General features: G+C 71.3%; 49 protein-coding genes and 1 tRNA gene (2 of these 50 cut by a window edge). 17 read left to right on the forward strand and 33 right to left on the reverse strand.

Annotated elements, in window-relative coordinates; genetic code table 11:
- The 4 genes from K8F61_RS08885 to K8F61_RS08900 form a co-directional block, all read right to left on the reverse strand.
- A protein-coding gene (locus tag K8F61_RS08885; protein ID WP_231821534.1) for an AlkA N-terminal domain-containing protein crosses the window boundary here: on the reverse strand, window positions 1-1080 show its 5' portion. 447 nt of this gene lie to the left of the window's left edge; only the first 1080 of its 1527 coding nucleotides appear in the window; it begins with the start codon at window positions 1078-1080; the stop codon falls past the left edge of the window.
- A 106-nt stretch (window positions 1081-1186) separates the two neighbouring features.
- Window positions 1187-2641: an amino acid permease gene (locus tag K8F61_RS08890; protein ID WP_231821389.1), complete on the reverse strand. Its 1455-nt coding sequence runs from the start codon at window positions 2639-2641 to the stop codon at window positions 1187-1189.
- Between the two features lie 35 nt (window positions 2642-2676).
- Window positions 2677-3603: a citrulline utilization hydrolase CtlX gene (ctlX, locus tag K8F61_RS08895; protein ID WP_219086468.1), complete on the reverse strand. Its 927-nt coding sequence runs from the start codon at window positions 3601-3603 to the stop codon at window positions 2677-2679.
- Complete coding sequence (locus K8F61_RS08900; RefSeq protein ID WP_231821390.1) at window positions 3600-4637, reverse strand: ornithine cyclodeaminase; 1038 nt, start codon at window positions 4635-4637, stop codon at window positions 3600-3602. Before K8F61_RS08900 ends, ctlX begins: the two co-directional genes overlap by 4 nt.
- A 123-nt stretch (window positions 4638-4760) precedes the next feature.
- Between K8F61_RS08900 and K8F61_RS08905 the strand changes: the two genes are divergently transcribed.
- Window positions 4761-5192: an Lrp/AsnC family transcriptional regulator gene (locus K8F61_RS08905; RefSeq protein ID WP_219086466.1), complete on the forward strand. Its 432-nt coding sequence runs from the start codon at window positions 4761-4763 to the stop codon at window positions 5190-5192.
- Between the two features lie 38 nt (window positions 5193-5230).
- Here the strand turns inward: K8F61_RS08905 and purH are convergent, their stop codons facing one another.
- From purH to K8F61_RS08920, 3 genes are read right to left on the reverse strand one after another with little or no spacing between them, the layout of a single operon-like run.
- The gene (gene purH / locus K8F61_RS08910; protein ID WP_067243811.1) at window positions 5231-6838 is read right to left on the reverse strand and encodes a bifunctional phosphoribosylaminoimidazolecarboxamide formyltransferase/IMP cyclohydrolase; all 1608 of its coding nucleotides are present in this window, start codon (window positions 6836-6838) and stop codon (window positions 5231-5233) included.
- Between the two features lie 53 nt (window positions 6839-6891).
- Complete coding sequence (gene purN / locus K8F61_RS08915) at window positions 6892-7494, reverse strand: phosphoribosylglycinamide formyltransferase (RefSeq protein ID WP_231821391.1); 603 nt, start codon at window positions 7492-7494, stop codon at window positions 6892-6894.
- Between the two features lie 9 nt (window positions 7495-7503).
- Window positions 7504-8766, reverse strand: coding sequence for a cell division protein PerM (locus K8F61_RS08920; protein ID WP_231821392.1), 1263 nt, complete (start codon window positions 8764-8766; stop codon window positions 7504-7506).
- A gap of 91 nt (window positions 8767-8857) precedes the next feature.
- Here K8F61_RS08920 and K8F61_RS08925 point away from each other — a divergent pair, with 91 nt between their 5' ends.
- Entirely contained in the window at window positions 8858-10333 is a 1476-nt protein-coding gene (locus K8F61_RS08925; RefSeq protein ID WP_231821393.1) for an NCS2 family permease, read from the forward strand.
- A gap of 284 nt (window positions 10334-10617) precedes the next feature.
- Here K8F61_RS08925 and sucD read toward each other — a convergent pair whose 3' ends face one another.
- Window positions 10618-11520: a succinate--CoA ligase subunit alpha gene (gene sucD, locus K8F61_RS08930; protein WP_067243819.1), complete on the reverse strand. Its 903-nt coding sequence runs from the start codon at window positions 11518-11520 to the stop codon at window positions 10618-10620.
- A 38-nt stretch (window positions 11521-11558) separates the two neighbouring features.
- Entirely contained in the window at window positions 11559-12725 is a 1167-nt protein-coding gene (gene sucC, locus K8F61_RS08935) for an ADP-forming succinate--CoA ligase subunit beta (RefSeq protein ID WP_231821394.1), read from the reverse strand.
- A 149-nt stretch (window positions 12726-12874) separates the two neighbouring features.
- On the opposite strand from sucC, the gene K8F61_RS08940 reads away from it, so the two are divergent.
- Entirely contained in the window at window positions 12875-13549 is a 675-nt protein-coding gene (locus K8F61_RS08940; protein ID WP_231821395.1) for a TetR family transcriptional regulator, read from the forward strand.
- A 121-nt stretch (window positions 13550-13670) separates the two neighbouring features.
- Here the strand turns inward: K8F61_RS08940 and K8F61_RS08945 are convergent, their stop codons facing one another.
- On the reverse strand, window positions 13671-14042 hold the full coding sequence (locus K8F61_RS08945; RefSeq protein WP_231821396.1) for a tropomyosin: 372 nt from the start codon (window positions 14040-14042) through the stop codon (window positions 13671-13673).
- A 194-nt stretch (window positions 14043-14236) separates the two neighbouring features.
- On the opposite strand from K8F61_RS08945, the gene K8F61_RS08950 reads away from it, so the two are divergent.
- The gene (locus tag K8F61_RS08950; RefSeq protein ID WP_231821397.1) at window positions 14237-15481 is read left to right on the forward strand and encodes an acyl-CoA dehydrogenase family protein; all 1245 of its coding nucleotides are present in this window, start codon (window positions 14237-14239) and stop codon (window positions 15479-15481) included.
- Between the two features lie 43 nt (window positions 15482-15524).
- Here the strand turns inward: K8F61_RS08950 and K8F61_RS08955 are convergent, their stop codons facing one another.
- On the reverse strand, window positions 15525-16028 hold the full coding sequence (locus K8F61_RS08955) for a hypothetical protein (protein WP_231821398.1): 504 nt from the start codon (window positions 16026-16028) through the stop codon (window positions 15525-15527).
- A gap of 69 nt (window positions 16029-16097) precedes the next feature.
- Here K8F61_RS08955 and K8F61_RS08960 point away from each other — a divergent pair, with 69 nt between their 5' ends.
- Both K8F61_RS08960 and K8F61_RS08965 read left to right on the forward strand, forming a co-directional pair.
- Window positions 16098-17546: a phytoene desaturase family protein gene (locus K8F61_RS08960; RefSeq protein ID WP_231821399.1), complete on the forward strand. Its 1449-nt coding sequence runs from the start codon at window positions 16098-16100 to the stop codon at window positions 17544-17546.
- Window positions 17547-17653: 107 nt separating this feature from the next.
- The gene (locus K8F61_RS08965) at window positions 17654-18697 is read left to right on the forward strand and encodes an ATP-dependent DNA ligase (RefSeq protein WP_231821400.1); all 1044 of its coding nucleotides are present in this window, start codon (window positions 17654-17656) and stop codon (window positions 18695-18697) included.
- A 46-nt stretch (window positions 18698-18743) separates the two neighbouring features.
- On the opposite strand, the gene ligD is transcribed toward K8F61_RS08965, so the two are convergent.
- Complete coding sequence (ligD, locus tag K8F61_RS08970) at window positions 18744-19805, reverse strand: non-homologous end-joining DNA ligase (protein ID WP_231821401.1); 1062 nt, start codon at window positions 19803-19805, stop codon at window positions 18744-18746.
- A gap of 71 nt (window positions 19806-19876) precedes the next feature.
- Complete coding sequence (locus K8F61_RS08975; protein WP_231821402.1) at window positions 19877-20773, reverse strand: LysR family transcriptional regulator ArgP; 897 nt, start codon at window positions 20771-20773, stop codon at window positions 19877-19879.
- Between the two features lie 70 nt (window positions 20774-20843).
- On the opposite strand from K8F61_RS08975, the gene K8F61_RS08980 reads away from it, so the two are divergent.
- Window positions 20844-21518 carry a LysE/ArgO family amino acid transporter gene (locus tag K8F61_RS08980; protein WP_231821403.1) on the forward strand — a complete coding sequence of 225 codons (675 nt, stop codon included), beginning with the start codon at window positions 20844-20846 and terminating at the stop codon, window positions 21516-21518.
- On the opposite strand, the gene K8F61_RS08985 is transcribed toward K8F61_RS08980, so the two are convergent.
- The 5 genes from K8F61_RS08985 to K8F61_RS09005 are packed head-to-tail and all read right to left on the reverse strand — an operon-like array spanning window position 21487 to window position 26934.
- Window positions 21487-22503, reverse strand: coding sequence for a carbohydrate kinase family protein (locus K8F61_RS08985; RefSeq protein WP_219085205.1), 1017 nt, complete (start codon window positions 22501-22503; stop codon window positions 21487-21489). The two genes, K8F61_RS08980 and K8F61_RS08985, sit on opposite strands and share 32 nt — an antisense overlap.
- Window positions 22503-23693, reverse strand: a complete 1191-nt coding sequence (locus tag K8F61_RS08990; protein WP_067243838.1) for a trans-sulfuration enzyme family protein — start codon at window positions 23691-23693, stop codon at window positions 22503-22505. Before K8F61_RS08990 ends, K8F61_RS08985 begins: the two co-directional genes overlap by 1 nt.
- A gap of 49 nt (window positions 23694-23742) precedes the next feature.
- Entirely contained in the window at window positions 23743-24660 is a 918-nt protein-coding gene (locus K8F61_RS08995) for a carbohydrate ABC transporter permease (protein ID WP_231821404.1), read from the reverse strand.
- Window positions 24657-25643, reverse strand: a complete 987-nt coding sequence (locus tag K8F61_RS09000; protein ID WP_231821405.1) for a carbohydrate ABC transporter permease — start codon at window positions 25641-25643, stop codon at window positions 24657-24659. The genes K8F61_RS08995 and K8F61_RS09000 overlap by 4 nt, the downstream gene beginning before the upstream one ends.
- Window positions 25644-25647: 4 nt before the next feature.
- Window positions 25648-26934, reverse strand: a complete 1287-nt coding sequence (locus K8F61_RS09005; protein WP_217996187.1) for an ABC transporter substrate-binding protein — start codon at window positions 26932-26934, stop codon at window positions 25648-25650.
- A 118-nt stretch (window positions 26935-27052) separates the two neighbouring features.
- On the opposite strand from K8F61_RS09005, the gene K8F61_RS09010 reads away from it, so the two are divergent.
- Together K8F61_RS09010 and K8F61_RS09015 are read left to right on the forward strand one after the other, a co-directional pair.
- Window positions 27053-27904: a MurR/RpiR family transcriptional regulator gene (locus K8F61_RS09010; protein ID WP_084344396.1), complete on the forward strand. Its 852-nt coding sequence runs from the start codon at window positions 27053-27055 to the stop codon at window positions 27902-27904.
- 29 nt (window positions 27905-27933) lie between these two features.
- Entirely contained in the window at window positions 27934-28611 is a 678-nt protein-coding gene (locus K8F61_RS09015; RefSeq protein WP_231821406.1) for a phosphoribosylanthranilate isomerase, read from the forward strand.
- Window positions 28612-28652: 41 nt separating this feature from the next.
- Here the strand turns inward: K8F61_RS09015 and K8F61_RS09020 are convergent, their stop codons facing one another.
- The gene (locus tag K8F61_RS09020; RefSeq protein WP_231821407.1) at window positions 28653-30986 is read right to left on the reverse strand and encodes a transketolase-like TK C-terminal-containing protein; all 2334 of its coding nucleotides are present in this window, start codon (window positions 30984-30986) and stop codon (window positions 28653-28655) included.
- 229 nt (window positions 30987-31215) lie between these two features.
- Here K8F61_RS09020 and K8F61_RS09025 point away from each other — a divergent pair, with 229 nt between their 5' ends.
- Entirely contained in the window at window positions 31216-31677 is a 462-nt protein-coding gene (locus tag K8F61_RS09025) for an Lrp/AsnC family transcriptional regulator (RefSeq protein WP_231821408.1), read from the forward strand.
- Between the two features lie 22 nt (window positions 31678-31699).
- On the opposite strand, the gene K8F61_RS09030 is transcribed toward K8F61_RS09025, so the two are convergent.
- Window positions 31700-33025, reverse strand: coding sequence for an MFS transporter (locus tag K8F61_RS09030; protein WP_231821409.1), 1326 nt, complete (start codon window positions 33023-33025; stop codon window positions 31700-31702).
- A gap of 203 nt (window positions 33026-33228) precedes the next feature.
- On the opposite strand from K8F61_RS09030, the gene K8F61_RS09035 reads away from it, so the two are divergent.
- From K8F61_RS09035 to K8F61_RS09045, 3 genes are read left to right on the forward strand one after another with little or no spacing between them, the layout of a single operon-like run.
- The gene (locus K8F61_RS09035; RefSeq protein ID WP_231821410.1) at window positions 33229-34974 is read left to right on the forward strand and encodes a glycoside hydrolase family 3 protein; all 1746 of its coding nucleotides are present in this window, start codon (window positions 33229-33231) and stop codon (window positions 34972-34974) included.
- Window position 34975: 1 nt separating this feature from the next.
- Window positions 34976-35584: a TetR/AcrR family transcriptional regulator gene (locus K8F61_RS09040; protein ID WP_231821411.1), complete on the forward strand. Its 609-nt coding sequence runs from the start codon at window positions 34976-34978 to the stop codon at window positions 35582-35584.
- A 13-nt stretch (window positions 35585-35597) separates the two neighbouring features.
- The gene (locus K8F61_RS09045) at window positions 35598-35879 is read left to right on the forward strand and encodes an acylphosphatase (protein ID WP_231821412.1); all 282 of its coding nucleotides are present in this window, start codon (window positions 35598-35600) and stop codon (window positions 35877-35879) included.
- A gap of 444 nt (window positions 35880-36323) precedes the next feature.
- Here K8F61_RS09045 and rplA read toward each other — a convergent pair whose 3' ends face one another.
- The 3 genes from rplA to K8F61_RS09060 all read right to left on the reverse strand — a co-directional run bounded on the left by rplA (window position 36324) and on the right by K8F61_RS09060 (window position 38645).
- Window positions 36324-37013 carry a 50S ribosomal protein L1 gene (gene rplA / locus K8F61_RS09050; protein ID WP_067243844.1) on the reverse strand — a complete coding sequence of 230 codons (690 nt, stop codon included), beginning with the start codon at window positions 37011-37013 and terminating at the stop codon, window positions 36324-36326.
- 11 nt (window positions 37014-37024) lie between these two features.
- On the reverse strand, window positions 37025-37456 hold the full coding sequence (gene rplK, locus K8F61_RS09055) for a 50S ribosomal protein L11 (protein ID WP_067243847.1): 432 nt from the start codon (window positions 37454-37456) through the stop codon (window positions 37025-37027).
- A gap of 190 nt (window positions 37457-37646) precedes the next feature.
- A complete protein-coding gene (locus K8F61_RS09060) occupies window positions 37647-38645 on the reverse strand; it encodes a helix-turn-helix transcriptional regulator (protein ID WP_231821413.1) in 999 nt (332 codons plus the stop codon).
- Window positions 38646-38744: 99 nt separating this feature from the next.
- Between K8F61_RS09060 and K8F61_RS09065 the strand changes: the two genes are divergently transcribed.
- Window positions 38745-39140, forward strand: a complete 396-nt coding sequence (locus K8F61_RS09065) for a VOC family protein (RefSeq protein WP_231821414.1) — start codon at window positions 38745-38747, stop codon at window positions 39138-39140.
- 140 nt (window positions 39141-39280) lie between these two features.
- Here K8F61_RS09065 and nusG read toward each other — a convergent pair whose 3' ends face one another.
- The 3 genes from nusG to K8F61_RS09080 form a co-directional block, all read right to left on the reverse strand.
- On the reverse strand, window positions 39281-40294 hold the full coding sequence (nusG, locus tag K8F61_RS09070) for a transcription termination/antitermination protein NusG (RefSeq protein ID WP_231821415.1): 1014 nt from the start codon (window positions 40292-40294) through the stop codon (window positions 39281-39283).
- Window positions 40295-40340: 46 nt separating this feature from the next.
- On the reverse strand, window positions 40341-40607 hold the full coding sequence (gene secE, locus K8F61_RS09075) for a preprotein translocase subunit SecE (RefSeq protein ID WP_067243855.1): 267 nt from the start codon (window positions 40605-40607) through the stop codon (window positions 40341-40343).
- A gap of 40 nt (window positions 40608-40647) precedes the next feature.
- Window positions 40648-40720, reverse strand: a tRNA-Trp gene (locus tag K8F61_RS09080).
- Between the two features lie 242 nt (window positions 40721-40962).
- Between K8F61_RS09080 and K8F61_RS09085 the strand changes: the two genes are divergently transcribed.
- The 3 genes from K8F61_RS09085 (at window position 40963) to K8F61_RS09095 (ending at window position 48243) form a co-directional block, all read left to right on the forward strand.
- Window positions 40963-42786: an HSP90 family protein gene (locus tag K8F61_RS09085; protein WP_231821416.1), complete on the forward strand. Its 1824-nt coding sequence runs from the start codon at window positions 40963-40965 to the stop codon at window positions 42784-42786.
- A gap of 70 nt (window positions 42787-42856) precedes the next feature.
- Window positions 42857-45661: a hypothetical protein gene (locus K8F61_RS09090; RefSeq protein ID WP_231821417.1), complete on the forward strand. Its 2805-nt coding sequence runs from the start codon at window positions 42857-42859 to the stop codon at window positions 45659-45661.
- 68 nt (window positions 45662-45729) lie between these two features.
- Window positions 45730-48243, forward strand: a complete 2514-nt coding sequence (locus K8F61_RS09095; RefSeq protein ID WP_231821418.1) for an NB-ARC domain-containing protein — start codon at window positions 45730-45732, stop codon at window positions 48241-48243.
- Window positions 48244-48304: 61 nt separating this feature from the next.
- Here K8F61_RS09095 and poxB read toward each other — a convergent pair whose 3' ends face one another.
- The 7 genes from poxB to gabT form a co-directional block, all read right to left on the reverse strand.
- Complete coding sequence (gene poxB / locus K8F61_RS09100) at window positions 48305-50029, reverse strand: ubiquinone-dependent pyruvate dehydrogenase (protein ID WP_231821419.1); 1725 nt, start codon at window positions 50027-50029, stop codon at window positions 48305-48307.
- A gap of 226 nt (window positions 50030-50255) precedes the next feature.
- A complete protein-coding gene (locus K8F61_RS09105; RefSeq protein WP_231821420.1) occupies window positions 50256-51617 on the reverse strand; it encodes an NAD-dependent succinate-semialdehyde dehydrogenase in 1362 nt (453 codons plus the stop codon).
- An 11-nt stretch (window positions 51618-51628) separates the two neighbouring features.
- Window positions 51629-53098 carry an NAD-dependent succinate-semialdehyde dehydrogenase gene (locus K8F61_RS09110; protein WP_067243876.1) on the reverse strand — a complete coding sequence of 490 codons (1470 nt, stop codon included), beginning with the start codon at window positions 53096-53098 and terminating at the stop codon, window positions 51629-51631.
- A 52-nt stretch (window positions 53099-53150) separates the two neighbouring features.
- Entirely contained in the window at window positions 53151-54722 is a 1572-nt protein-coding gene (locus K8F61_RS09115; protein ID WP_231821421.1) for an APC family permease, read from the reverse strand.
- Complete coding sequence (locus tag K8F61_RS09120; RefSeq protein ID WP_231821422.1) at window positions 54719-55618, reverse strand: universal stress protein; 900 nt, start codon at window positions 55616-55618, stop codon at window positions 54719-54721. The genes K8F61_RS09115 and K8F61_RS09120 overlap by 4 nt, the downstream gene beginning before the upstream one ends.
- The gene (locus K8F61_RS09125; protein WP_231821423.1) at window positions 55615-56994 is read right to left on the reverse strand and encodes a flavin monoamine oxidase family protein; all 1380 of its coding nucleotides are present in this window, start codon (window positions 56992-56994) and stop codon (window positions 55615-55617) included. The genes K8F61_RS09120 and K8F61_RS09125 overlap by 4 nt, the downstream gene beginning before the upstream one ends.
- Window positions 56995-57093: 99 nt before the next feature.
- Window positions 57094-57155 carry the 3' end of a 4-aminobutyrate--2-oxoglutarate transaminase gene (gene gabT, locus K8F61_RS09130; protein ID WP_231821424.1) on the reverse strand. Its footprint extends 1297 nt past the window's final position, so 62 of the gene's 1359 nt are visible here — the last part of the coding sequence; its start codon lies beyond the right edge, outside the window; its stop codon occupies window positions 57094-57096.

Consider the following 57155-nt stretch of genomic DNA (forward strand, 5'->3'; position numbering starts at 1 on the left):
GACCCGCTCGCCGAGGGCGTCCGCGAGCGCCGTCAGCGCCGTTCGCGCTGCCGCGACCGTGATCTGCTGGCCGATCATGGCGCGGATCAGCATCTCGTGCGCATCGATCGCACCGGGGACCCGGATGCCCGGAGTCGCCGCGATCAGCGGGGCGAGCTCGGCGTGGCCGGCGAGCGCGGCGTCCACGGCCTGCGGATCCGCGTCCAGGTCGAACAGGCGCCGGGCCCGCGCGACGAGGGGCGCGAGATCGGAGAGGTGAGTCAGCCGGGCGCGCAGGCGCATCCGGCCGTCCGCCGCCCGGCGCAGCTCGAACCAGGCCGGTCCCGCGTCGAGGCGGACGTGCCGGGCGAAGGACTCCTCCCCCGCCGCCTCCATGCCCGGAAGCGCCCTGGCCCGCATCCACGCGAACAGGCCGTCCGCGTCGAACGGCTCACGGTGCGGGAGGACGAGCTCGATCTCACCCGGAGCCGACGCGGCGCGGGCGGCGGCGTCCGTCCCTCGGCCCGGCGCCGGGCGCCGGGCGCGCAGCTCTCCCGGCGCGAGCCCGAAGACCTCGCGCACCGTGTCGTTGAACTGACGGACGCTGGCGAAGCCTGCGGAGAAGGCCACATCCGAGATCGGCAGATCGGTCCCGACGAGGAGCATCCTCGCCGTGTGGGCACGGTGGGCGCGAGCGAGCGCCAGGGGGCCCGCACCGAGCTCCGCCGCGAGCAGCCGCGTGAGGTGCCTGCTCGAGTATCCGAGGCGACGGGCGAGGCCGGGGACCCCCTCCCGCTCGACGACCCCGTCGGCGATCAGCCGCATCGCCCGGGCGGCGAGATCGCCGCGCACGTTCCATGCGGGAGAGCCGGGCGCGGCTTCGGGGAGGCATCGCTTGCAGGCGCGGTAGCCCGCCTCGTGGGCGGCCGCGCTCGTCGGGAAGAACGTCACGTTCGCCGGCTTGGGCGTGCGCGCCGGGCAGCTGGGCCGGCAGTAGATCCCCGTGGAGCGCACCGCCGTCACGAACTGGCCGTCGAAGCGGGTGTCCCGGGCGCTGATCGCACGGTACCGCTCGTCGAAGGTCATCACCGGGAGGCTCATCGTGTCCTCGTCGGTCGTCCTGTGCATCGCATGCGTCCAGCCTGGCATGTCCGAAAACCGCCTGCTCGCGGAAATCGGACATCGCGGTGCGCGGTGGCTCCGGCGGCTAGGCGGGGCCGGCCTCGTCGTCCAGGGCGTGCCGCGTCGTCGGGATCGGGGCGGTGAGGGGTCTGCCCTCCCGCAGCAGGCGCCGCTTGCGCAGCTGCCACAGGATCGCGAGCAGGACGAACCAGACGGGCGTGGCGAGGAAGGGCAGACGCGTGTCCTCGCCGAACACGAGCGTGGCTGCGATGAAGACGAAGAACCCGAGCACCATCCACGGGGTGACCCGGGACAGCGGCATCCGGAACCGCGACGCCGCGTGCCGCTCGGGGTGTCTGCGGCGGTAGACGATGTAGCTGACGACGATCGACCCCCAGGTGAACAGCACCAGCGTCGCGCACACCGAGGAGACGAACGTGAAGGCCGCGACGACCCCGTCCCCCGCGAACAGCAGCGGGACCGCCGTGAACAGGAACACGCACGTGAAGAACACCGAGCGCAGCGGCACCCCGCGTCGGTTCGTCGTCGCGAACGCGAGCGGGGCGTGGCCGTCCTGGGACAGCCCGAACAGCATGCGCGTTCCGGAGTAGATACCCGAGTTCGCGCTGGAGGCGGCCGAGGTGAGGACCACGAGGTTGATGACGACCGCGGCGATCCCGAGACCGGCGTAGAGCAGCGTCGTGACGAACGGGCTCTCGTCCGGCCTGATGCGGTCCCATGGGGTGATGCTCATGATGATGGCGAGCGCCCCGATGTAGAAGATCAGGATCCGCACGACGATCGAGTTGATCGCCTTGGGCAGCGAGCGCCGCGGGTCCTTGGTCTCGGCGGCGGCCGTGCCGACGAGCTCCACACCGATGAACGAGAAGATCCCCATCTGGAAGCCGAGGATGAACCCGCTCAGGCCGAACGGGAACAGCCCGCCGTGCTCCCAGAGGTTCGCGACCGATGCCGACGTCCCGGTGTCCGGGTTCTGGAAGCCCGTGGCGATGAGGACGGTCCCGGTGACGATGAGCGCCAGGATCGCGATGATCTTGATGAGCGCGAACCAGAACTCGACCTCGCCGAAGTACTTCACCGGCTGCAGGTTCAGCAGCGTCAGCGCGACACAGGCGATCAGTGCGGGGATCCAGGCCGGGATCGCGGGGTTGAAGAACTTCACGTACCCGGTGATGGCGATGATGTCGGCGACGCAGGCCACGACCCAGGAGAACCAGTAGGTCCACGAGACGAAGAAGCCCGCCCACGGCCCCAGCATGTCCTTGGCGATGTCGCCGAAGTTCTTGTAGTGCAGGTTCGACAGCAGCAGCTCCCCGAGCGCTCGCATGACGAAGAAGATCATGAAGCCGATGACGAGGTAGACCAGCAGCACCGCGGGCCCGGTCACGCTGATCATCTTCCCGGACCCCATGAACAGGCCGGTGCCTATCGCGCCGCCGATGGCGATGAGCTGCAGATGGCGGTTGCTGAGCCCGCGGGCGAGCCCCTCGCCGGTCGTCGGCTCGGTCTTCACGGTCATGCGCTCACTCCTTCGTGATGCGGAACGGGGAGCCTTCAGAGGGTACCCCGGGGATCCAGGTGGATACCCGCGACCATGCAGCGGACCGACCCTCCTGCCAGCTCGATCGGCCCCACGTCGATCGGGAGCAGCCGGCAGGACTCCGCGATCGCGCGGCGCTGAGACGCGGTGAGGGCGGCGTGACCGGTGGCCGAGATCGCCAGCACCCGCTCGTCGTCCCGGCCGCGCAGCTCGATCGCGTTCGCCGCGAAGGAGGCGACCTGCTCGCGGGTGAGGCGGACCACCGTGCGGCCGCTCTCCTCGATCCGGCGCACGATCTCCTCCCGCCGCGCCGCGGGGACGATCGTCTCCGCACCGACCAGCGCGACATCGGTCCCGATGCACATCATCACGTTGGTGTGGTAGATCGCCGTCCCCTCGGCGTCGACCGCGTCGAACACGACCGGCTCGTAGCCGAACACCGTGCAGAACCGCTCGACCAGCAGCGGGTCGCAGCGATGCGAGCGCACCGCATAGGCGATCCGTGAGACGTGGTCGAGGACCATCGCCCCCGTGCCTTCGAGGAACAGGTCGTCCTGTTCGAGCCCGGAGTAGTCGATGACCTCCTGGACCCGGTAGGCCTGCTTGAGGAAGTCGACGACGTCCGCCCGGCGCTCCCCCCTCCGGTTCTGCGCGTACATGGGATACAGGGCGACGCGGCCGCCTGCGTGGGTGGAGAACCAGTTGTTCGGGAAGACGCTGTCCGGGTGCGCGTCGCCGGTGTCCTCGAAGAGGTGCACCGCGACCCCCGCCTCCGTCAGGGCGTCCGCGACCCTCGTCGTCGCGTCGTACGCGGCACGGGCCACGTCGTGATCGGCGGTCTGCTGGAAGGAGTTGTCCGCGGCGGTCTGCGGGTTCGGGCGGAACCGATGCGGGCGCACCATGACCACGGCACGGGGCGCCTGCGCCGAGATCGCGCTCACACCGGGGCCCCGACCGCCGCGCCGGCGGCCACGAGCGCGAACAGGTCCTTGGGATCCGCCGGATCGGCGATGAGGTCGACGTCCGCGTAGTAGTCGGTGCCGTCGAGGGCGCCGGCGAGGTGACGCAGGGCGGAGAAGTCCTCCAGGGCGAAGCCCACGGAGTCGAAGACCGTGATCTGGTCGGGCGAGGTACGGCCCGCGGCCTCTCCGCGCAGCACCCGCCAGAGCTCCGTCACCGGGTGGTCCGCCGCGAGCTGCTGGATCTCCCCCTCGATCCGCGTCTGCGGCGGGAACTCCACGAACACGTCGGCGCGCCGCAGGATCGCCGCGTCGAGCTCGGTCTTGCCCGGGCAGTCCCCGCCGATCGCGTTGACGTGCACGCCGGGGACGACCATGTCGTCGGTGAGGATGGTCGCGTACGTCTTGTCGGCCGTGCAGGTCGTGATGATCTCCGCGCCGCGCACGGCGTCGGCCGCGCTGCCGGCACGAACGACGTCGAACCCGAGCGGGCGGATGTTGCGCTCGAACACGTCCATGGCGTGGGGGTCCGTGTCCCAGATCCGCAGCCGCTCGATCCCGAGCAGGCGCCGGAAGGCCAGCGCCTGGAACTCGGACTGGCTGCCGGTGCCGATCATGGCCATGGTCGTGGCGCCGGCCGGTGCGAGCACCCGGGCGGCGACCGCGGAGGTGGCGGCGGTGCGCAGCGCCGTGAGGATGGTCATCTCGGCCCAGAGCGTCGGGTACCCGCTGTCGACGTCCGCGAGGACGCCGAAGGCGGTGACCGTCTGCAGCCCTCGCGCCGGGTTCGTCGGATGCCCGTTGACGTACTTGAAGCCGTACGTGCGGTCGTCGCTGATCGGCATGAGCTCGATGACGCCGACGTCCGAGTGGCTCGCGACCCGCGCGGTCTTGTCGAACGCGGGCCAACGGCGGAAGTCCTCCTCGATCGTCCCGGCGATCCCCGCGATCGCGGTCTCGATCCCGGTGTCGATCACCCAGCGCTGCATGTTCGGCACGTCGACGAAGCGGACCATCCCGCCCCCTTTCTCCTCGGTCCTTCCACGGTAGGAGGCGGTCATCATCACTTTCAATCAGCAGTGTGGATCATTTCTACGACTGGTTAACCATTATGCGCAGCAGTGTCGTACATTGTGCTCATGCAGGATCTCGACGACCTGGACCGGCGACTGCTGTCGCTGCTCCGCGCCAACGGGCGGGAGTCCGTGGCCGACCTCTCCCGGACGCTCGGGGTCACCCGGGCGACCGTCGACAGCCGCATGCGCCGGCTGACCGAGAACGGGGTGATCGTCGGCTTCAGCGTGCGCGTGCGCGACCCGGCCACCGCGTCGGTGGTCCGCGCGATCATGCTCATCGCGGTCGAGGGCCGCAACACCGGGGACGTGATCCGGAGTCTGCGCGGCGTCCCGCAGATCGCGGCGCTGCACACGACGAACGGCCGCTGGGACCTCGTCGCGGAGATCAGCTGCGAGAGCCTCGCGTCGTTCGACGCGACCCTCGGCACCATCCGCGGGATCGAGGGGATCCGCGACAGCGAGACGAGCATCCTCCTCAGCTCCGCCACACCCTGAGCGCGGTGGCGCCGGGCGCGGCGGAGCCGGACGAGGCGTCAGTGGAAGAAGTGGCGCTCGCCCGTGAAGAACATCGTGACGCCGGCCTTGCGCGCGGCGTCGACGACCTCGCCGTCGCGCACGGATCCGCCCGGCTGCACGATCGCGGTGATCCCCGCGTCGATGAGGACCTGGGGACCGTCGGCGAAGGGGAAGAACGCGTCCGATGCCGCGACCGAGCCCGCGGCCCGGTCGCCGGCCCGCTCCACCGCCAGACGGCACGAGTCCACGCGGTTGACCTGGCCCATGCCGACGCCGACCGTGGCGTTCCCCTTCGCGAGCACGATGGCGTTGGACTTCACCGCGCGGCAGGCCTTCCAGGCGAAGATGAGGTTCTCCATCTCGGCCTCGTCGGGGCGCTCGCCGGACACCAGCTCCCAGTTCTTCGCGACCGAGAAGATGTCGTCGGGGAACCGGTCGGCATCCTGGAGGAGCAGGCCCCCCGAGACGAGGCGCACGTCCATGCGCTCCTGCTGCCAGTCCTCGGGAAGCTGCAGCAGACGGAGGTTCTTCTTGGCCTTGAAGACCTCCAGCGCCGCCGGCTCGAACGCGGGCGCGACGATGACCTCGGTGAAGATGTCCTTGAGGTTCTCCGCCATCTTCAGCGTGACCGTCCCGTTGGCCGCGATCACGCCGCCGTAGGCCGACACCGGGTCGCACTCGTGCGCGCGCAGGTGCGCGCTGGCGATGGGGTCCAGGGCGTTCGGGGCCGTCGTGGCGATGCCGCACGGGTTCGCGTGCTTGATGATCGCGACCGCCGGCAGCACCATGTCGTACGCGGCGCGCAGAGCGGCGTCCGCGTCGACGTAGTTGTTGTACGACATCTCCTTGCCCTGCAGCTGGGTCGCCTGCGCGATGCCGTGCCCGCCGACGCGCGTGTAGATCGCCCCGCGCTGGTGGGAGTTCTCGCCGTAGCGCAGCGTCGCCAGGCGCTCGGCCTTGATCGTCAGGTGGGCCGGAAGGTCCTCGCCGTCGCCGAGCGTCCCCTCCGTGAACCACTGGGCCACGGCCGAGTCGTACGTGGCCGTGTGGGAGAACGCGCGCGCGGCCAGTTCGCGCCGCTGGACGAGGGAGGTGCCCCCGGCGCCCACGGCGTCGATGATCGCGGGGTAGGACTCCGGCGAGACGACGATCGCGACGTTGGCGTAGTTCTTGGCGGCGGCGCGGACCATGGCCGGGCCCCCGATGTCGATCTGCTCCACCACGTCGTCGCCCTCGGCTCCGGAGGCCACCGTCTCGACGAACGGGTAGAGGTTGACCACGACGAGCTCGAACGGCGCGATGCCGAGCTCGGCGAGCTGGCGCTCGTGGTCCTCGAGGCGCAGGTCCGCCAGCAGCCCGCCGTGGACGCTCGGGTGCAGCGTCTTGACCCGCCCGTCGAGCATCTCCGCGACGCCGGTCACCTCGGCGACGTCCGTCACCGCCAGCCCCGCCTCGCGGATCGTGGCCGCGGTGGACCCGGTCGAGACGATCTCCACGCCCGCGTCCGCGAGGGCCTGGGCCAGCGGCAGCAGACCGGTCTTGTCACTCACCGAGACGAGCGCGCGACGGATCGGGACGGCGTCACGGGAGCGGTACAGCGACGGGTCGTGGCGGGGGCCGGCCATCAGGGGGTCCTTCCGGGTCGGGGGCGGTGTGCGGCGGAACGGGGATGACGGAGTCAGGAGGGCGCGGTGGTGCGCGCGGCAGCGAGGTCGATCTCGCCGGTGGCGATCCGGCGCACGACGTCGATGAGGAGGCGTCGTTCGACGGGCTTGATGCGGTCGTGCAGCACGTGCTCGGTGTCCCCCGGCAGCACCGGGATGCGCTCCTGCGCGAGGATCGGCCCCGTGTCCACCCCGTCGTCGACGACGATGACGCTGGCGCCGGTCTGTGAGACGCCGGCCGCGAGCGCGTCCCGCACTCCGTGCGCACCGGGGAACTCCGGCAGGAACGCAGGGTGGGTGTTGATGATGCGCGGCGCCCAGGCGGCCACGACCGACGGCGGCAGCAGACGCATCAGGCCGCTCAGCACCACGAGGTCGGGCTCCCACACGCGCAGCTGCTCGTCGAGCTCGGCGCCCCACGCCTCACGGGAGTCGTGCGCGCGCCACGGCACCGTGAAGGAGGGAATCCCGAACTCCTCGGCGTGGGCGAGGCCGTCGGCCTCGCGGTCCGCCCCGACCACGACGATGCGCGCCGGGTAATCGGGGTCGGCGGCCGCATCGAGCAGGGCACGGAGGTTCGAGCCGGTGCCCGAGATGAGAACGGCGACCGAAAGCACGCGTTCAGTCTAGCCGCGCGGATCCTCGCGCCCGACCTCGTCCGCGCCGAGCAGCTCCTCCGCACGGAGCTCGTCCCGATGACGCGGACCGAGCAGCAGGATGCCCGCGCCGACGAGGACCTCGATGCCGACCGCGAGGGCGACGGGTCCCGCGTCGGGACCGACCTCGGCGAGGCGGCCCGGCCCGATCGAACCCGACGACAGCACGGCGAGGAGCGCCGCGCCGCCGGCGGCCAGCACCGCGATCGCCAGCGCCGTCGTCGCCTGCGGCAGCACGTCGGGCTCGTTCCCGGCCGAAGCCTGGCGCGAGCGGATGATCCATCCCGCCAGCGCGCCGGCGCCGATGGGGATCAGCACGACGACGAGCATCCAGGGAGAGGTCGCCTCGGGGAGCAGTCCCAGCATCGGTATGCCGGGGACGACGCCCAGCTCGGTGCCGGCCGGCGACACGGCGGTGCCGGTGCCGAGCGCGAAGCCGGGACCGGCCAGCCACGCCACCGCCCAGCAGACGAGGGTCGGCAGGTAGGCGAGCTGGCCCAGGCTGATCGCGGTGACCCCGAGGCCGTCCACGCGAAGGGCTTCGAAGAGGGCGACGACCTCGCCGCCGCGCAGCAGCGCCGCCACGGCCACGGCGAGCGCCGCCGAGCCGACGAGGGCGACCAGCGCGGCGCTCGCGCCGCGGACGGCGTCCCCGGGAACGCCCGCCCAGTCGCCCGCGGCGTCCACCCGGTCGTGCACGGCGTCGACGATCCCGCCGTCCCCGTCGATCCACGCCGTCGCCACGGCGCCGGCGAGCGCCCCGCACAGGTAGGTCAGGGCGGGGAAGATCACGCCGAGGGCCCACGGCGTGGTCGCGACCGCGCCGACGCCGGTGAGCACGACCAGCACCGAGATCGCGGTGAAGGTGAGCACCCCGGCGACCACTCCCGACGGCCACGAGCCGGCGGAGGCCGCCCGACGGCCCGAACGGGCGGCGAAGATCGCGGTGAAGGCGAGGAACAGCAGGGGTGCCAGCGACACGACGAACGACGCCGCCTCGGGGGCGATCCCCACCTCGCGCACGACCGCATCGGGGAGGGCGAGCGAGACCGGCACGCCGTGCCCGAGCTGCCACAGGGTCGACGTGGTCGGCCAGAGCGCGCCCCAGTCCGCGTCGACGCCGAACGCGACGATCCAGGCGACGGTCAGAGGTGCCAGCAGGAGCGCGAGCCCCACCGCGGCGGCGACGGCCGCATCGACGGCGGCGAGGAGCACGATGAGGACGCGAGGCATGACCCCCTGAGCCTACGGGCTCCGGCTCGGAGGACGCTCGGGGCGCGCGCGGGTGTCCCGAGCCGATAACGTCGTGCATCGGAGGTCCCCCATGTCAGCTGTCCCCCCGTCCCCCGTCCCGTCCCCGGAGGCGCCCGCCGAGCCGCGCGGCGCCGTCGACCGCTTCTTCGAGATCACCCGCCGCGGCTCCACTGTCGCCGCGGAGGTCCGAGGCGGCGTCGTGACGTTCGTCACGATGGCGTACATCGTCATCCTGAACCCGATCATCCTGTCCACGACCGCCGACATCGACGGGACGAGACTCGACTTCGCCCAGTTGAGCGCGGCGACCGGCCTCACCGCCGCCGTGATGACGATCCTCTTCGGGCTCGTCGCGCGTCTTCCCTTCGGCTTCGCGGCGGGCCTGGGCATCAACGCCTTCCTCGCCTTCTCCGTGGTCGGGGAGGTCACGTGGGCGGAGGCGATGGGACTCGTCGTGATCAACGGGCTCATCATCGTCCTGCTCAGCGCCACGGGGCTGCGGCGGATGATCTTCGATGCGGTGCCGATGCAGCTCAAGCTCGCGATCACCGTCGGCATCGGTCTGTTCATCGCCTTCATCGGCCTCGTGAACGCCGGGTTCACCACCGCGACCGGCAGCGACTCCCCGCCGGTCGGTCTCGGCGTGGGCGGATCGGTCGCGACGATCCCGACCCTGATCTTCGTCGTGACCCTGCTGCTCACGGCGATCCTCGTGGGTCTGAAGGTCAAGGGCGGCATCCTGATCGGGCTCGTCACCGGCACCGTGATCGCGGTCGTCGTCGAGGCGATCTGGCACCTGGGGCCGAAGGTCTCCGGCGACACCGTGAACCCCGGCGGATGGGGACTGACCGAGCCGAAGCTGCCCGAGCAGCTCCTCGCCGTCCCCGACCTCTCGCTGGTCGGCCAGGTCGACCTCTTCGGGGCGTTCGGCAGGATCGGCGTCCTCGCCGCGCTCATGCTCGTCTTCACCCTGGTCTTCACGAACTTCTTCGACGCCATGGGCACCCTGACGGGCCTCTCCAAGGAGGCGGGCCTCGCCGACGCGGACGGCAACTTCCCGCGGCTGAAGTCCGCGCTGATCGTGGAGGGCGTCGGCGCCGTCGCGGGCGGTCTCACGTCCGGATCGTCGAACACGGTGTTCATCGAGTCCGGCGCCGGGATCGGCGAGGGGGCGCGCACGGGGCTGGCCAACATCGTGACCGGCCTGCTGTTCGCCGTGGCGATGTTCTTCACGCCGCTCGTGTCGATCGTGCCCACGGAGGTCGCCGCCGCGGCGCTGGTCATCGTGGGAGCGCTCATGATGAGCCAGATCCGCCACATCGACCTGACCGACTTCACGGCGCTGTTCCCGGTGTTCGTCACCGTGACCGTGATGCCGATGACCTACTCCATCGCCAACGGCATCGGCGCCGGCTTCATCAGCTGGGTGCTCATCCGCTCCTTCGCCGGGAAGGCACGGGAGATCAGCCCGCTGCTGTGGATCGTCACCGCCGGGTTCGTGGTCTTCTTCGCGCGCGGTCCGATCGAGGCCCTCCTCGCCGGCTGACCGCCCTCTCCCGTCCCCCTCTCCCCGCCCCCGCCGGGCCCCGCCCCGGCCCCGGCTCCGTACCGCCGAGACCCCCTCTGCCCGCCGATACCCCCTCAGGGATACGCGTGGACGAGGGGGTTTCGACGCGCAGAGGGGGCTTCGGCGTGCACGGGCGCAGGGCGAGCCCGGGAACGGACGCGAGGACCAGAGAGGGACCAGAGGAGCGACGGGGAGCAGAGATGCGCCGGAGACGAAAGAAGGCCCCGAGGTGGAGCTCGGGGCCTTCTCGTCGAGTCTAGCGCTTACAGCGCCGCGATGATCTCGCGCATCAGCGCCGCGGTCTCGGACGGGGTCTTCCCGACCTTGACGCCGGCGGCCTCGAGGGCCTCCTTCTTGGCCTGCGCGGTGCCCGCCGAGCCCGAGACGATGGCGCCGGCGTGGCCCATGGTCTTGCCCTCCGGGGCGGTGAAGCCCGCCACGTAGCCGACGACGGGCTTGGTGACGTTGGCCTTGATGAACTCGGCCGCACGCTCCTCGGCGTCACCGCCGATCTCGCCGATCATCACGATGGCCTTGGTCTCCGGGTCGGCCTCGAACGCCGCGAGCGCGTCGATGTGGGTCGTGCCGATGACCGGGTCGCCGCCGATGCCGATGGCGGTGGAGAAGCCCAGGTCACGCAGCTCGAACATCATCTGGTAGGTCAGGGTCCCCGACTTCGACACGAGTCCGATCGGGCCCTTTCCGGTGATGTTGGCCGGGGTGATGCCCGCCAGCGCCTCGTCCGGCGTGATGATGCCGGGGCAGTTCGGGCCGATGATCCGGGTCTTGCCGCCCTTCTCCACCGCGTACGCCCACGCCTCCGCAGAGTCGCCGACGGGAACGCCCTCGGTGATGACGACGAGCAGCGGGATCTCGGCGTCGATGGCCTCGATCATCGCGCTCTTGGTGAACGCCGGGGGCACGAACGCGACGGAGACGTTCGCACCGGTCTTCTCGATGGCCTCCTCGACCGAGGCGAAGACCGGCAGCTCGACGGCGTTGCCGTCCTTGTCGGTGTGCGAGACCGTGGTGCCGGCCTTGCGCGCGTTCACGCCGCCGACGATGTTCGTGCCGGCCTTGAGCATGAGCGCGGTGTGCTTGGTGCCCTCGCCGCCCGTGATGCCCTGGACGATGACCTTGGAGTCCTTGTTGAGGTAGATCGACATTTCTCTAATCCTTATCCGGTCGCTGAGCTCGTCGAAGGTCAGGCGTTCGCCAGTTCGGCGGCCTTGTCGGCGCCCTCGTCCATGGTGGCGGCCAGGGTGACGAGCGGGTGGTTCGCGCTCGCGAGGATCGCACGCCCCTCCTCGACCTGGTTGCCGTCGAGACGGACGACCAGCGGCTTCGTGGCGGCGTCGCCGAGGATCTCCAGCGCCTTGACGATGCCCTCCGCCACGGCGACGCACGAGGTGATGCCGCCGAAGACGTTCACGAAGACGCTCTTGACCTGGGGGTCGCCCAGGATGACGTCCAGCCCCGCGGCCATGACGGTCGCGGAGGCGCCGCCGCCGATGTCCAGGAAGTTCGCGGGCTTGACGCCGCCGTGGTTCTCGCCGGCATAGGCGACGACGTCCAGGGTCGACATGACCAGGCCCGCGCCGTTGCCGATGATCCCGACCTGGCCGTCGAGCTTGACGTAGTTGAGACCGGACTCCTTGGCCTTGGCCTCGAGCGGGTCCTCGGTCGCCTTGTCGGCGAGCTCCTCGTGCTGCGGGTGGCGCACCTCGCTCGCGTTGTCGTCGAGGGAGACCTTGCCGTCGAGGGCGATGACGTCGCCCTCCTCCGTCAGCACGAGCGGGTTGACCTCGACGAGCGTCGCGTCCTCGCCCTTGTAGACCTCGTAGAGCTTCACGAACACGTCCGAGACGGCGTCCAGGAGCTCCTCGGGGAAGTTCGCGGCCTTCGCGATCTCCAGCGCCTTGTCCTTGTCGATCCCCGTGAGCGGGTTGACCTCGATACGCGCCAGCGCCTCGGGCTTCTCGACCGCGAGCTGCTCGATCTCCATGCCGCCCTCGACCGAGCAGAGGCTCAGGTACGAGCGGTTGGCGCGGTCCAGCAGCACCGAGAAGTAGAACTCCTTGGCGATGCGGGCGCCGGCGGCGACCATCACGCGGCGGACCACGTGGCCCTTGATGTCGAGGCCGAGGATGGCCTTGGCGGCCTCGTACGCCTCGTCCGGGGTCTTGGCGACCTTGACACCGCCCGCCTTGCCGCGGCCTCCGGTCTTGACCTGCGCCTTGACGACGACCACGCCGCCGAGCTTCTCGGCCGCTGCCTTCACCTCCTCGGGGGTGTCGGCGACGATGCCGGCGAGAACCGGCACTCCGTAGGATTCGAAAAGGTCTCGTGCCTGGTACTCGTAGAGATCCACAGTGCAGTCCTTCGCTGGTTGCGGCGGGTGGGACGCGACAGGTGCTGTCGGGTGTCGATATCATTCGACCCGATCCCCCAGCCTACTACCGCGGATCCGCGCCCCCGACCGCCGTGGCGCGCACCGCGAGGGGGCTAGGCTCTCCTGCTATGACCGAGCACGCCGACGTGTCCCCCACGCGCACCGCCGTCGTCGCGGCGGCGCTGGAGCTGTTCGCCACGCGCGGCTTCGACGCGACCTCGGTCGAGCAGATCGCCAAGGCCGCGGGGATCTCGCGCTCGACGTTCTTCCGGCAGTTCGGCGGCAAGGACGACGTGATCTTCGCCGACCACGAGGAGATGCTGACGTCCCTGCGCACGTACCTCGACAAGCCGCACGCGAACCCGTGGGTCGCGGTGTGCGAGGCCTCGGTCATGGTCTTCCGGCGCTTCGCCGCGGATCCGGAGCTCGCCCGGCGGCGCTACCAGGTGGTGCGCCAGGTGCCGACCCTGCGCGACCGGGAGATCGTCACGGTCTTCCGCTACGAGCGTCTGTTCGACGAGTACCTGCGCCGTTCGCTGCCCGGCCTCGATCCGCTCGATGCGGTGAGCTTCGCCGCCATCGTGACCGCCGTGCACAACCACGTGCTGCGGCGGCTGCTGCGCGGAGCCCGCACGCCGGTCTCGGTCCTCCGCCGCGCTCTCGATGACGCGATGCGTCGTTTCGGGGTCCACCCGGACGACGCCGCGACCCCTGGGGACGACGCCATGGTCGTGGCGCTCTTCCCGCGCACCATGCCGTTGGCCGAGATCACGCGACGCCTTCGCCAGGACCTCGCCGACTGACCGCGTTCCTTTCCCGCTCCCCGACGGTTCGGGGCGCGTTGCCGGGAGTCGGGGTCTGCGACGGGGCGGATCCGCCCCATATCCCGCCCCGAATCGCGCGGGCACCGCCGCACACGCGGGGTCAGTCGGGCATCACGCGCTTGGTGATTCCCTGGATGTCGCGATCGATGCCGTCCAGCCGGTTCTCGACGCGATCGATCCGGTGCTCGACTTGCTCGATCCTTTTCTCGACCCGTTCGAAGCGCTGATCCACCTGCTCGAAGCGTCGATCCACCTGCTCGAACTGCCGATCCACGTTCTCGAAGCGGAGGAGCATCTCGGTGCGGAAGCCGTCCAGCTTCACGTCGAGCGCGTCGAATCGGGCGTCCACCGTGGCGAATTGCGCGGAGAAGGTCCGCGACAGAAGCTGCGTGGTCACCGTGATCATGCCGACGAGCGCCGCGGCGAGGACGCCGATCACCGCCCAGACCTGGGGCTCGTTCATGGTGAGCACGCTCCTATCCTCCCGTGGGTGGGGACGACTTTCCAGGGGGAGGCAACGGGAAGGGCCCCGATTCCGAAGAGTGGGGAGAACCGGCGCGCATGCCGGTCTGTGCAGGCCGAGCGGTGCCGGGACCGGCAGAGGCGGTACGCTGTTCCATGCGACGTGAGACTCAGTCTCATTCCCTCGTCGCTTCGGAGGACCCCATGAGCAACGAAGCCTTCCCCGGCGAGCGCGTCTCGTCCTACGCGCTGACCGGTCGGCGCGACACCGACTATTACGCCGTCTTCGCCGACATCCCCGAGGAGGACCGCGCCGCGTGGGACCGTGCGCGCGCCTACGTCGACGAGGTGGCGCCCCGGATGACGGAGGCCTGGGACAAGGCGGAGTATCCGCTCGAGGCGGCGCGGGCGATGGGCGCCTACGACCTCGTCGTCGACGGCGTGGTCCATCCGGCACTCACTCCCATGAGCCCGCTCGCCGCCGGCCTGGTGAACATGGAGATCTCGCGGGGGGACGGATCCCTCGGCACGATCCTCGCGGTCCAGGGGGGCCTTGCCCTGCGCACGCTCGCGCTCTTCGGCAGCCCGGCGCAGCAGGAGCGCTGGCTCGGCCCGCTCGCCGACGCGAGCGTCCTCGGCTCGTTCGCCCTGACGGAGCCGGATCACGGCTCCGACTCGGTCTCGCTGGAGACCACCGCGCGCCGGGTCGCCTCGCCGGACGGGAACGGCGAGTGGGTCATCCGCGGGGCGAAGAAGTGGATCGGCAACGGTGCGTCCGGCGGGATCACGTTCGTCTGGGCGCGCGTGGAGGACGAGGGCGCCGACGACCACGGCGCGGTGCGCTGCTTCCTCGTCGAGCAGGACCGCCAGGGGTACGAGGGGACCGTGATCACCGGCAAGGCCTCGCTGCGCGGCATCTTCCAGGCGCACATCCGCCTCGACGACGTCCGCGTGCCGCTGGACGCCGTGCTCCCGGGGGCGAAGAGCTTCAAGGACGCGTCGACGGTGCTGTACGCGACGCGATCCGGCGTGGCCTGGTCCGCGCTCGGCCACGCCACAGCCTGCTACGAGGCGGCGCTGACGTACGCCACCGAGCGCATCCAGTTCGGCAAGCCCCTGGCGAAGCTCCAGATGGTCCAGGAGCGGCTGACGCACATGCTCGAGGACCTCACCGCCATGCAGCTGTACTGCCGCCGGATGGCCGACATGGATGCGGCCGGGACGCTGCGACCGACCCAGGCGTCGCTGGCGAAGTTCCACAACACGCGGGCCGCGCGCCGGATCGCCGCCACCGCACGCGACCTCCTCGGCGGCAACGGGATCCTGCTCGAGAACGGCGTCATGCAGCACATGGCGGACATCGAGGCGATCCACACCTATGAGGGGACGGAGAGCGTGCAGGCGCTGCTCATCGGTCGCGACATCACCGGGATGAGCGCGTTCGTCTGAGCGCGATCGGGTGTGAGCGCGTCCGCTCGCACCGGCGCAGGTCTCAGTCGCAGGCGCAGCCGCCGGCGGGGGTGCGCACCATGAAGCAGACGTCGCACACGCCGTAGTCGCGCTCCTCCACCGGCTTCGGCTTCGGGGCTCGGGGCTCGGGGCGCGCGGCCCGGGGCCCCGCTGACGGCCGGGGCGTCCGCCGGGCGGCGGCGGACGAGGGCGACGCGGGCAGCTCGCTCGGATGCACCACGTAGAAGTACGGCGCCCGGCCCTCGCTGGGCAGCAGCGGCAGCGGCCGGGACCCGACGACGACCTGCTCGTCCTCGGTGAAGCCGTTCGTGTAGGTGCGTCCGATGTGCAGCGGCGCGCCGTCGCCGCGACGCAGAGCCTCGATGTAGCGGCCCCGGTCGATGAAGGACGTGATGCCGACGGCGTCCACGACCGCCGTGATGAACGCGTGGTTCTCCGGAGGGATCCGGTGCGCGCGCAGAGCGTCGGCGAGGGACTTGTAGGGGCGGGAGGTTCCGGTGGGGGTGGGCCCCTGCACTTCGTTCATCCCTTCCAGGATCGCACGTCCCGGGCGGTCCGTCCGCCCCGATCGGAACGCGCGTGACAGACTGGCCTCATGCCCCGCGCCACCGTGATCGGAAGCGGCCCGAACGGGCTCGCCGCCGCCGTCAGCCTCGCCCGCGCCGGATACTCCGTGCACGTGCGGGAGGCGGCCGGCGGCATCGGGGGCGGCGTCCGTAGCGAGGAGCTCACCCTCCCCGGCTTCGTGCACGACGTGTGCTCCTCGGTGCACCCGGTCGCCTACGCCTCGCCGTTCTTCTGCGCGTTCGGCCTCGACCGGTTCGACTGGATCATTCCCGAAGCGGCATATGCGCATCCGCTGGACGACGGACGCGCGGCCGTCGCATGGCACGACATCGAGCGGACCGCGGAGGAGCTGGGTCCGGACGGACGCGCCTGGCTGGCACTGCTGCGTCCCCTCAGCCGGCACATCGACGGGGTCACGGACTTCACCGGCTCGCCGCTGCTGCGCTTCCCGCGGCACCCCGTGACCGCCGCACGCTTCGGGCTGCGGGTGCTGGAGCAGGGGACCCCCCTGGCCGCGCGGACGTTCCGCACCCCCGAGGCGCAGGGACTGATCGCGGGCGTGATGGCCCACGCGAACACGGCCCTCCCCTCGCTCAGCGGTGCGGGGGCCGGGGTGATGCTCGCGGCCCATGCGCACGCGGGCGGCTGGGTGTACCCGCGCGGCGGGGCCCAGCACCTCGCGGACGTGCTCGCCGCCGACCTGCGAGCCCATGGCGGCACGATCGAGACCGGTGCCCACGTGACCGATCTCGCGGCGCTCGACTGGGGCGACCCCGACGCCGGCGACCTGCTGATGCTGAACACCTCCCCGCGACTGCTGCTCACCCTGCCGAACGTCCCCGAACGGTATGCCCGCGCGATCCGCGCATACCGATACGGCGCCGCGGCGGCGAAGGTGGACTTCGCGCTCGACGGTCCGGTCCCGTGGGCGAACCCCGAGGTCGCCCTCGCCCCGACCGTGCACGTCGGCGGGCCCCGCACCGAGGTCTGGGCGAGCGAGAACGCCGTGGCCCGCGGCGGCGTGAGCCGTACGCCGTACGCCCTGACCGTGCAGGCCTCCGTGCTCGACCCGACCCGCGCCCCCGAGGGCAAGCACACCCTGTGGTCGTACATCCACGTCCCGGCCGACTCGGATCTGGATGCGACGGAGATCATCACGCGCCGGATCGAGCGTTTCGCGCCGGGCTTCCGGGACCGGATCCTCGCCTCGCACGCGGTCACGGCGCGCGAGCGCGTGCACATCAACCCGGCCGAGATCGGCGGGGACATCCTCGGCGGCGCGTTCACCCTGTGGCAGGCCGTGAAGCGTCCGGTCGTCTCCCCCGCGCCGTGGCGCACGCCGATGCGCGGCGTCTACCTCGCCTCGGCCGCGACGCCTCCCGGCCCGGGCGTCAACGGCATGGCGGGCTGGTTCGCCGCGCGCACCGCCCTGGCCGACGCGGGAGAACCCGCCGAGCTCGCCGACCTCTTCGGCTGAGCTCGCATCGAGTGGTCAGTTTCTGTGGGTTGAATCGCCCCGAACCCGCAGAAAGTGACCACTCGACGGGCGTGACGCGGGGCGAGGCGACGGGGCAGGATGGTGCCATGCGCTACGAGATCCCGGCCCCGATGCTCGCGAAAGCCGCGACGGCGGTCCCCGACCCGGCGAAGGTCGACGGCGGGCTGCTGTACGAGCCGAAGTGGGACGGCTTCCGCGGGCTCGTGGCGTGGGACGGAGAGGAGCTGGAGATCGGCTCCCGGGGCGCCAAGCCGCTGACCCGCTACTTCCCCGAGCTCGTCGACGCGCTCTCGTCCGCTCTCCCCGGTCCCTGCCTGCTCGACGGGGAGATCGTCGTTCCCACGGGCCGGCCGGGCTCGCAACGGCTGGACTGGGAGGCGCTGAGCCAGCGCATCCACCCCGCGGCCTCCCGGGTGCAGCGCCTCGCCGCGGAGACGCCCGCGCTGTTCGTGGCTTTCGACCTCCTCGCCGTCGGCGACGAGGACCTCCAGTCCCTGCCCTTCGCGCAGCGCCGCGCGCGGCTGGAGGATCTCATCGGCGGATCCGCTCCTCCCCTCCATCTCACCCGGACGACCCAGGATCCGGACCTCGCCCGTCGCTGGCTCGCCGAGTTCGAGGGCGCGGGACTCGACGGCATCGTCGCCAAGCCGCTCGCCCAGCCGTATGCGCCGGGCAAGCGCACGCTGATCAAGGTCAAGCACGCGCGCACCGCCGACGTGGTGGCGCTCGGCTACCGCATCCACAAGAGCGGGTCCGGGGTGGGATCCCTGCTCGTGGGGCTCTACGGCGAGGACGGCGAGCTCCGCCAGGTCGGCGGGGTGGCTGCGTGGAGCGACGCGATGCGGCAGCAGCTCGTCGAGGAGCTGGATCCGCTCGTGGAGCGGGACGAGACCGGCGAGGCGGTGACCGGCGAAGGAGAGCGGTCCCGCTTCTCCGGCGCCAAGGACGTGTCCTTCGTGCGGCTGCGTCCGGAGCGCGTGCTCGAGGTCCGCTACGACCAGCTCGAGGGGTGGCGGTTCCGCCACACCGTGCAGTTCGACCGTTGGCGTCCGGATCGGGATCCGCGATCGTGCACGTACGAGCAGCTCGAGACGGTCGCCGGCTACGATCTCGCCGACGTCCTGACCTGACGACGCAGACGGCGACGGGCGACCGTGCCGCGGAGGCGGACCCGTCTCAGTCGGCGATCCGGTTGCCCTCGGCGTCCCAGTTCGCCTCCACCCGCTTGCTCGGCTGGACGCGGGGCGGCTCGCCGGGCATCTTCGGGAACTCCGGCGGGAACGGCATCTCGCCGAGGCCGTTGTCCACATCGCGCTCCCACCACTGCAGGAGGGTGTCGATGCGTCCGGGTGCGTCCTGCAGGGTCGCCCACGGGTCCGCCGTCTCGGCGAGGCGCCCCGGGATCGTCCGGACGGTGAAGCGGGTCGGATCCAGCTCGTCCAGCTCGTCCCAGTGGATCGGGGTCGACACGGGCGCCCAGGGCAGCGCTCGCGGACTGTATGCGCCGGCCATCGTGCGGTCGCGGTTGGCCTGGTTGAAGTCGACGAAGATCCGCTCCCCGCGCTCCTCCTTCCACCACGCGGTCGTGACCCGGTCGGGCATCCGCCGCTCGAGCTCGCGACCGGCCGCGATCACGGCGTGCCGGACGACGAGGAACTCGTGCTCGGGCACGATCGGGCAGAAGACGTGCAGGCCCCGGTTCCCGCTCGTCTTGATGTACGGCTCCAGGCCCGCCTCCCGGAGGACCGAACGCAGCTCGTGCGCGGCCGCGACGGCCTCGGCGATGCCTGTTCCCGGCTGCGGGTCCAGGTCGATCCGCAGCTCCACCGGGTTGTCGGTGTCCGCGGCGAGCGACGCCCAAGGGTGGAACACGACGGTGTTCATCTGGACCGCCCAGACGATCGCGGCGGCCTCCGTGAGCACGATCTGCGGATGCTTGCGTCCGCTGTTGTACGTGCACATGACGCTCTCGACGAAGTCCGGCGTCCCCTTGGGCGGGTTCTTCGAGAAGAAGCTCTCGCCGCCGATCCCGTCGCGGAACCGCTCCAGGGAGACCGGGCGGTTCCCGTTCGCGGCGAGGAACGGCTCGGCGACCGCCTGGACGTAGTCCGCGAGCTCGGCCTTCGTGATCGGGCCGCCGTCCGCGTCGGGCCAGACGGCGCGGTTCGGGCTCGAGAGGTCCAGGGTGCGGTCGCCCTTCGGGCCGGGGACGGTCAGCGTGATGCGCTCGGAGGCCATGCCACGACCCTATGGCCCCGAGAGCGGGCTGACCAGGCCCCGGGACCACGGGACGCGCGGGCGGACGCGCGTCACCTCAGCAGGAGGGAGGCGTGGTCGCGGACCTCACCGGCGATCGCGTCGAGCAGCGGCGAGCGCAGGTTCCATTGCTGCCAGAACAGGGGCACGGCCGTCTCGCTGTCGTCGAGCCGGACGAGCTCGCCGGAGACGAGCGCCGGCTCGGCCTGGACGACCGGCAACAGGCCCCAGCCGAGGCCGAGGCGGACCGCGACGGCGAAGTCGTGCGACGCGGGCACGTAGTGTCGCGGCACGCTCCAGGGGTCCACGTCGCGTGCTCGCAGCCAGTCGTGCTGGAGGGAGTCCCTCCGGTCGAAGTCGACGAACGGCGCGGTCGCGAGTGCGTCCGAGGTGAGGCCTCGGGAGAACCACCGGTCCCGGTAGTCCCGGGTCGCCACGGGCACGTAGCGCAGGCTTCCCAGCCCGGCCACCGTGCACCCGCCGACGGGCACGGACTCCGAGGTCACCGCGGCCATCACGGTGCCGCTTTCCAGCAGCCGGGCGGTGAAGCTCTGGTCGTCGCGGTGCAGGTCGAACTCGACGCGGTGGAGCTGCGCGATGCGCGCCAGCGGCGGCAGGAACCAGGTCGCCATGGAGTCGGCGTTGACGGCGAGCGGGACGCGGATCCGGACGTCCGTCTCGCCGCCGTCCGCGGCGAGGCCGAAGCCCGCGATCGTATCCCGCTCGAGCAGCGAGATCTGCCGCCCGAAGCGGGCGACCGCCTCACCGGCCTCCGTGGCGCGCACGGGTTTGGACCGGACCAGCAGCACGCGGCCGAGATCCTCCTCCAGGGTCTTGACCCGCTGGCTCACGGCCGAGGGCGTCACGTGCAGTCGCCGAGCGGCGGCATCGAACGTCCCCTCGTCGAGAACGGCCGCCACGGTCTCGGCCAGGATCGGATCCAGTCTCATGAAGTCATGCTAATGATAGTTAAGGAATCTTCGCTGGATCTACGGATGCACCGCCGCCTAACCTCGGGACATGCTCACCGTGCTCGCCGGCCTCGGACTCGGCCTCTCCCTCATCGTCGCCATCGGCGCCCAGAACGTCTTCGTCCTGCGCCAGGGGCTGCGACGCGAGCACGTCCTCCCCGTCGTCCTGATCTGCGCCCTCTCGGACGCGGTGCTCATCGTGGCCGGGGTGGCCGGGCTCGGCTTCCTCGTCCAGTCCGCGCCGTGGCTGGTCGCGGTCGCCCGCGTCGCCGGCGCGGCGTTCCTCATCGTCTACGGGCTGCTCGCCGCGCGGCGGGCGTGGCGGGGAGGCGAGTCCCTCACCGCGCCCGCGACGGAGAGGGCCACGCCGCAGGGCGTGAGCCCGAGCGGAGCCGCGGGGGGAACCGCGACCCTGACGGGCGGCACCGGGCTGCGCACCGCCGTCCTCACCGTCCTCGCGCTCACCTGGCTCAATCCCCACGTGTACCTCGACACGGTCCTGATGCTGGGCTCCGTCGCCGCGACGCACGGGAGCCAGCGCTGGCTGTTCGCCTTCGGGGCGATCACCGCGAGCGTCCTGTGGTTCACAGCCCTGGGGTTCGGCGCCCGCTACCTCGGCCGGTGGCTGCGCACACCGCGGGCCTGGCGCCTCCTGGACGCCGGGATCGCCGTCGTGATGATCGCCCTGGGCATCAGCCTCGTGCTCCCCCTGTTCGGGGGCTGAGCACCGCGCTCACAGCATCACGGACCGGTGCGGGGAGGTCGTCGAGCGCCGCACGGATGCCGTCGATCCCCGGCAGCCCGGCGCCTGCTCCGGGCACGGCCACGGCTGCGGCGCCGCAGACGTTCGCCAGGGCGCCGACGACCATCGGGTCCGTCGCGCCTCTGAGCAGTCCGGCGATCAGCCCCGCGCAGAACGAGTCTCCGGCCCCGGTCGTGTCGACGGGGCGGACCGTCGGGACCGGTGCCCGCACCGCGCCCGAGGCGGTGCACAGGAGCGAACCCGCCGAGCCCCCGGTCAGAGCCACGACCGAGGGCCCGCACACAAGGATCGCCCGCGCCGCGGCCTCGTCGTCGCTCTCCGTCGTCAGCCGCCGCGCGTCCGCAGCCCCGACGACGATGACATCCACCAGGCGGAGAAAGTCGCGCAGCACGGCCGGCACTGCGGAGACCGGGTCCACGGGCACGTCCAGCGAGACCGTCATCCCCGCCGCGCGCGCACGCCGCGCCGCCTCCTGCGCGGCGGACCGCTGCGGCTCTGCCAGGAGGGCGTACCCGGACACGTGCAGGTGCGCCGCGCCGGCGAGGTCCGTCGGCACGTCGGCCGAGCGCAGTTCGGCGCTCGCCCCGCGGTAGGCGAACATGGTGCGCTCCCCGTCGGGCGTCACCGTGATGACGTTGAGCGAGGTGGCCTCCGTGCCGCTGCGCCGGACGAAGCCGGTGTCCACGCCTTCCGCGGCAAGACCCGAGATCGCCTCGGCTCCCCGATCGTCGTCTCCCACGCACGCCACGAGAGCCGCGCGCACGCCGAGCCTCGTGAGCATGACCGCCGTGTTGGCGGCGGATCCGCCGAACCCGATCCGCTGACGCGTCGCCACTCCGTCGCCGCCCGGCGCGGGGTACGCCGGGATGTCCAGGTGGAGATCGACGTTGAGGTCGCCGAGCAGCACGACCTCGGTGCGCACGTCCCGGGCGTCCGTGTCGGGCATCAGTCCCCGAGCGCCTGGGCGAAGTCGGCGATGAGGTCGTCGATCCTCTCGATGCCGACGGACACGCGGATCATGCCCTGGGTCACGCCCATCTGCTGCCTCTCCTCCTCGGGGATGTCGAGGAAGGCCATTGTCGCAGGGAGCTGCGTGACCGTGCGCACGCCGCCGAGACTGGCCGCGAACGACGCGAGCCGCAGGCTCTTGCACACCTGCGCCGCCTCCTCCTCGGTGCCCACGCTGAACGCGAGCATCGCCCCGGGCGAGTCCAGCTGCTCACGCGCCGCCGCGTACTGGGGGTGCGACGGGTGGCCCGGGTAGTACACCCGCCGCACCTTCGGGTGCGCGTCGAGCCACTCCACCAGCCGGCCCGCGTTCTCCGTCATCCGCTCCACCCGCAGGGGCAGCGTCTGGATGCCCCGCAGCAACAGCCAGGCGTTGAACGGCGACAGCGCTCCGCCCAGCTTCGTGAGCGTGTTCCAGCGGATCTGCTCCAGCCAGTCCTCGGGGAGGATCTCGGAACGGATGCTGATGATCCCGCCCACCGCGTCGTTGTGCCCGCCGATGAACTTCGTCGCGCTCTCCAGCACGATGTCGACACCGTGCTCGTGCGGGCGGCAGACGACGGGGCTGGCGAAGGTGTTGTCGCAGATCACGACGATCCCGCGCTCGTGCGCGAGGGCGGCGATCTCCCCGAGGGGAGCGACCTTCATGGTCGGGTTCGCGATGGTCTCCACGTACACGGCCTTGGTCTCCGGGCGGATCGCCGCGCGGACGGCGCCCACGTCGGAGGAGTCGACGAAGGTGACCTCGATCCCGAAGTCCTGGATCCGGTGGTCGAAGAACTCGTGCGTGGAGCTGTAGGTGGTGAGGTCGACGACGACGTGATCGCCCACCTTCAGCAGCCCCAGGACCGCGTGCGAGACCGCCGCCATGCCCGAGGCCACGGCGAGCGCGTCCGTCGCGCCCGAGATGAGCGCCATCTGGTCGTCGAGCTTGTACTCGTTGGGGTTCCCGCACCGGCTGTAGATGTTGACGCTGCGGCGCGCGCCGTCGACCACCCGATCGTAGGCGTCGCCGTCGTACTGGTAGTTGGCCGACATGAAGATCGGGTAGCTGATCGACTGCGTGCTCTCCTCGGGCGAGTAGAACACGGCTCGGCTGGCGAGGCTCAGCTCGTGCGGGTTGTCCACGGAGCGTCCTTTCTGTTCGACGTGCGGGGCTCCGGCGTGCGCCGGGAGGTCATTGCTTGAGCGCGCCGCTCGTCAGCCCTCCGATGACATGGCGCTGGAACACCAGGTACACGAGGAAGGAGCCGAGCGCGGCGAGGAGGATCGCGGCGAGCAGCACGGGGTAGTTCGTGGTGCGCTCCCCGACGAAGTCGGTGAGCCCGAGCGGCAGCGTCTTGCGCTCCGGGCTGTTGAGGATCACGAGCGGGAAGAGGAAGTCGTTCCACACCCAGATGACGTTGACGATGCCCGTCGTGAACATCGCAGGCTTCGCGATCGGCACCATCACCCGGGCGAACACCGTCAGCTCGGACGCGCCGTCGATGCGGGCCGCCTCGATCAGATCGCGCGGCACCGTCGCGAAGAACCCCCGCATGATGAGCACGGAGATCGGCAGGTTGAAGGCGACCGTGGGGAGGATCACGCCCGGCAGGGTGTCCAGCATCCCCAGCTCCCGGATGATCGCGACCAGCGGGACCAGCGCGATGTAGGCGGGGATCGCCATCGCGACGAGCATGATCAGCTCCACCGCCGGCATCCACCGGGTGCGGTACACGACGAAGGCGTAGCCCGCGGCGGTGGCGATCGCGACCGTGACGAGCACGGAGGCCAGCGTCACGAGCAGCGAGTTCCCGGCGTACAGGGCGAGCGACCCGTCCGCCAGCGCGGTGGCGTAGTTGTCCCATTGCAGGGCGGAGGGCAGCGACCAGACCGACCCCTGGAACTCCTGGTTCGACTTGAAGGAGCTGTACAGCATCCAGACGAACGGGAACAGCACGACGAGGAGGTGGACGCCCAGGAGCACCAGGACGGTGACCGTGCCCCACCCGAGCCGGGTGCGCGGCAGGCGCTCACGCTCGCGCCGCCGCTCCTGCCTGCGTGTGTGTCGCCGCTCGTCGGGGACCACGACGGCCATGGTCGCCTGGCTCATCGCATGACCTCCTTCGTCGTCCGGACCCGGCCGCCCGGCGTCCGGGGCCGCGACACAGCGAGCACGAAAACGCCGACGACGACCGTGATGAGCAGCTGGGCGATGCCGATCGCCGAGGCGTATCCGGCCTCGAAGTTCCCGAACCCGGTCTTGAAGAGGTAGGTCGAGACCACGTCCGTGGCGTTGCTGGGCCCGCCCCGGGTCATGACGAAGACGAGGGAGAACGTCTTGAACGAGGTAACGACCGCCAAGAGCACGGTCGCCTGCACGTTGGAGCGGATCATCGGGACGCTGATCCCGAAGAACGTGCGGAAGTGCCCGGCCCCGTCCAGCGACGCCGCCTCGTACACCGACTCGTCCACGTCCTGGAAGGCCGCGACGAACAGCAGGATGTAGAGGCCCAGATACGTCAGGTTCATGACCACCAGCACGGCGGGCATCGCCAGGTTCTTGTCTCCCAGCCACCCCTGCGCGAAATCTCCGAGGCCGATGACGCGAAGGAACCCGTTGAGCAGGCCGAAGTACGGGTTGTAGACGAACTGCCAGAGCAGGCCGATGCAGATCTCGCTGATGACGACCGGGATGACGTAGAGGAACATCGCGGCCCGCTTGAACCGCGGGATCACCCGCACGAGCCAGTACGCGATCACCATTCCCAGGCCCACCTGGAAGACGATCGCCGCGAGCGCGATGAGGACGTTGTTGCGCAGGGAGGTCCAGAAGATCCCGTCCCCGAGGAGGCGGGCGAAGTTGTCCAGCCCGGCCCACTCGCGGGGAGAGAAACCGTCCCACACGAAGAACGAGAGCATCCCGGCGTTGGCCAGCGGGTAGGCGACGAACACCGCGAGGAATCCCAGCGCGGGGACGAGGAACGCGACCGCGATCAGCGATTCCCGTCGTTTGGCCCGGTGCAGCCCGCCGCGACGGGAGCCCGCCGGCGCGCTCAGCGCGAGCGCTCCGGCCGCTCGGTCGTCCCTGCCCATCCGCTCACTCCCCCGCGGCCACGGCCTCGTCGATCGCGGCGACGGCCTGCTGCGCGTCGACGGATCCCTCGATGAGGCCCTGCAGCGTCGAGTAGTAGAGGGTGGTGGCCTTGGGCGGCAGGGCGGTGTCGTAGAACGCGTCGAGGTGACCGGCCGGCTCGATGATGTCGGAGACGACGCCGGACAGGATCGGGCCCGCCACATCCGGGGTCGTCGCGCCCTGCAGCGTCACCATCGTCTTGCGCAGCTCGACGTACTTCTTCATGACTTCGGGGCTGGTGATGTAGCGGAGGAAGTCGGCGGCCAGCGGGTTGTCCGCCGCCTTGTCGGACATCGCGAACGCGGCGGCGACGCCGGCCAGGGTGTCGGTCTGGTCACCGGCGCCCCCGGTGATGCTCGGGAACGGGAAGTACCCGAGCTCGAACCCGTCCGGAGCATCGGCCGACATGCCGATCTGCCACGTGCCGTTGAGCACCATCGCCGCCTGGCCGTTGAGGAACAGCAGGTTGGCCTCCTGGTCCGACATCCCGTTCGCGCCGGTGGGGAGGTACTTCCGGTCTGCGAGGGTCTGCAGCGGTTCCGCGCCCTTCGGGTCGAAGGCGATGTCGCCGCCGTTCAGGAAGTCGGTGACCTGCCCGCTGCCCTTCGTGCGCATCTGCCCGTACTGGAACCAGAACGTGGCCGGCCAGCTGTCCTTGTTGCCGAGGGCGACCGGAACCACGCCGTCGGCCGCGATCCGCTCGCTGAGGCTCAGGAACTCGTCCCAGGTCGTCGGAGTCTTCCATCCCTTCTCCTCGAACAGGGCCTTGTTGTACCAGACCACCGCGGCGTCGATGTCGATCGGGACCGCATAGGTCGAGCCGTCGAAGGTGACGGACTCCATCGCCGACGGCAGGAAACCGTCGCCCCAGCCGTCCTTCGCGAGCTCGTCGTCGAGCTTCGCGACCTGTCCGCTCTTCACGAAGGCGTCGAGGAAGCCCCCGGGCAGCGTGTAAAAGACGTCGGGGACGTCGCCCGTCGACATCGCGGTCTGCAGCTTGGTCTTGTAGGAGGACTGCTCGGCGGAGACCTCCTTGATCGTCGCGTCGGGGTGCTCCTTCTTGAAGCCGTCCATCGCCCAGGTCATGAACTCGACCTTGTCCTCCTGGCCGGCGTAGGCGTGCCAGATCGTCAGGGCGTCCCCGCCGCCTCCTGCGGACGATGCGGATCCGGCGCCCACGCAGCCGGACAACGCCACGAGCGCGCCGACGGCGAGCGCCGCCACAGCGGTGGTGCGGAGATGACTGTTCACGGGAACTCCTTCGGACGGCACTGTCGGTGAAAGTGGTATCACTATATGCTCATCTGAATTGATGTGGTAGCACCACTTTTCGATCCGCCGAGGAACGACGGAGGCGAGGATAGGACGCATGGCACCCCATGAGAAGGCTGGAGCGATGACGCTCCTGCGTGCAGCCCTGCCGAGCCTGTCCGCCACGGAGCGACGTGTCGCGGACTGGATCCTCACCCGTCCGGAGCACTTGCTCGAGGCCTCGATGCTGGACGTCGCCCAGGCGTGCGACGTCAGCGACACGACCGTGCTGCGCATGTGCCGCAACGCCGGCTTCGCGGGCTTCACGGATCTGAAGCTCGCTCTCGCCCGTGATCTCGCGACCCCGATGCAGCTCATCCACGACGACATCGCGGACGGCGACGACCCGATGACGATCGCGCGGAAGGTCTTCGCCCACGCGTCCCTCTCCCTGCAGGACACCGCGAACGTGATCGACGCGGACGGATTCGCCTCCGCCCTCGACCTGCTCGACGGGGCGCGCGGGGTGCTGGTCGGCGGCGTCGGCACGTCGGGTGTCGTCGGACAGTCGTTCTACCAGCGCTGCCGGCGGCTCGGGATCAGCTGCGATGCCCCGCAGGACGCCCAGGTGCAGAACATCCATGCGGCCCTGCTCGGACCGGGGGACCTCGCCGTCGCGATCTCGTACTCGGGCGAGACGCGGTCCGTGGTGAGCATGGCCGAGGGCGCCCGCCGCGCCGGCGCCAAGGTGCTCGCGGTCACCGGGAACCGCGACTCGCATCTGGCGAAGGCTGCCGACGTCGTCCTCCAGAGCGTCTCGCATGAGACGCGCAATGAGCCGATCGCCGCGCGGCTCTGTCAGCTCACGCTGCTCGACGCCCTCTGCGTCGCGTACAGTCACCGGCATCTAGCCGACGTGCTCGCCCGGGATCAGCGCGCCGCCCAGGCGATCGTCGAGAGCTCCTTCTAACCTCCCCACCCCAGCATCGAGGAGTCACCATGATCGTCCAGATCTACACCGCGCAGTCCGCCGACGAGGCCGTCGCGCTGGCCGCGCTCGGCGTCGACCACGTCGGCCTCACCCCGACCTCCGTCGGACTGCCCGGGCAGATCACCGAGGCCGTCGCCGCCGAGGCCGTCGACGCGCTCCGCGGGCGGGCGCGCTCGGTCGCCCTGAGCGTGGAGGTCGACGTGGACGAGATCGCCCGGATGGCCCAGGCCGTGCGACCCGACATCCTGCACCTGTGCGGCGAGATCGGAGCCGTGGGCCCGGAGGACGTGCGACGGCTGCGCACGCTTCTGCCCGCGGGCATGGAGATCATGCAGGCGATCGCGGTCGGCGCCGACGGCGATCTCGCCATGGCGCGCGCATACGCCGAGGTGGCCGACTACCTCATCCTCGACTCATACACGACGGACGTACAGGGGGTCGGAGCCGCCGGCGTCACCCACGACTGGTCCCGAAGCGCCGAGATCGTCGCGAGCGTGAGCGTCCCCGTGATCCTCGCCGGCGGCCTGTCGGCCGACAACGTCGCGGAGGCGATCGCCGTCGTACGCCCGTGGGGCGTCGACTCCCTCACCCGCACCAACCGTCCCCTCGGCGGCGGACGGTTCGAGAAGGACCTCGACGCCGTGTCCGCGTTCGTCCGCGGAGCGGCCGGAGTGCCGACGCTCTGACCGGTCCGGCGGCGGCCCGGGCCCACGCCCGGGCCGCCGCCTCAGTCCGTGAGGTCGAGGACGGCACGGACCATGCTGTCGGCGTCGATGCCGTGATGCCGGTACACGTCGGCGAGGTCGCCCGACTGCCCGAACCGACTGACCCCGAGGTGCCGGGCCGGCACCCCGTGCACGCCCGCGAGGAAGGCCAGCGCGTGCGGGTGTCCGTCGAGGACGGTGACCATGGGCGCGGCGCGGTCGGCCGGCAGCACCTGATCGAGGATCCAGCTCTCCGCTGCGGCGTCCTGTCCGCCGCGTGACTGGACGGCCTCGAAGAGCAGACCCGGGCTCGTCACGCAGACGACGTCGACGTCGCGGCCGAGGCGGGACAGACGCTCCGACGCCTCGATCGCCTCGGGGACCATCGCCCCCATCGCCACGAGCGTCGCCGCCGGACGCGCGGCGGTCCGCCACCGGTACCCGCCGGAGACGACCTGCCGGCGGCGCCGTTCGCGCGCCGCCGGGTCGGAGGGAATCGCTGCCAGCGCCTGATCGACCGGTTTCGTCGACAGCCGCAGGTACGCCGAGCGCCCTCCCTTCCGTCCCATCTGCGCCATCGCGGCCAGCAGCGTCCACTCGACCTCTTGGACGAACGCCGGCTCGTACGCGAGGCATCCCGGCTGCTCGAGACCGATCGACGGCGTCTTGACGGACTGATGCGCTCCGCCCTCCGGCGCCAGAGACACCCCGGACGGCGTGCCGATGAGGATCGACTGCCCGCCGGCGTAGATCCCGTAGGACCACGGCTCCAGCGCACGTTCGACGAACGGATCGTAGAGCACGCCGATCGGGAACAGCGGCTCGCCCCAGCGGCTCCACGTGGCGCCCAGCTCGCCGAGCAGGCTCACGAGGTTGACCTCGGCGATGCCCAGCTCGATGTGCTGGCCGCTCGGTCGCTCGCGCCAGTGCATGATCGTCTCGGGGTCGTCGTCGAACCAGTCCTGCCTGTCGTCCGTCGACCACACCCCGACCTTGTTGAGCCACCCGGCCAGGTTCGTGCTGGAGCTCACGTCGGGGCTGGCCGTCACCACCCGACGCGCCACGTCCGGCGCCGAACGCGTGAGATCCAGCAGCACCCGCCCGAGTGCGGCCTGCGTGGTGCCGGTCCCAGACGGCGTGCGGCCGAAATCGGCGGGGACGCGCGGCGGGGACGCCTCCGGCACCGGGGTCCGCGTGAGCCGTGCCGCGGTCTCCCCGCACAGTCGTCCGGCGACGGTGTCCGGGCCGAACCGCGCCCAGGGAGCGGCGGAGTCCATGCCGCACTCCGCCGCGAAGCGGGCGTACTGCTCGTCGGTGAGCAGCGACGAGTGGTTCTGGGGATGACCCGCCGTCGGCAGGCCGTTGCCCTTGATCGTGTACGCGATGATGACGGTCGGGCGCTCGTCGTCGATCTGCGCGAACGCCGTGCGCAGCGCCGCCAGGTCGTGACCGCCGAGGTTGCGGATCGTCTCGACCAGTTCGTCGTCGCCGACGCCGTCCAGCAATGCGCGAATGGCCGGGGCCGTCTGCCCCGCGCCGGGCAGCCGGTGTCGCAGCTCGGCGGCGGGGCAGCGCAGCAGGCGCTGGTACTCGGCGTTCGGCATGTCCAGGATCCGGGCGCGCAGCTCCGCGCCGCCCGGACGGGAGAAGAGCGCGTCGAGCCGCTGGCCGAACGGCACGGTCAGCACCTGCCATCCCGCCGCCGAGAACATCCGCTCGAGCTTTCCCGCCGCGATGTTGGGCACGACGCGGTCGAGGGACTGCCGGTTCAGGTCGACGATCCACACGAGCTCCCCGAGATCCGGGACGTGCGGATCCAGCAGCGCCTCCCAGACCGCCCCCTCGTCCAGCTCGGCGTCGCCGACCAGGGAGTACTGGCGCCCTCGCGCAGAGGCGCCCGAGATCGTCGCGGCGTAGCGGCGGGCCACCGCTCCCCAGATCGGGGCCGTCGCCCCGATCCCGACGGATCCCGTCGAGTAGTCCACGGTGCCGGGGTCCTTGGCTCTGCTCGGGTAGCTCTGGATGCCGCCGAAGGCACGCAGGGTGGTCATCTGCTCGTCGGTGAGCTCGCCGAGCAGGTAGTGGATGGCGTGCAGCACGGGCGACGCGTGGGGCTTGACCGACACTCGGTCCTCGGGACGCAGCTGGTCGAACCAGAGCGCGGTCATGATTGTGGCGAGGGAGGCGCTGGACGCCTGATGCCCGCCCACCTTCAGGCCCGACGGATTCGGCCGGACGCGGTTCGCGTGATGGATCATCGACGTCGCGAGCCACAGCACGCGCTGCTCGATTCGGGCGAGCACGTCGAGATCCACGGGCGGGACGGAGGGAGCGAGAGGGACGACGGAGAGAGACATGTGCGCGGGTCCTCGGGAAGGAGGCACGGGCGCCTTCGCCCGCACCGGGTGCTCCCGGCCCTTCTGGGGCCCTGGCGTCGACGCCTGGTGCGCGTCCTCCGCAGGAGCAGGAACATAAGCAGAATCTGACCTCATTGGAGCATCAAGGGTCGTGATGGACAATAGACAACAGACAAACTGATCAGAACGCGCAGATCAGCCCTCACTACGACAGGAGGACGTGAGCACCGTGGCAGAGAAGAGAGTCGCCGACCGGACCGATCGCGGACTGCTGCGGCAGCTCATCCGCACGCCGGGCGCCACCATCGTGGCGCTCGCCGAGGCGACGGGTCTCGCCCGCAACACGGTCCGTGCGCGCCTGACCCGCTACGACGAGGACGGCACGCTGCGCTCCTTCCAGCGCCGGATCGACCCGGCCGTCCTCGGATACCCCCTGAGCGCCTACGTGCTCACGCGGGTCACTCAGCGCAAGCTCGACCAGGTCGGCGCGGCGCTCGCCGACGTCCCCGAGGTGATCGAGGTCCTCGGGCTGTCCGGCATCACGGACCTCATGATCCGCGTCGTCGCGCGCGACGCGGACGACCTCTACCGGGTCGCCGGCCGGATCCTCGACATCGACGGCGTCAAGCGGACGACGACCGGCCTGGTGATGCGGGAGATGGTGCCCTACCGGATCGAGCAGCTGCTCTGAGGCCGTTGCCGCGGGCGAGCGCTCACCCGGCGCGGGTCGCCGACTCGGGCACGGACACCCGATCCTCGTCTTTCCGGCGCAGGACGCCGCGCAGACCGGGCAGGGTGAGCAGCGAGGCGAGGACGAGCAGGGCCGCCACGAGGTAGAGCGCCGCGTAGTTCTTGTCGCCCCCGGAGACGGGGTCCGCTCCTCCGATCATGACGAGGAACGGCGCCAGTGCGGGAGCGAGCGACTGCGGAAGGGTCTTCGCGACGTTGAAGATGCCGAGGAACTTGCCCTCCTCCCCGCGCGGCAGCGTGCGCATCGCGAGCGCGAGGTCGACCGCGTAGTAGGCGCCGAGGGCGAACCCGGCCAGCAGTGTGCTGACCCAGAACACCGAGGTGCTGTCGGTGAACGCCTTGAGGAGGAGAGACACGGCCATCAGCACCGCGGCTCCCACGATGAACGGGGTGTAGTTCCCGCGGCGGGAGGCGAGGTAGCCGCACGCGAATGCGGCCACGAAGTTCAGCGCCGCCCCCGCCAGGGTCGCCATCGACGTCAGCGACGCGGCCGCGGTCTGGTCCATGCCGAGCCGCACCATGAGGTAGAAGAGCCCGAACGTCGACACCACCGTGTACCCCAGCTGCATCGTCGCGCGCTGGATCCACACCAGGGTGAAGGTCTTCGCCTTCCCCGGGTGGAAGGCGAATGCGGCGAACACCTGTAGGAGCGACCCGTGCCGGCTCTCCGCTCGCTCGACGGGCGGATCCGGGAGCACCAGGCACAGGATGGTCACGGAGACGACGGCGAACACCGGCATCGCGAGGATCACGAGCGGCAGATGCGCGGCGAACAGGGTCGCCACGATCATCGCCGGCACCATGCCGAGGAAGCCGAAGGCCCCGAAGATCCCCGACGCCTGCGATCGCTGCTCCTCAGGCACCTGGTCGGCGAGGAGACCGGACAACGCGGCCAGCGTCGCGTTGTAGGCGGCCTGCGAGAGCACCCACCCGAGGACGAGGACGGGCAGGTTCGGGGCCGTTGCGAGGATCACCGCCGCCCCGAGGCCGCCGAGCGCGCCGCCGATCAGCCAGGGCCGCCGACGCCCGAACCGGCTGCGGGTGCGATCGGACAGATGCCCGAAGATCGGGTTGGCGAGCAGGGCCGCGAGCGCGCCCGACGCCGTGACCAGCCCCAGCGCCCCTTCCTTCTGCGTCTGCGGAACCAGCTCCAGGACCTTGAGCGACAGCGAGACGACCAGAGGGGTGACGAGAGCGCCGAGGGTGGCGAGCTCGATGAGCGCCAGCAGGTAGACGCGGAGCATCGGCACGCGCACGACGGGTGTTGTGCGGGCGGTGGGGGTGGCCATGGGGATCCTTCCTCAATCCTGTCCGGTCCCTCATTGGACCAGCCATTGCCATCGCGGGAGTAAAAACCTAGTGACGACTAAGTGAATTGAGCCGACGATATCCCTCGCCCCCATCACCCCGCAATCGTTCGCGGAAAATTCACTTAGTCATGACTAGGTTTATGGTCTACTGGGAGGCGCCGCACCGACCTCGAAGGAGCCCCATGGAGCCCTCCCCCACGCTCGCCCCCCGCACCGTCGATGCGCTCCTGGCCGCGATGACCCTGGAGGAGAAGGTCGGGAGCCTCCTCGTGGCGCGCGTCGTCACGGGCGCGGACGGATCGCTCTGGGAGGGCGCCGACGAGGAGTCGCCGTTCGGGTTCGTCCCGACGACGGAGCTCATCCGGGAGCGGCACGTCACGCACCTCACCCTGATGAACCCGGCCCCCGTCGAGGAGCTGGCCGCGTGGTCCGCCCGCATCCGTCGGACGGCCGCCGCGGCGCGGCTCGGCGTCCCGGTCTCCCTCGCCGCAGATCCCCTCCACGGGCGCACCCGCAACGCGCAGGTCGCCCAGAGCGGCGGAGGATTCACCACCCTGCCGGAGCCGATCGGCCTCGCCGCCACGCGCGATCCGGACCTGGTGCGGCGGACCGCGAAGATGATCGGCACCGAGCTGCGCGCCGCCGGCCTGCACATCGCCCTTCACCCCATGGCAGACCTGGCCACAGAACCGCGGTGGGCACGGGTCGCAGGCACCTTCGGCGAGGACCCCGCTCTCGCCGCCGAGATGGTCGCCGCCTACGTCGCCGGACTGCAGGAGGCGGGGATCGCCGCGACCGCGAAGCACTTCCCCGGTGGCGGCCCACAGGCGCGAGGGGAGGACGCGCACTTCGAGCGCGGCGCGCACACCGTCTATCCGGGCGGCCGGTTCGAGGACCACCTCGCGCCGTTCACCGCCGCGCTGCGCTCCGGCGTCGTGCGCGTCATGCCCGGGTACGCCGCACCGCTCGGGCTCGACTACGACGAGGTCGGCTTCGCCTTCGAGCGGCGGATCGTCACGGGGCTGCTGCGCGAGCGCCTGGGCTTCGACGGCGTCGTCGTGACGGACTTCAACATCGTGCACGGCATGCGCCTGCCCCGGCTCGGGCTCTCGTTCCCGGTCCGCGCGTGGGGCATGCTGCACGCCGATCCCGTCGAGCGGGTCGCGCGGCTCCTCGACGCGGGCGTCGACCAGTTCGGAGGCGAGGACGACCCCGCTCCCCTCCTGACCGCCGTCGAGCGCGGCCTCGTGACGGTGGGGCGACTGGACGAGTCCGTGCGCCGGGTGCTGCGCGAGAAGGACCGCCTCGGGCTCCTTCGCCCCGCGCCCGGGGTCGAGGACGTCGAACCCGAGCCGGTCCGCGAACGGATCGCGACCCCGGCTCATCGAGAGCTCGCACGGACGGTGCAGCGCGCCTCGCTGGTGGCCCTCCAGGGCGCACCCGTCCTGCTGAGCCACGACGTGCGTGTCTACGCGGAGGGCGTGGATCCGGGGATCCTCGCCCGCTTCGCGAGCCCGGTCGACGCCCCGGAGGACGCGGACCTCGCGATCCTGCGCCTCGCCGCGCCGTACGAGCCTCGTGAGGGGATGCTGGAACAGGGATTCCACGACGGCAGCCTGGAGTTCTCGTCCGAGGAGGTCTCCCGCATCGCCGCGATCGCCGCGACGATTCCGACGGTGATCGACGTGTTCCTGGAACGCCCGGCCGTGCTCACTCCGCTCGCCGCTCTCCCTGTCTCGCTGATCGGGTCCTTCGGCGTCGACGACGACGTCCTCCTGGAAGCCGTGTCCGGAGCGGCCCCGGTGACCGGGCGTCTGCCGTTCGACCTCCCCCGGTCGATGGCCGCCGTCGAGGCCTCGCGCGAGGACGTCCCGTTCGACACGGCCGATCCGCTCTTCCGATTCGGGGACGGCCTCGTATGGTCGTAGCGTGACCACCTCCGACACCGAGACCGACAAGCGCGTTGCACGCGGCGATGCCCGGCGCGCCGCGATCCTCGCAGCCGCCACCCGCGAGTTCGGCCGCAAGGGGTACGAGACCACGCGGATCGCCGACATCGCCCGGGCCGCCGGCGTGACCGACGCCGGGGTCCTCCACCACTTCACGACCAAGCAGGATCTCTTCATGGCGGTCGTCGAGCGCCGGGAAGAGGTGTACCACTCCGTGCGGCTCCCGGCGGCATCCGTCCGCGAGCTGTTCGACGACTTCATCGCCGCGGTCCGAGCCGCCGCCGACGAGCCCGATCTGCTGCGTTTCCGGGTGATGCTCACCGGCGCATCGCGGATCGAGGGGCACCCGGTGGAGGGCCGCGCACAGCGCACGCTCGAGGCGGCGCTCGACGCGCTCGTCCCTTTCGTCGCACGCCGGATCGAGGACGGCGAGATCGCCGAGGGCACGGATCCGCAGCAGGTCATCCTCGAGCTCCTCGCCCTCAACGAGGGCATCCGAGACCAGTGGTCGACCCTTCCGGACCGCATCGACTACGTCGGGACGTTCACCGCCGCGGTCGACGCGCTGTATGCGCGTGTCCGCGCCTGACCGGGGACCCGAGATGGATGCCCGACGCGTGCACGTGTCCGTCCGAGGGCACGTCCAGGGCGTGGGCTACCGCTACGCCACCCGCCACGCCGCCGAGGTTCGCGGAGTGTCCGGCTGGGTCCGCAACCGGCGAGACGGCACCGTCGAGGCGGCCCTCGAAGGATCCCCGACCGCCGTGGCATCGCTGCTCGCGTGGATGCGGCACGGCCCGCCGGGCGCCGCTGCCGACGACCTCGTCGCCGCCGAGGAGACGCCGATCGGCGTCAGGGGCTTCGAGATCCTCCGCACCGAGTGATCACTTTCGCGCGGCGCGGGGCGTTGCCGGATCAGGCAGACGCGCGGAATCAGGCTGCACTGCCGCGCGTTCGCCTGTTCTCGCGCGTTTGCCTGTTCTCGCGCAAGCGCCAGTTCTCGCACGTGGGGTGCGCGGACCCCGCGGGATCAGGCATACGCGCGGAATCAGGCGACACTGCCACGCGACTGCCTGTTCTCGCGCGTTCGCCTGATCTCGCACGAGCGCCAGTTCTCGCGCAAGGGGTGCGCGGACCCCGCGGGATCAGGCATACGCGCGGAATCAGGCTGCACTGCCACGCGAGAGCCTGTTCTCGCGCGTCTGCCTGTTCTCGCGCAAGCGCCCCTTCGCGCACGTGGTGCGGGATCGCGACGGCGTCCGTAGACGACGAAGGCCCCCACCGTCCGGTGGGGGCCTTCGTGCGAGCCGACGGGCTCAGGTCTTCGCTCAGATGGCGTTGACGTCCAGCGGGATGCCGGGGCCGAACGTGGTCGACACCGCACCCTTCTGGATGTAACGACCCTTCGAGCTGGACGGCTTGAGGCGGACGATCTCCTCGAGGGCCGCCTTCATGTTCTCGTCGAGCTGCTCGGCCGAGAAGGACGCCTTGCCCACGACGAAGTGCACGTTGGCGTGCTTGTCGACGCGGAACTCGATCTTTCCGCCCTTGATGTCCTCGACCGCCTTGGCCGGGTTCGGGGTCACCGTGCCGGTCTTCGGGTTCGGCATCAGGCCGCGGGGGCCGAGCACCTTGCCGAGACGGCCGACCTGGCCCATGAGCTCCGGGGTGGAGACGGCCGCGTCGAACGCGGTCCAGCCCCCGGCGACCTTCTCGATGAGCTCGGCGCCGCCGACCTCATCGGCGCCCGCAGCGATCGCCGCCTCGGCCGCGGGGCCGGTGGCGAAGACGATGACGCGGGCGGTCTTGCCGGTGCCGTGCGGGAGGATGACGGTGCCGCGCACCATCTGGTCCGCCTTGCGCGGGTCGACCGAGAGCTTCAGGGCGACCTCGACGGTCGAGTCGAACTTCGCCGAGCCGGTCTCCTTGGCGAGGGCGACGGCCTCGCTCGGGGTGTAGAAGCGGTCCGCCTCGATCTTCGCGGCGGCGTTGCGGTAAGCCTTGGACTTGGTAGCCATCGTTATCTCCCTCAGCCCTCGACCGTGATGCCCATGGAACGGGCGGTGCCGGCGATGATCTTCGACGCGGCGTCGATGTCGTTCGCGTTCAGGTCGGCCTGCTTCTGCTCGGCGATCTGACGGACCTGCTCGGCCGAGATCTTGCCGACCTTGACCGTGTGCGGCGTGGCCGAGCCCTTCTGGAGGCCTGCGGCCTTCTTGATGAGCTCCGCCGCCGGCGGGGTCTTCAGGACGAAGGTGAAGCTGCGGTCCTCGTAGACGGTGATCTCAACGGGGATGACGTTGCCGCGCTGCGACTCGGTCGCGGCGTTGTACGCCTTGCAGAACTCCATGATGTTGACGCCATGCTGACCGAGCGCGGGGCCGATCGGCGGCGCCGGGTTGGCGGCGCCGGCGTTGATCTGGAGCTTGATCAGGCCGGTCACCTTCTTCTTCGGTGCCATCGTGATTCCTTTCTCGAGCGGATGCCGTGCGGCACCCCTCTCCCGCCGATCCGGCATCTCCGGATCGCGGTGATGTCCGCGGGCGCGCCGGAACGCGCCGCAAACCACACAAGTCTACCTGATCCCGGACCGTTGGTTCGATCACGTCCGTCGGAGAGACGGAGGCACGAGCGCGGAAGCCGAAGCACCGTCACCCGAGGGGCGCCGGCTCGCCGTGCGCGGAATAGGTCGCGAGGATCTGCTCCCCCAGATCCCGCAACGCGGCGCGGACCTCGGCGGGCTCCACGACCTCCGCGACCCCGGTCCACCCGGCGAGCTGCTCGGCGAGCGCGGACACCCGGTGCGCGCTCACCTCCACGAGGCTGCGCCCGTCGGCATCGGGCTGCGCGTCCGGCACCCGCGCCTGAGCACCGAACCGATCCGTCAGCGCGCGAACGGCCCACGGCTGCACCCGGACCCACGCGCGCACGGCGCCGCGCAGCTGCTCGACGCGGTCGACCATGCGGGACCACTCCGCGTGCGCGTCGAAATCCGCGGGTCCCACACCGGCCGCGGACAGCACCTCCTGGGCGCGGATCCGATCGACCCGATAGGTGCGCAGCCGCTGGATGTCGGCGATCTCCGTCCCCTCCGCCGTCGGCGCGCCGAGGAGATACCACCGGGCGCCGCGACTGCCGACGACGAGCGGGACGAGGACGATCTCGCGCTCTCCGTACGAGCCGGCGTAGGTCACGCGAGCCTGCCGACGACGCGCGATCGCGCGCTGCAGCTCGGCCACGGCTCTCGCCTCGGACGCGTCCGCCGCCTCGCCCCACGGCAGATCCCGCACGGTGGCATCCGCCACCCGCCGGGCCCCCTCTCGGAACGGCGCGGGCGCAGCCTGCACGAGCTTGCGCACCGCTGCGATCCGCTCCGGCTCCGCAGCCCCGCCCTGCGTGAGACCGATCAACAACGACGTCACCTCGCTCTCGGTGAGACCGGTCAGATCCGTGCGCGCCCCGCCGATCAGCCGCCAACCGCCTCCGCGTCCGCGGCTCGGGTAGATCGGGACGCCGGCCATCGCGAGCGCCTCGAGATCGCGCCGGGCCGTCGGCACGGAGACCTCCAGTTCGGCCGCCAGCTCCGCGGCTGTGATCCGCTCCCTCCCCTGCAGGAGCAACAGGGCCTGGATCAGGCGGTCCGCGCGCATCTCAGACTTTCCTTCGACGAGGTCTTTGAAGTGATCAGAAGGTGATCACTTCACCCCTGAGCATAGAAGGAACAGCACCAACGCCGTGAAGGAGAAATCATGTTCCGTGGACTCGCCAACCTGAACCTCGTCGCCGACGACATGGTCGCCGCCGTGGAGTGGTACAGCGCCGTGTTCGACTCGGCGCCGTACTTCGTACGGCCCGAGCAGGGGCCTGCACAGTACGCCGAGTGGCGCTTCGGCGACGACGAGGACGAGTTCGCCCTCATGGATGCCCGCTTCCGTCCCGTGCTCTCCCAGCCCGGCGGCGCGCTGGTGAGCATGCACGTCGATGACATCCAGGCGAGCTTCGAGCGCCTGATCGCCCTCGGCGCCCGCCCGTTCGACCCCGTCACCCAGCGCGGAGAGGGCTGGTGGTCGGCGTCTGTCAGCGACCCTTTCGGCAACCTGATCGGGCTCATCCAGAGCCCGCACTGGGCTGGGCAGCACGCCTGACACGGTTCGGCCGGCACGGATGCACGACCAGGGACAGACGCCCGGCCGGATGCGGGGATCGCCCGTGCGTTCCGTCGTGCATCAGCGCCCGAAACGCGGAACGGCCGCCCCGAGGGGCGGCCGTTCTCGTGAAGCAGGTGTCAGACCATCTTGGTGACCTGATCGAACGACAGCTCGACCGGGGTCTCGCGCTCGAACAGCGAGACGAGCACGGTGAGCTTGCCGCTCTCCGGCTTGATCTCGGAGATCGAACCGGGAAGGCCCGCGAACGAACCCTCCTTGATGGTGATGGTCTCGCCGATCTCGAAGTCGACCTCCGCCGCGAGCGGGCGGGCGACGGCCGTGCCGCCCTTGGCCGCGACGGCCTTGGCGGTGGGGACGTCCTTGACCTCGACGAGCGACTTCAGCATGTTGAAGGCCTCTTCGAAGCGCAGCGGCGTGGGGTTGTGGGCGTTGCCCACGAAGCCGGTGACGCCGGGCGTGTGGCGGACGACCGACCAGGTGTCCTCGTTGAGCTCCATCCGCACGAGCACGTAGCCGGGGATCCGGACGCGCGTGACCATCTTGCGCTGCCCGTTCTTGATCTCGACGACGTCCTCCATCGGGACCTCGATCTGGTAGATGTCGTCCTCGACCTCGAGCGTCGACTTGCGCTGCTCGATGTTGGCCTTCACCTTGCGCTCGAACCCGGCGTAGGAGTGGATGACGTACCACTTGCCGGGGAGCATCCGCAGGTCGGCGCGGAAGGCCTCGTAGGGGTCCTCCTCGTCGGCGTCGTCGGCCGCCTCGTCCTCCCCGTTCACGTCGGGGCCGTCGTAGGGCGTGACCTCCTCGGCCGCGGCGGCCTCGCGGTCCGCGGCCTCCTCGGCCGTGGCGTCGTTGAGGACCTCAGCGGCGGCCTCGGACTCCGCCGCCTCGTCCAGGTTGAGAGCGTCGTTCACGATCGCGTCCGCCTCCGGGTCTTCGATGTCGATGTCTTCGTCCGTGTCGTCCTCGTCCGCCTCGTCGCCCTCGATGTGCAGGGCCACGTGCTCGGCGGGGGTGACGGAGCGCTCCTGCTCGGAGAGCGTCTCGCCCTCCTGCGCCTCGTCCTCCTCGCTCGACTGCTCAGCGGCGGTCGCCCAGTCGGCGTCGTCGGGGAATCGTTCAGACACTTGATTTCTTTCGGTCAGGTGGGGCGTCAGGACTCGACCCGTGGGATCACGCAGGGACGCCGAAGACTTGCGCCGTCAGCCACGAGAACACCATGTCGAGGCCGTAGACCAGCCCCATCATCACCAGGACGAACGCCAGGACGACCAGCGTGTACTTGACCAGCTCCTTGCGCGTCGGGGTGACGACCTTGCGGAGCTCGGCGATCACCTGGCGGAAGAACAGCGCGATACGACCGAAGAAGCCCAGCTTCTTCTCGCGGCCCGCGCCGCCGTTCGCTGCGGAGACCACAGCGCCCGATGCGTCCTGAACCATCCTGAATGTACCTTTCGTGTGCCAGCTTCGCGCTGACGCGCAGGGCGGACAGGAATCGAACCTGCAACCTGCGGTTTTGGAGACCGCTGCTCTGCCAATTGAGCTACCGCCCTAGAGACCCGGGGGTCTCTGCCCGCGTTCCCCGTCGGTCCCGGTCAGACCGGGGCACGGCGAAAGAATGCAGACAACAACTGCGGATCCAGTGTACGGCATGCCGGAGGCCCCCGCCGAACCGGGGCCGGTCCCGGGCGAGGCGCGGCGACGGCGACGCCGTTCCTGTGAGCGGGAGGGCCCCTGGTTGTTAGGCTCGGCACGCGGCCCGGACACCGAGCGAGGGCCGCAGGGAGGGAGCGCGGTGGGCGCCGAGATTCAGCAGTTCCAGGTGGATCTGCGCGGGGTCGTGGACCTGCTCAGTCGGCACATCTACTCCGGTCCGCGGGTGTACCTCCGGGAGCTGCTGCAGAACGCCCGCGATGCGGTGACCGCTCGCGCCGAGGTCGACGGCGGCGGAGGACGGATCCGGATCCGCCCGCTCACCGACGCCACCGGCGAGTTCGTCCTCACCGACGACGGCGTGGGCCTCACGTCCGCCGAGGTCGCGGACCTGCTCGCCACCGTGGGCCGCAGCTCCAAGCGCGACATCTTCGACCTGCCCCGCTCGGACTACCTCGGGCAGTTCGGGATCGGTCTGCTGAGCTGCTTCATGGTCGCCGACGCCATCGTGATCCGCTCCCGCAGCGCGCGCGGCGGCGCCCCCGTGGAGTGGACCGGGAACGCCGACGGCACCTTCCACGTCCGTGAGCTGGACGAGGATCTGCCCATCGGCACCAGCGTCCACCTCGCGCCGCGCTTCGGCCAGGCCGACCTGCTGCGCGCCGACGCGGTCCGTGACCTCGCGCGCACCTTCGCCGAGTTCCTGCCCGTGTCCGTGCAGCTGGAGCTGCCGGACGGCGGTGTCGCCGATCTCACCCATCCCGCCCCGTTCCTCTCCCTGCGCGAGGATCCCGAGTCGGCCGCGGCCTACGGCCGGGAGCTGCTCGGGGCGACGCCCCTCGACCTCATCGAGCTGGACGAGCCCGCCACCGGCACGCGCGGCGTCGCGTACGTCCTCCCCTTCGCCCCTCCTCCCGGCGCGCGCCAGGCCACCCGCATGTATCTGGGCCGGATGCTCCTGTCCGAGCGCGCCGACGACGTCCTTCCGGACTGGGCCTTCTTCGTCCGCGCCGTCGTCGACTCCACGGGCTTGTCGCCGACCGCCAGCCGCGAGTCGCTCGTCGAGGACGCCGCGTTGGAGCACGTGCGCGAGCACCTGGGCGCGGCGATCCGTCGATGGGTGCTGGAGCTCGGGCTGCGGGAGCCACACCGCCTGGCGCAGTTCGTCGCGGTGCACGAGGTCGGGCTGAAGTCGTTGATCCGCCACGACGAGGAGCTGGCGCGCTTCATCACGCGGTGGCTCACCGTGGAGACCACGCACGGCACGATGAGCGTCGGCGACCTGGTCGAGCGGCATCCGCACATCCGCTACGCCGAGACCGTGGACGAGTTCCGCCAGGTGGCGGGGATCAGTCGCGCCGACCAGATCCTGGTCAACGGCGGCTACCTGTACGACGCCGACCTCGTCCGGCGGCTGACGGATCTGTACCCGTCGGTCACGGTGGAGAAGGTCGACGTCGTGGGCGAGCTGGACCGCCTCGATCCGCCGCCGCTCGACGACCGTGCCTCCGCCGTCGCCCTGGAGGACCGCGCGGGCGCCGTGCTCGCCGGGATCGGCTGCGCCGTGGTGGTGCGCACGATCGGCCAGTCCGAGCTTCCCGCGCTGTACGTCGCCGACCCCGCGGTCCTGCGGCGGATGGATCGCACCCGGACGAAGGGCGTGACCGGGACGCTGTGGGGCGGCGTGCTGGACCGCATCGACGACGCGGTCGCGCCGGGCACGGACGACGATCTCGCCGCGCGCCTCTGCCTGAACTGGTCCAACCGCGTGGTCAGGGCGCTGCGCGGCGTGACCGACGACGCCGTGTTCGCCCGGACCGTCCAGCTGTTGTACATCCAGGCGCTGCTGGCCGGTCATCGCCCCCTCTCCGACGCCGACCGCTCCCTCATGACCGGGGCGCTCGCCGACCTCGTGGCGCTCTCCGCGGGGCTCGGCGCGGAGCATCCGCCCCTGCCGGAGCTGTGACCGCCGCGCTGTCAACGCGTGTCGACACGCTCCGCTCGCTCAACGACCGAAAGCAGCCTCAGGAGGAACCATGCCTGGCCCCAAGAACCGTCTCATCGAGCTGTTCGACGAGATCGACCGCACCCCGTGGGGTCCGCATGAGCAGGCCCTGACGGCCGAGGCGGTGGCGCTGGCCGTCGAGATCGGCGACGAGGAGCTGGAGTACCGGGCACGGATGCGCCAGACCGCGTCGGCGAACATGGGCGGGATCACCGATCTCATGCTGACCTCGTTCGCCTGGTGCCTCGCGCACCACGACGCCGACCCCGTCCGCTTCCCCGCCGACATCGAGAACGGCGCGGCGGATCTCATGTGGCAGTTCAAGTGGATGGCGTCGTCGCTGCGCTCCTCCCCCGCCTTCGCCGCCGACCAGATCGCCGCGGTCCTGGACGACATGGAGGCGCACTACCGCACGGCCGGGCTGGGCATGAGCGGCGTGCTCATGGCCCGGTTCGAGGACGCGTGGGCCTCCGGCCGGATCGACGAGGCCGAGCGCCTGCGCGTCCGGCTCGAGGCGACGCCGCGCGATTCGCACAGCCACTGCGACGCCTGCGGACGCAGCCAGATCGCGGGCTTCTTCGCGGAGACCGGGCGTGAGGACGAGGCCCTGCGCCTCGTCGACGAGATGGTCGAGGGCGGCTTCTCCTGCGGCGAGGAGCCCGAGCACGCCCTGTCGGTGTCCCTCGTCCCCGCTCTGCACGAGGGCCGCCACGACGACGCCAAGGCCGCTCATCTGCGGAGCTACCGGATGTCCAAGGACAACCCGGATCTGCTCTCGACGATCGCCAACAACATCGTCTTCTGCGCGGTGACCGGCAACGAGGCCCGCGCGCTGAGCCTGGTCGAGCGGCACCTGCCGTGGCTGGCCCACGACCCGCTCGCCGTCCGCGCCCACGTCCGGATGCTTCAGGCGGTCGGCACGACCCTCGACCGCGTGGTCGCCGCCGGTCACGGCGATACCCCGGTGCGCGGCGCGGACGCCGCCGAGCTCGTCCCGTTCTTCGGCGAGCGCGACGGTGGCCGCGGACCATGGACGGCCGCCGAACTCGCGGGAGCCGCGTGGGCGGCCGCGGAGCGGATCGGACGTCGATTCGACGAGCGCGACGGGACGGACGGGCAGGCCCGACGGCTCGAGGCGGCCCGCGCGCTCGCGACGGAGAGCTTCGACGTCCCGATCCGCTCGGACGCGTTCGTGACGCCGCCCGCGGATCAGGCGCCCGCCGACCCGGACGGCTGGTACCGCCGCGTGGTCGACCTCTCGGCGTTCGGCGCGGCGCACGAGGCCCTCGAAGCCCTGCCGCACGTGATCGACGCCGTCGACGCGGAACGCCGCGCCGTGCTCACCGGCCAGCGCCTGGCCGCCCTCGTGCACCTCGGCCGCGACGAGGAGGCGGCGGCCCTGCTGGAGGATCGCGTGCGGACCCTTCGCGAAGCCGGGGAGACCTCCCAGGCGGACGTGGAGGAGCGCTTCGGCCTGGCGCTGTTCGGGCGTGCCTCCGACGAGGACCTGGACGGGCTCACGCAACTGCTCGCGTCGTCCGCGGACCTCTCCCCGCGCACCCGGGGCGACATCGCCCTGACCCTGGCCCACCATCGCGACGAGACCGACCCGGCCGCGGCCATGGACCTCGTGGAGCAGGCCGCGCGCCACTTCGACGCCGCACAGGACACGCGCCTCGGGTACGGCGCCGTGCTCGCCGCGATCGGTCTCCTCGTGCGCAACGACGACGCGGAGGCGGCCTTGGTGCACGCCGAGCGCCTGCTGGAGGACCCGGAGACGCCGCAGGGCGTCCGCGCCCGGGCGCTGGAGGTGCGGGCCCGCATCCGCGGCGGTCGCGGGGAGTTCGCCGCCGGCGCCGCCGACGCCGACGAGGTCAGCCGGATCGTGGCGGGTCTCGGCGGACGCCGGGCCCTGGCCAACGCGCAGTTCCTCGCCGGGGCGCTGTGGGAGGACGCCGGAGAGCCGGAGCAGGCCCTCGCCCGCTATCGGGTGACGGCCCGGTTCGCGGAGCAGGAGGGCGGCGACGTCGCCGGCGCGAAGTACCGCGTCGGACGGACCATGCTGGCCATCGGCGACGCCGCGGAGGCGGCGGAGGTGTTCGGGGACGTGCTGGCGATCGAGGAGGAGCAGGACGAGCCGGCGGGGAGCCGGGCGATGACCGTGTCGATGCTGGCACGGGCGCTGCGCGCCGCGGAGGAGTTCGGCCCGGCGTACGGAGCGTTCGGTCATGCCGCCCAGCTGTTCGGCGAGGCGGAGGCGCCCGCCGACCAGGCGATGGCGATGCTGGAGCAGGCACGGATTCTCGGTCAGTTCGGCGAGCAGGACGACGCGGTCGAGCTGCTCGAGTCCGCCGCGGAGATCGTCCGCACCGCGCCGGATGCCCTCGGCGCCGTCGTCGAGGTGCTGCACAACCTGGGGCAGGCCTACGGCGCGAAGCAGGATGCCCGCGCCTTCGCCCTGTTCGACGAGGTGGAGCGGCTCGCGGCCGAGAACGACGCCGACTGGCTCGTGGCGGACGTGACCGACTCCCGCGCCCGTGCTCTCGCGCCGCTGGGCCGCATCGACGAGGCCGTCTCGGCGGCCCTGACCGCCTCGGACGGCTACGCCGCCGCGGGTGACGTGCAGTCCGCCGGCGGCGCCGCGCTGATGGCGGCGCGCATCCTCGCCGGCGACGGCCGCGCGGAGGACGCGGTGGCGGCCTACCGCGCCGCCGTCGAGCACGCGACCGAGATCCCTCCCCTGCGCCAGATCGCCGCGCTCGAGCTCGGCGATGTCCTGCAGGGGCTGGGACGCGCCGGGGAGGCGGCCGAGGCCCGCGCGCTCGCCGAGGACTGAGTCGGCCCGATCCCGGCGACGGGAGCCGGCCGGGGTACCGCTAGCATCGGCGCGGGGAAAGGACGACGATGCCACACGCCGAAGACGCCGTCGACTGGGACCGGCCGCCGACCGGCCTGGACACGATCGCCGCCGAGCTGCGCGGGATGCGGGAGGCCGCGGGTTCCCCGTCCTACGAGGAGATCGGCCGCCGCGTCGTCGAGCTCCAGGCGGCGCGCGGGGTGCCGGAGCATCGACGCCAAGGCCTGGCGAAGACCACGGTGTGGGCGTCGTTCCAGCAGGGACGACGCCGGCTCGACGCCGCGGCCGTCGCCGACATCGCCGCCGTGCTCGGCCTCCCCGAGCATCTGCGCGAGCCGTGGGCGCAGCGGGTGCGTCTGGCCCGCTCGGCCACCGACGGCGCCGCGGTCGCCGTGGTGCGCCACGAGCCGCCCGCCCCGGTCCCCTCCTTCACCGGACGCCAGGACGCCCTCGCCCGGGCCGCCGCGGCCCTCGCGGTCCCGACCCGGCTCTGGCTCACCGGCATGGGAGGAGCGGGCAAGACCCAGCTCGCCCTGAGGACGCTGGCGGATCTCCGGGCCGAAGCGGTGTTCCTGGACCTGCGCGGAAAGGGCGCGGGCGCGCTGCCCGTCGATCCCGACGCCGCGCAGCGCGCCGTCCTCCGCCAGCTCGACACCGACGAGACGACGGCCAGGACGCCGCAGGAGCGTGCGACGCTCATCCGCCACACCCTCGCCAGCCGCCGCGCCGTCCTGCTGCTGGACGACGCCTCCGGGGTCGAGCAGGTCGACCGCATCGTCGGGCAGGACCCCGCGTGCGCGGTGCTGGTCACCAGCCGGGCGCGCCCCGGCGGCTCGCCGTGGACGGTCATCGACGTCGACGGACTGGACGCGCAGGAGACGGCGGCGCTGCTGGAGACGCTCTCCGCCGGATCCGTCGTCGACGGGTCCGAGGCCGAGCGCCTCATCGAGGCCACCGGCGGCCTGCCCCTGGCGGTGGCCCTCGTCGGCGCCCGCCTGGCGACGCATCCCACGTGGACCCTCGCCGAGCACATCGACCTGATGGCCGAGCGCGTGGCGACGGCGCGCGTGGACGACGACATCCGCGCCTCCCTGGCCCTGTCGTACACCGCTCTCGGCGCCGACGCCACCCTGCTGCTCCGGGCCTTCGCCGACCTCCCCGTCGCCGAGCTGGACGCCGACGCGGCGGCCGCGGTCCTCGACGGGGACCGGGACCGCGCTCGGAAGGCGATCGCCGAGCTCGTCGACGCGAGCGTCGCCGTCCGCCGTGACGACCGGCACATCGGGCTGCACGCGCTCGTGCGCGCCTTCGGTCGCGAGCGCGCGGAGGAGACGGATCCCCCGCGGCTGCGCTCGGCGACGTTCGAGCGCGTGGCGCGGACGGCCGCCGAGCGGACCTGGGCCGCCTACGCGACCCTGGCGCGGGCGACGGGCGATCGCGCCCGCAGCACCGCGTTCGTCTACCCCGAGCAGGACTGGAGCGAGGACGAGGCCCGGGCGTGGCTCCGCCGTGAGCTGCCGTCCCTGCTCGCGCTCGCCCATGCCGCGCCCGACCGCGGACACCCCGAGCTGCTGTTCCGGCTCTCCGAGGGGCTCAGCTGGTGGATGACCGTCGCCGGATACGTGAGCGAGGCGGTGCGGCTGCATGAGGCGGCGATGGACACGGCGATCCTCGTGGGCGACGACCTCGCCGCGGGGAAGGCGAGCGGCGACGCGGGCCAGCTCCTGCTGTTCGGCGACGACCTGGACACCGCGCAGGAGTACTTCGACCGCGCCATGTCGTTCGCCGACGAGTCCTCCTCGCACCCTGATCCCCGGTTCGTCGGGCTCCTGCTCAACCAGTCCGCGATGATCGACCGACGACAGGGCCGACCCGAGGTGGCGAAGGAGAAGCTGGAGCGGGCGACGCGGATCCACGAGGAACTGGACGACAAGGTCGTCCTGACCGTGGACCTGCTGAACCTGAGCATCACCCTGCACACCCTGGGCCTGTTCGACGAGGAGGAGGCGGTCATCGCGCGAGGGCTGCGGATCGCCGAGGAGATCGGGCATCGCCTCTTCGAGGCGAACCTCCGGGTGAACCAGAGCACCATGCTGATCCGCCAGGGCCTCGTGGACCAGGCCGTCGAGACGACGCGGATCGCCAAGAGTCTGGGCGAGGAGCTGGAGTACGAGCACATCCTGGTGTACGCCGACTCCCACCTGGGCGTCGCGCTCGGCACGCGCGGAGACCTCGACGAGGCCGTGGAGGTCCTGGAGGCCTCCCTGGAGCGCGCCCGGGCCATGGCGCAGGCGATGATCACAGCGGACACGCTGATCATCGCGGCCCCCTGGATCGCGCGGGCCGGCGACGCGGACCGGGCCCGCGACATGCTCCGCGAGGCGGAGGAGCTCCTGCCCTTCACCGAGCACATGCTCCACGGGCAGATCCTCCATGAGCGCTCGAAGCTCGCCGACGACGCCGGAGACCGCGACGCCCTGCGCCGCGCCGCCGTGGAGCGATTCGACCAGGCCGGCTGCTACCTCGCCGATGAGGTGCGCACCGAGCTCGCCGCCGGATAGCGCGGCTCAGCCCATCGGAGGCGGCTCGCCGCCTCCGATGGGCTGACCGCCGCGGCCCGGGTCAGAACAGCTGGCGCCAGTTCGCCTTGGCGAGGTCGAGCAGCTCGTCCCCGCGCCCGGACAGGACCGTGCGGATGGCGTACAGCGCGAACCCCTTGACCTGCTCCGCGGTCACCGCGGGCGGCATCGAGAGCTCCTGGCGCTCGGTGACGACGTCGAGCAGCGCCGGACCGTCGTGCGCGAGGACCTCCCGCAGGGCGTCCTCGAGCTCGTCGGAGCGCTCGACGCGTCGGGCGAAGATCCCGCAGGCCTGCGCGACCGCGGCGAAGTCCGGGTTGTGCAGGTCCGTCCCGTAGGTCACGAAGCCGGCCGCCTTCATCTCCAGCTCGACGAAGTTGAGCGACGAGTTGTTCACGACGATCGTCTTCACCGGAAGGGCGTTCTGGGTGAGCGTGATGAGCTCGCCCAGCATCATGGTCAGGCCGCCGTCCCCGGCCAGCGCCACGACCTGTCGATCCGGGTGCGTTGCCTGCGCACCGATGCCGTGCAGCAGCGCGTTCGCCATGGATCCATGGTTGAAGGACCCGATCAGGCGCCGCTTCCCGTTCATGCTCAGGTAGCGCGCCGCCCACACCGTCGGCGAGCCGACGTCCGCGGTGAAGACCGCATCCTCGGCGGCCGCCTCGTCGAGCAGCCGGGCCAGGTACTGCGGGTGGATCGGCGCCTTGCCCCGCGACGGCACCGCCAGCTCGTCGAGCTTCGCGCGGGTCTTCCGGTAGTGGGCGGTGGCGTCGTCCAGGTGCGCGCGGCTCCGGTCCGCCCGCAGCCGGGGAAGAAGCGCCTCCGCCGTCGCCCCGACGTCGCCGACCAGTCCGAGATCGAGCGGATGCCGGCGACCGAGCTGCGCGCCGCGGATGTCGACCTGGATGGTCGTCGCATCCGCCGGGTAGAACTGCGGATACGGGAAGTCGGACCCGAGCACGAGCAGCGCGTCGGCGCCCTCCATCGCCCGATAGCCGGACGCGAAGCCCAGCAGGCCGGTCATGCCGACGTCGTGGGGGTTGTCGTACTCGATGAACTCCTTGCCCCGGAGCGCGTGGACGACGGGCGCTGCCAGCCTATCGGCGAGGGCGACGACGGCGTCGTGGGATCCCTGCACTCCGGCGCCGGCGAGGATGGTCACGCGCTTGGCGGCGTTCAGAAGGGTCGCCGCACGCTCCAGTTCGTCCGCGGAGGGGGCGACGACCGGGCGCGCGCGCTCGATCACGGTCACCCGGTCGTCCTCGGCCTCGGCCAGGGCGATGTCCCCCGGGATGACGAGCACCGCGACGCCGCGCTCCTCGATCGCGGTGCGCATCGCGATCTCCAGCAGGCGCGGCATCTGGGCCGGGTCCGAGACGTACTCGACGTAGACGCTGGACTCCCGGAACAGCTCCTGCGGGTGGGTCTCCTGGAAGTAGGTGGTCCCGATCTCGCTCGTCGGGATGTGGGCGGCGATCGCGAGCACCGGGACCCGCGACCGGTTGGCGTCGTAGAGGCCGTTGATGAGGTGGAGGTTGCCGGGGCCGCAGGACCCCGCGACGACGGCGAGGTCTCCGGTCAGCGCGGCCTCCGCGGCTGCGGCGAACGCCGCGGACTCCTCGTGGCGCACGTGGACCCAGCGGATGGTGCCGTCCTTGCGCAGCGCGTCGGTGAACCCGTTGAGGGAGTCCCCGGGGATGCCGTACACGCGGGTGACGCCGTTCGCGCGGAGGGACTGGACGATGTTCTCGGCGACGTTGGTCATACCCCGACGCTACTCCGGGCGAGCGACCGCAGGGCCCGTCTCCCGAGGTTCCGCCGCGTCGGATCAGGCATCCGCGCGCAATCAGGCGCGTATCGTGCAAAGCTGCCTGATCCCGCGCGATCGCCTGTACCGCCGTGGCGGAGTAGGAGCGCGAGCGGAGCAGGAACGCGCCGGGAACGCGAGCGGGCCGCCCTCCCGAGGGGAGGACGGCCCGCAGCTCTCGGCGTCAGGCGACGCGGATGAGCTTCTTGTTCACGAACTCGTCCGCCGCGAGCAGACCCAGCTCCCGCGAGGTGCCGCTGCGCTTCACCCCGCCGAACGGCAGCTCGGGGCTGTCGGCGAGGACGACGTTGACGTAGACCATCCCGGCCTCGATCGCGTCCGCCACGCGCTCGGCCTGCGCCGGATCGGTCGTGAAGACGTACGACCCCAGCCCGAACGACGTGTCGTTGGCGAGCGCGACGGCGGCCTGCTCGTCGGCCACCCGGTAGACGACGGCCGCGGGTCCGAACAGCTCTTCGCGGTAGACGTCCATCTCAGGAGTCACGTCGGCCAGCACGGTCGGGGCGAAGAAGGCGCCGTCCCGCGTTCCGCCGGTGAGCAGCGTCGCGCCCTGGGCGACGGCCGTGTCGATCTGCTCCTGCAGCCGCTCCGCCGCCGCCAGCGACGACAGCGGCCCGAGCACGGTGTCCTCCTGCGTGGGGTCCTCGGCGGACACCGCCGAGAGCGCCGCCACGAACTTCTCCGTGAACGCGTCGTACAGGGTGTCCGTCACGATGAACCGCTTGGCGCCGTTGCACGACTGGCCGTTGTTGTCCAGGCGCGCGTCCACCGCGGACTGCACGGCGGCGTCCAGGTCGTCCGTGGACAGCAGGATGAACGGGTCCGACCCGCCCAGCTCCAGCGCCACCTTCTTCAGGTTGCGGCCGGCGACCTCGGCCACCGCCGCTCCCGCGCGCTCGGATCCGGTGACCGAGACGCCGTGCACGCGCGGGTCGGCGATGATGGTCGCCGCCTGCTCGTTCGTGGCGTACACGTTCACGTACCCGCCGTCGGGAAGCCCGGCGTCGGCGTAGATCCGCTCCAGCGCCGCCGAGGACTCGGGGCACTGCGGCGCGTGCTTGAGGATGATCGTGTTGCCGATCGCGAGATTCGGCGCGGCGAAGCGGGCCACCTGGTACGCCGGGAAGTTCCACGGCATGATGCCCAGGAGCGCGCCCAGCGGCGCACGGCGGACCACCGCGGTGCCCTCGCCGAGGATGTCCAGCGGCTGGTCGGCGGTGATCCGGTCGATGTTGTCCGCGTAGAACTCGATGATGTCGGCGGCGAAGTCCACCTCGCCGACCGCCGCGGCGACGGGCTTGCCCATCTCACGCACGATGATCCCGGCGAGCTCGTCGCGGCGTTCGCGGTGCAGCTCGGCGATCCGGCGGATCACGGCGGCGCGCTCGGACGGGGGCGTCGTGCCCCAGACCGTGGCCGCCGCGGCGGCGCGGGCGACGGCGTCCTCGATCTGCGCGTCGGTGGCGGTCGGATAGGTGGCCAGGGTCTCGCCCGTGGCCGGGTTCACGACGGCGTAGTCGGTCATGTCGGTTCCTCTCAGTCGACCGGGATGAGCGTGTACTTGGTGGACAGGAACTCGTGGATGCCCTCGAACCCGCCCTCGCGGCCGATCCCGGACTGCTTGACTCCGCCGAACGGGGCGGCGGCGTTGGAGACGACCCCCACGTTCAGCCCCATCATGCCCGTCTCGAGCGCGTCGATCATCCGGTGACCGCGCTGCAGGTCCTCGGTGAACACGTAGGAGACGAGCCCGTACTCGGTGTCGTTGGCCAGGCGCACGGCTTCGGCCTCGTCGCGGAAGGTGGCGATCGCCAGCACCGGGCCGAAGATCTCCTCCTTCAGGATGGCGCTGCCGGCCACCACGTCGGTGAGGACCGTCGGGGCGTAGAACGTGCCCTCCCCCTCGATCGCCGTGCCGCCGGCGAGCAGCCGCGCGCCGCGGTCGACGGCGTCGCCGACGAGCTCGGCCGCCTTGTCCACGGCATCGGAGTCGATCAGCGGGCCGATGGTCACGCCCTCCTCGGTGCCGCGGCCGACCTTCATCGCCTGCACGCGCTCGGTCACCCGGCGGGCGAACTCCTCGGCGACGTCCGCGTGGACGATGAAGCGGTTGGCCGCCGTGCAGGCCTGGCCGATGTTGCGGAACTTCGCCGCCAGTGCGCCCTCCACGGCCTTGTCGAGGTCGGCGTCCTCGAACACGACGAACGGCGCGTTGCCGCCGAGCTCCATCGAGACGCGCAGCACGCCCTGGGCCGCCTGCTCGATGAGGCGCTGGCCGACCGGGGTCGAACCGGTGAAGGAGAGCTTGCGCAGGCGCGGGTCGGCGATGATCGGCCCGGACAACGCCCCTGACCGGGACGTCTGCACGACGTTGACCACGCCCTTGGGCAGCCCCGCCTCCTCCAGCAGCGTGGTGAAGAAGATCGTGGTGAGCGGCGTCAGCGCCGGGGGCTTGATGACCACCGTGCAGCCGGCGGCGAGCGCCGGGGCGATCTTCCGCGTCGCCATCGCGAAGGGGAAGTTCCACGGCGTGATGAAGAACGACGGTCCGACGGGACGCTGCGAGACGACCATGCGGCCCGTGCCCTCGGGGTTCAGGCCATAACGGCCGGAGATGCGCACGGCCTCCTCGCTGAACCAGCGGAGGAACTCGCCGCCGTAGGCGACCTCGCCGCGGGCCTCCGCGAGGGGTTTGCCCATCTCGAGGGTCATCAGCAGCGCCAGGTCCTCCTTGTGGGCCTGGACGAGGTCGAAGGCGCGGCGCAGGATGTCGCTGCGGGTGCGGGGCGGGGTCGCCGCCCAGGCGTCCTGCGCGGCGACGGCGGCGTCGAGGGCGCGGATGCCGTCCTCGGGAGTCGCGTCCGCGATCGAGCGGATCACGGCTCCGGTGGACGGGTCGTGCACGTCGAAGGTGCGCTCGGTCTGCACCCACTCGCCGCCGATGAAGAGGCCGGTGGGGACGCGGTCGAGCAGCTCCTGCTCGACCGGTGCGATCTGCGTGGTCATGGATTCTCCTCCGTGGGTGGCGGGTCGGTGCCGGCGTGCCGGCGGAACGGGGTCAGCGGCGGGGTCGGCGGGCGCTCAGCGGAGCGTCCGTGCCGAGGGTCTCCCCCCGGAAGAACGCCGGTCGGCGGACGGCCTGCCAGACCATCACGACGATGCCGAGCAGGATCACGGTGACACCGAGGACGAACACGAGCCCGAGGCCTCCGATGCTCGAGCCGCTGCCGTAGTCGGGGCTCATCGAGTCGATCAGGGTCGTGACGAACAGCACGGCCAGGATCACGCCGCCGACGAGCGGGAACAGGAAGGTGAAGAAGACGTTGCGCGCGGAGTCGAACCACTGCTTGCGGAAGTACCAGACGCACGCGAACGCGGTGATGCCGTAGTAGAAGCAGATCATCATTCCCAGCGCCGTGATCGTGTCCCACAGCACGTCCTCGCTGAGGAAGCGCATCACCGCGTAGAAGGCGCTGGCGACGATCGCCGAGACGATCGTCGCGTATCCCGGCGTGAAGAAGCGCGGGCTCACCTTCGAGAACGTCGACGGCAACGCGCCGTAATGGCCCATCGCCAGCAGCGTCCGTGCGGGCGAGACGAACGTCGACTGCAGGGACGACGCGGAGCTGGTGAGCACCGCGAGGGAGACCAGGAACGCCAGCGGGCCGAGGATCGGGCCGGACAGGTGGAAGAACACGTTCTCCTGGATGTCCTCGTTGCCCAGGCCCAGCGCGCCGGTGCCGACGCCGGAGAACATGATCATCGCGACGGCGAGCAGCAGGTACAGCGCGACGATCGTGAGGACGGTCACGGTCGCCGCCCGACCGGGCGTGCGCTCCGGGTCCTTCGTCTCCTCGTTCATCGTCAGGGTGACGTCCCAGCCCCAGAAGATGAAGATCGACAGCGACAGTCCCGCCGCGAAGGCGCTGAACGACGACACCGCGAACGGGTTGAACCACTGCCAGTCGAACGGGGTCGGATCGAACGCGTCGCCGGAGGCCCCCTTGACGATCGCGGCGATCGCGAAGAACAGCAGGACCAGGATCTGGAACCCGACGAGGAAGTACTGCAGCTTCTGGGTGGTCTGCATGTCGCGGTAGGAGATCACCGTGGCGCCGAGCATGAAGAGCAGGCACACGAGGATGTTGATCCACGTGACGCCGGCGAGGTCCGCGATCGCCGCGTTGCCCGTCACCTGCGCGATGAGCAGGAACAGGAACTCCACCGCGATGCCGGCGAGATTCGACAGCACGAGGATGGTGGCGGCGATCAGCCCCCACCCGGCCATCCAGCCGATCCACGGGCCGAAGGCCCGCGAGGCCCAGGTGAACGAGGTGCCGGAGTCGGGCATCCGCCGGTTGAGCTCGCGGTACCCGAATGCGACGAGGAGCATCGGGAGGAAGCCGACGAGGATGATCGCCGGCACCTGCAGCCCGACCACGGACGCGGTCGGGCCGACGGCGGCGGTGAAGGTGTAGGCCGGCGCGACGCAGGAGATGCCGATGACGACGGCGCCGATCAGGCCCACCGTCCCGGCGCTGAGCCCCTTGCGGGAGATCCCGCCGGTCACCCCGGACTCGGGCTCCGTCGCCCCGGGGCCGGGCTCCGTCGCCCGTGTGGTGTCGATCATGCGGGGTCTCCTCCGAGGGGGTGGCCCGCGGCTCGGGTGCGCGGGACGACGATCATCGGGACCGGCAGCACGTGCAGCATCTTCGCCGCAGTGGAGCCGAGGAACAGACGCCGGGGCTGGGCGAGCCGGCTGGATCCGACCAGCACGACCTCGCCGGGCTGCCAGTCGAGGTGGGCGACGGCGTCCTCGACGCTGTCGCCGGGCGCGCGCTCGACCTCGGCCGAGACGCCGGCGGGCAGGGCGGCCCGCGCGGCGGAGAGGACGTCCTCTCCGTGCTCGTCCCCGGCGATGCGGATGGCTCCGGTGTCGAGCCCCGGGGGCACGTCGAAGGGCATGAGCGAGATCAGTCGCAGCGACGCGCCGGCGGCGCCCGCGAGACCCACTGCCTCATCGAGCAGCACGTCGGCGCCGGGCCGGGTGCCGAGGGCGGCGGTCACGCGGGTCAGCGCGGTGGCGGGGTCGGCCGCGCCGCCGGCGGGGACCAGTGCGACCGGAAGGGTCGACGAGTGCAGCAGCTCGGAGGCGACGCTGCCGAGCCGGTGGCGGCCCAGCAGTCCCCCGCCGGCGGCGCCGACGACGATCATCCGCGCGCCGAACTCCTCGCCCGCCGCGACCAGCCCCTCCGCGAACGACTCGCCGAAGCGGACGTGGGCGCTGCGGGGCACGTCCTGCGGAAGGGTGCGCAGCGCCTCGTCCAGCCAGGTCCGCGCCTGGCCCCGGATCACGTCCTCGTAGGCGCGGTCCGGCGCGACGGCGGCGCTGCGCGTGCCGTCGCGGGGAAGGACGATCACCAGGTGCAGCCGCGTGCCCAGGGCGCGCGCGAGACGCGCCCCGAACACTGCGGCGTCGGAGCCGGCATCGGTCGCCGTGTAGCCGACGACGATGCCGGCGCTCATGCCCGGCTCGCTTCCAGGATCTCGCGCGCGGCCCGCCGTCCCATCCGGATCGCCCCGTCCACGTGCTGGAAGCCCGCTCCGGCCATGTCGCTGCATGCGAAGTGGATCGGGCCGACGGGCGCGGGCAGATCCGCCCCGTAGCGGTGCAGCCCGCCGAGGTCGAAGCTGGCGGCGTAGGCCCCGCGGGTCCACTCCTCCGAGCCCCAGTCGCTCTCGTAGTAGACGACCGGGTTCTTGGCCTCGGGGCCGTAGTAGTGCGACAGCGACTCGAGGATGCGCCCCTTGCGCTCCTCGGCGGTGAGCGAGAAGAGGTCGTCGGCGTTGTGGTCGGACACGAAGCCGACCAGCGTTCCGCGCTCGTCGCCGTGGTTGGTGTTGTCGTACGCCTCGTGCGACAGCTCGTACGGGCTGAAGGCGGTGCCGCTGAGTCCCTGCTCGCGCCAGAACGGCCGGTCGTACACCGCGTGCACCTTGATGACGAAGCCCATCGACAGGTGCTGGTGGAGCTGGTGCTGGCGGCGGGGCAGGGCCGGGACGAAGGAGATCCGGCTGTAGAGCACCGGCGCGTGCGCGAGGATCGCGTACCGCGCGCGGACCGTCACCTCGTCGGTCACGGCGGTCACGCCGCTCTCGCCCCATTCGAGCGTGCGCACCGGCTGGTTCAGCAGCACGTCGTCGCCGAGCCGCTCGGCGAGCAGCAGCGGGACCTGCTGGAGCCCGCCGACGACGCGCTTGTCGAGGATGAAGTCGGCGTCCACGAGGTGCGAGTAGGACCCGGCCGAGGCGGCCATGTGCAGCGACTGCAGGAGGGAGAAGGAGTGCGTCGGCTTGGTGAGCATCGCCGAGCCGGTCGCGAAGGCGAGGTTGCGGACGGCCTCGTCGTCGTCGGTCTGCGCGCGGAGCCACGCGTCCCAGGAGATCGCGTCCCATTCGGCCGCCTTCTCGTGGGCCCACGGGCGCTCGGGGTCGATCTCGGCGACCATGGCGTCGAGGCGCTCGGTGATCTCGGCGATCACACGCTCCGTCTCGGCCGAGACGGGGAACATCTCGCCGGTGAAGCGCTTGGCGACGCCGTCCGGGCCGACGTAGACGCTGTCGCCCTCGCGGTAGCGGCTGAAGGTCTCCAGCCCCAGATCGGCGATCGTCTCGATCAGCGCGTCCTGGTCCGGCGAGACCCACTGGCCGCCGATCTCCAGCATGGCGCCCTCGATGACGTCCGTCCACAGTCGCCCGCCGACGCGGTCGCGCGCCTCCAGCACGGCGACGGACAGACCCGCCTTGCGCAGCTCGTTCGCCGCGGTCAGCCCTGCGGCTCCCGCGCCGACGATGACGACGTCGCGGCTGATCTCCTGGGTGGTCGGTGACACCGTGGTCATGGGTACTCCTTCGTCGGCGGGGATGGACGGTCCGCAGCGCGGACGGGAATGTGTCGACCGCGGCCCGGCATCCCCCGATCCCGGCCGCGGTCGACGGTCTCAGGCCCCGGCGAGCGCGTCGGCCACGACGTCGAGCCCCTCGCGGAGCAGGTCGTCGCCGA

Source organism: Microbacterium resistens (assembly GCF_021172025.1).
Taxonomy (GTDB): domain Bacteria; phylum Actinomycetota; class Actinomycetes; order Actinomycetales; family Microbacteriaceae; genus Microbacterium; species Microbacterium resistens.

Bases quoted from the DNA above. Each gene is read 5' to 3' on its own strand.
- K8F61_RS08890 (WP_231821389.1), bottom strand. From the start codon at position 2,641: ATGACCGTGAAGACCGAGCCGACGACCGGCGAGGGGCTCGCCCGCGGG.
- K8F61_RS08900 (WP_231821390.1), bottom strand. From the start codon at position 4,637: ATGGTCCGCTTCGTCGACGTGCCGAACATGCAGCGCTGGGTGATCGAC.
- K8F61_RS08905 (WP_219086466.1), top strand. From the start codon at position 4,761: ATGCAGGATCTCGACGACCTGGACCGGCGACTGCTGTCGCTGCTCCGC.
- purH (WP_067243811.1), bottom strand. From the start codon at position 6,838: ATGGCCGGCCCCCGCCACGACCCGTCGCTGTACCGCTCCCGTGACGCC.
- K8F61_RS08920 (WP_231821392.1), bottom strand. From the start codon at position 8,766: ATGCCTCGCGTCCTCATCGTGCTCCTCGCCGCCGTCGATGCGGCCGTC.
- K8F61_RS08925 (WP_231821393.1), top strand. From the start codon at position 8,858: ATGTCAGCTGTCCCCCCGTCCCCCGTCCCGTCCCCGGAGGCGCCCGCC.
- sucD (WP_067243819.1), bottom strand. From the start codon at position 11,520: ATGTCGATCTACCTCAACAAGGACTCCAAGGTCATCGTCCAGGGCATC.
- K8F61_RS08940 (WP_231821395.1), top strand. From the start codon at position 12,875: ATGACCGAGCACGCCGACGTGTCCCCCACGCGCACCGCCGTCGTCGCG.
- K8F61_RS08950 (WP_231821397.1), top strand. From the start codon at position 14,237: ATGAGCAACGAAGCCTTCCCCGGCGAGCGCGTCTCGTCCTACGCGCTG.
- K8F61_RS08955 (WP_231821398.1), bottom strand. From the start codon at position 16,028: ATGAACGAAGTGCAGGGGCCCACCCCCACCGGAACCTCCCGCCCCTAC.
- K8F61_RS08960 (WP_231821399.1), top strand. From the start codon at position 16,098: ATGCCCCGCGCCACCGTGATCGGAAGCGGCCCGAACGGGCTCGCCGCC.
- K8F61_RS08965 (WP_231821400.1), top strand. From the start codon at position 17,654: ATGCGCTACGAGATCCCGGCCCCGATGCTCGCGAAAGCCGCGACGGCG.
- ligD (WP_231821401.1), bottom strand. From the start codon at position 19,805: ATGGCCTCCGAGCGCATCACGCTGACCGTCCCCGGCCCGAAGGGCGAC.
- K8F61_RS08975 (WP_231821402.1), bottom strand. From the start codon at position 20,773: ATGAGACTGGATCCGATCCTGGCCGAGACCGTGGCGGCCGTTCTCGAC.
- K8F61_RS08980 (WP_231821403.1), top strand. From the start codon at position 20,844: ATGCTCACCGTGCTCGCCGGCCTCGGACTCGGCCTCTCCCTCATCGTC.
- K8F61_RS08985 (WP_219085205.1), bottom strand. From the start codon at position 22,503: ATGCCCGACACGGACGCCCGGGACGTGCGCACCGAGGTCGTGCTGCTC.
- K8F61_RS08995 (WP_231821404.1), bottom strand. From the start codon at position 24,660: ATGAGCCAGGCGACCATGGCCGTCGTGGTCCCCGACGAGCGGCGACAC.
- K8F61_RS09000 (WP_231821405.1), bottom strand. From the start codon at position 25,643: ATGGGCAGGGACGACCGAGCGGCCGGAGCGCTCGCGCTGAGCGCGCCG.
- K8F61_RS09010 (WP_084344396.1), top strand. From the start codon at position 27,053: ATGGCACCCCATGAGAAGGCTGGAGCGATGACGCTCCTGCGTGCAGCC.
- K8F61_RS09015 (WP_231821406.1), top strand. From the start codon at position 27,934: ATGATCGTCCAGATCTACACCGCGCAGTCCGCCGACGAGGCCGTCGCG.
- K8F61_RS09020 (WP_231821407.1), bottom strand. From the start codon at position 30,986: ATGTCTCTCTCCGTCGTCCCTCTCGCTCCCTCCGTCCCGCCCGTGGAT.
- K8F61_RS09030 (WP_231821409.1), bottom strand. From the start codon at position 33,025: ATGGCCACCCCCACCGCCCGCACAACACCCGTCGTGCGCGTGCCGATG.
- K8F61_RS09035 (WP_231821410.1), top strand. From the start codon at position 33,229: ATGGAGCCCTCCCCCACGCTCGCCCCCCGCACCGTCGATGCGCTCCTG.
- K8F61_RS09045 (WP_231821412.1), top strand. From the start codon at position 35,598: ATGGATGCCCGACGCGTGCACGTGTCCGTCCGAGGGCACGTCCAGGGC.
- rplA (WP_067243844.1), bottom strand. From the start codon at position 37,013: ATGGCTACCAAGTCCAAGGCTTACCGCAACGCCGCCGCGAAGATCGAG.
- rplK (WP_067243847.1), bottom strand. From the start codon at position 37,456: ATGGCACCGAAGAAGAAGGTGACCGGCCTGATCAAGCTCCAGATCAAC.
- K8F61_RS09060 (WP_231821413.1), bottom strand. From the start codon at position 38,645: ATGCGCGCGGACCGCCTGATCCAGGCCCTGTTGCTCCTGCAGGGGAGG.
- K8F61_RS09065 (WP_231821414.1), top strand. From the start codon at position 38,745: ATGTTCCGTGGACTCGCCAACCTGAACCTCGTCGCCGACGACATGGTC.
- secE (WP_067243855.1), bottom strand. From the start codon at position 40,607: ATGGTTCAGGACGCATCGGGCGCTGTGGTCTCCGCAGCGAACGGCGGC.
- K8F61_RS09090 (WP_231821417.1), top strand. From the start codon at position 42,857: ATGCCTGGCCCCAAGAACCGTCTCATCGAGCTGTTCGACGAGATCGAC.
- K8F61_RS09095 (WP_231821418.1), top strand. From the start codon at position 45,730: ATGCCACACGCCGAAGACGCCGTCGACTGGGACCGGCCGCCGACCGGC.
- poxB (WP_231821419.1), bottom strand. From the start codon at position 50,029: ATGACCAACGTCGCCGAGAACATCGTCCAGTCCCTCCGCGCGAACGGC.
- K8F61_RS09105 (WP_231821420.1), bottom strand. From the start codon at position 51,617: ATGACCGACTACGCCGTCGTGAACCCGGCCACGGGCGAGACCCTGGCC.
- K8F61_RS09110 (WP_067243876.1), bottom strand. From the start codon at position 53,098: ATGACCACGCAGATCGCACCGGTCGAGCAGGAGCTGCTCGACCGCGTC.
- K8F61_RS09115 (WP_231821421.1), bottom strand. From the start codon at position 54,722: ATGATCGACACCACACGGGCGACGGAGCCCGGCCCCGGGGCGACGGAG.
- K8F61_RS09120 (WP_231821422.1), bottom strand. From the start codon at position 55,618: ATGAGCGCCGGCATCGTCGTCGGCTACACGGCGACCGATGCCGGCTCC.
- K8F61_RS09125 (WP_231821423.1), bottom strand. From the start codon at position 56,994: ATGACCACGGTGTCACCGACCACCCAGGAGATCAGCCGCGACGTCGTC.